A 55,458-nucleotide genomic window follows, 5' to 3' on the forward strand; every position below is an offset into this window, starting at 1 on the left:
TCGAGTCAAGCCTTATTTTCAAAGGCTTTTCGAGGTTATCGACTTGGCTTTCTGCGTTGCCGCTTGCCCTGTCGATGTGGCGCATTATAGAGACATTGATCACATTGGCAAGCACTGACTGCAATAAAATTGCAAAAAAAGGCCACTTATTAGTTATTCATATCAAAACACAGCTTTTGCACACACTTATTCACAGGCGGTCGTTAAAAAGGGCTCTGATTGATGCTCCCCCCCCCAACCCGGCAGGATCTCGACGCCATCCAGGCCAGAAGCCGGTGCCTGTAGGGACATCTATATAAAGGAAAGCTGCAGAAGAGAGGCCATCAGGCCAGATCGGCTTCGGCGGCCCAGGCTGCGATCAGCTCGGCGGCGGCCAGGGAGCGGCAACCCGAGACATTCTGTCCGGCCCAGAGCGGCGAGAAGCCGCTGTCACCGACCTTTTCAGCAGCGGCGCGCAACGGGGCCAATGCGCCGCTGGCATGGGGGAAGTCAGGAGGCAGCGCCGAGAGAGGGCCAAGCTCCCGCATCAAACGATTCACTATCCCCCGCGCCGGACGGCCGCTGAACAGATTGGTCAGTGCGGTGTGCCTGCCATGGGCCCCCTGCAGCGCCGCACGGTGCAGGGACGAGGTCGTCGCCTCGTGACAACAGAGGAATGCGGTTCCCATCTGGACTGCGCTGGCCCCCAGCGCCAGGGCGGCCCTGATCCCCTTGCCATCGACTATGCCCCCGGCGGCGATGACAGGCAGATCCACAGCCGCCACTATCTGTGGCAACAGCGTGAAGGTGCCCTGTTGCAGACCGAGATCCTGACTCAGGAAGTGGCCGCGATGCCCTCCCGCCTCCAGCCCCTGGGCTATAATGGCATCGGCGCCATGGTGCGCCAGCCACTGCGCTTCCGCCACCGTGGTGGCGCTGGCAAAGACGCTTGCCCCCGTGGCCTTCACCCGGGCCAGCAACCCGGGCGCCGGCAGGCCGAAGTGAAAGCTGACCACGGCGGGTCTGAACTCGCCAAGCAGAGCGGCATGCTCCGCATTGAAGGGGGCACGGCCGGGCGCCGTCGTCACGGCTCGGGCATCCACCCCGAACTCGGCATAGTAGGGCGCCAGCGCCTCTCGCCAGCGGTGCTCCTCGGCCGGATCAGGCTCACTCTGTCGATGGCAGAAGAAGTTGATGTTGAAGGGGCCAGGGCCACTGGCCGCCAGCTGTTCCAGCGCCTTGCGCAGCTCGGCCGTGCCAAGCATGGCCGCCGGCAAGGATCCCAGGGCACCCGCCCCCGTCACCGCCATGGCCAGCTCAGCGTTCTGCACCCCGGCCATGGGCGCCTGGATGATGGGGTAGCGCATCCCCAGATCGGCAAACAGGCTCATGCGCCGCCCTCTCCTTCTGCGGCGGAGGCCACCATCTGACTGCGCGCCAGCGCTATGGCACCGTCTATGGCCCCTCTGGCCTGCGGGCTGTTCTGCCAGCAGGTCGCGCCCAACATGCTGGCCACCAGCCGGACTATGTGGCCGCTATCCGCCTCGGCCAGCTCCCTCAGGCTGTGGTAGCCCAGCTGTTCGAGCCGCCCGATGACGGTGGGGCCAACCCCTTTCACCCCGAGCAGCAGGCTGCGCTCCCGTGCCGAAAACTGTTTCACGTCGGTCATTGCAGAGCTCCTTTCCGATGACTGCAGTTGCACATCAGGCCCGCAAGAGGCCTGATGAAGATAACGAGGGTCAGCGCACGCTGCGCAGCAGGAAGTCCGGCTGGCCGCAGGAGCGACGCTCCCGCTTTTGCATCTCGTCCGAGCAGGGGACGGCATCCGCCCCTTCCTTGTTGATGCAGATGTAGATCTCCCGCAGGAAACGCCCGCCATCGGCGCAGGCCACCGTGATGGTATCGGGGGCAAGCCAGTGGTTGGCAGCGGCCAGATCCGCCTTGAGCTGGAAGGCACTCTTGCGCAGCGGTTCGACCGGAGATTGGTAGGCGGCCGGGATCCGCACCTTCTGGCGCAGATCGCTGGCCAGTTGATGGAATGCCTCCTGGCTCAGGCCTGAGCAGGTGCCGTGCTTCTCCCACTCATGACCATAGAGGAAGCGGCTGGGGTAAAGACCGGCAAACGCCTGCTCCATGGCGGGATCCAGCCGCTCGCGGGTACAGCTGCCGGGATAGCCGCGCTGGTACTGGGGCCAGAGTCCGTGCAGCACGAAGCCCAACTGGCGGCTGCACTGCTCTCGATCGGCCGGCTTGATGGCGCAGTGCTCCGGTGACCAGGAGAGCGCCAGGGCGTAGTAGTCAAACTCACCTGGCCGCCCCTTGGCCTGCGCGGCCTGGGCGCACAGCAAGAACGCCGCCAGGAGCAGCATCATCTTCTTCATGTCATCGTCTCCGTCATCGCAGTCAGGCCGCCCCTTCTGACGAGGAACACGCCCGTTTGTCAGGCCCCATGCTCCCATACAAGGGAGTCAAAGAACAACCATGCCAAATGCCCTTACCAAGAGTGGGTCAGACCAGTAAAGGGTTCCCCCACCCGGATCAGAGGCGTAAGCTGACTCTCCGGCGAGCCTCTGCGTCCCGCCATTTTCCCCGATTTCATCAGCAACAGGACATGCCATGATCCGCAAGAATCCCTCCGGTCACCTTCCCGTTATCGACGAGTCCGCCTACATCGACAAGACCGCCATCATCTGCGGCAAGGTGATCATCAAGGAGAATGTGTTTGTCGGCCCCTACGCCGTGATCCGTGCCGACGAGGTGGATGAGAGCGGCGACATGGAGCCCATCGTCATCGGTGCCAACTCCAACATTCAGGACGGCGTGGTGATCCACTCCAAGTCCGGTGCCGCCGTCACCATAGGCGAATACAGCTCCATCGCCCACCGCAGCATAGTGCACGGCCCCTGCGAAGTGGGTAACCGGGTCTTCATCGGCTTCAACAGCGTGCTGTTCAACTGCCACATCGGCGAAGGATCCGTGGTGCGCCACAACTCGGTGATCGACGGCTGCGATCTGCCCCCCGGCTTCTATGTGCCCTCCACCACTCGCATCAACCAGCAGAGCGATCTGGCCCAGATCCCCCGCGTGACCGTGGATGCCACCGAGTTCTCCGAAGACGTGGCCCACACCAACATCGACCTGGTCAAGGGCTACAAGGCGCTCTCCAACGAGTTCTGAGTTCGCCTTGCTCCATCGAAAAAGCCGCCCGAGGGCGGCTTTCTCTTTTCTAACATTATCTCTGCTATAAGCCTGCCGACTCAGGCCCCTATGATGCCGCCATCGTCCCGGGTGATGCGCAGCACGGCGGAGCGGGGAATGCTGGTGCCGCCGTCCGGGAAGTGGGAGGGGGCCAGCTCTTCCCCCGGGTGCTGTACCCCGACGAACAGGGTGCGCCAGTCCGGGCTGAAGGTGAGGCCCGTGATCTCGCAGGCCACCGGGCCGGTCAGGAAGCGGCGCACCTCGCCGCTAGCCGGATCCGCGCACAGCATCTGGTTGTTGCCCATGCCGGCAAACTGCTTCTCGTTGGAGTAGTCGCCGTCTGTCTGGATCCAGAGCCGCCCCGCCTCGTCGAAGCCGATGCCGTCCGGGCTGTTGAACATGTTGTCCGGGTGGATGTTGGCACTGCCCGCCATCAAGCCCTCTTTATGAACGCCGGGGTTGCCCGCCAGCAGGAAGAGATCCCACTCGAAGCTGTCACTGCCGTGATCGCCCGCGGCCGGGCGCCAGCGGATGATCTGGCCATAGGGGTTCTCGGCCCTGGGGTTGGCGCCGTCCAGGGGCTGGTTCTCCTTGAGGCCGCGGTTCTTGTTGTTGGTCAGGGTGCAGTAGACCTCGGCCCTGTGGGGATGCACGGCCACCCACTCCGGCCTGTCCATGGTGGTGGCACCCAGCCGGGTCGCCGCCTCCCGGGCGAAGATGAGCACCTCCCCCTGATCGGCGAAGCCGTTCTCCCGGGCCAGGCCGTGCTGGCCGTGCACCAGGGGCAGCCACTGGCCTGTGCCCTTGAGCTCCCCCTCCCTGGCCTCGAAGCGGGCCACATAGAGGGTGCCCTCGTCCAGCAGATCCCGGTTGGCGGCATCGTTGCCCGGCGCCACCTTGTTCTTCGAGACGAAGCGATAGATGTGCTCCCCCCGCTCGTCATCGCCGAGGTAGACCACGGCGCGGCCATCCTGGTTGACGGTGAAGGCTGCGTTCTCATGCTTGAAGCGGCCAAGGGCGGTGCGCTTCTTCGGGGTGGAGGCGGGATCCTGCGGATCGATTTCCACCACCCAGCCGAAGCGGTTCGGCTCCAGGGGGTGTTTGGCGAGATCGAAGCGCTCGTCGAACCTGTGCCAGCCAAAGCCCGCGTCCTCGGCGGCCAGGCCATAGCGGGCGGCGCGCTGGTCCAGCACCGGCTTGCCCGCACTGCCGAAGTAGCCGTTGAAGTTCTCCTCGCAGGTGAGGTAGGTGCCCCAAGGGGTCTGGCCGTTGGAGCAGTTGTTGAAGGTGCCAAGGGCGGTGCGCCCCTCGGGGTCGGCCTGGGTCTTGAGCAGGGCATGGCCCGCCGCCGGGCCGCTCAATGTCATGGGGGTGGTGGCGGTGATGCGGCGGTTGAGGGCCCCCTTGGGGTTGGCCTGCCACTTGCCATCTTTTCGCACCAGCTCCACCAGGGAGACCCCGTGGGCCGCCTGGGCCTTGGCGACGGCCTCGGCACTGAGCGCCTTGCCGCCATCCGCAAACAGGTACTCGTAGTTGGTGTATTCGTTGTTGACGGCGAGCAGGGCGCGATCCGGGCCCAGGGGGAAGAAGCTCATGCCGTCGTTGTTGTCGCCGAACTGGCGGGCCTGGGCCCTGGCATCATTGCTCTGGGCAAAGGCGGGGGCATCGGCGAACAGGGCATCACCCCAGGCGATCAGCACCTCGGCCTTGTAGCCGGGCGGCACCACTATGGTGTCGGCCACCGAGGCGGGCACGGCCTGGAAACCGAGCAGCGGCTGGGTGGCGGCGGCCACGGCGCGGGCCACCGGATTTGCGGCAAAAAACGCCACCATGCTGGCGGCGCCAACCCCCTTGAGGAAGCCCCGGCGGCTGAGGCCGGCCTCGATCAGGCGGTTGAACTCCGGCTCCTGCTCACGGGGGTGGTTGGCACTGTCTCTCTCGTCAAAACGGCTCATCGGCTTTTCCTTGTTATCTCAGCGCAATCATTGCGTCATCACGGCGTCCGGCCACAGCATGGCGGCACTTTATTAAACGAAGATGACAACTGATGAGATAGCCGTCTGGCCCGGCAAGGCGCCACCGCCCAGAACAAGGGGCGGTGGACACGAGTCCCACCGCCCCGAATAGAGACATGACTGACTGCGTCTAGCCGCACTTCTTCAAGCTGATATGCCCGTTTGTAACGGATGACAGCCGCTGGCGGCCTCCCTCTAGCCGCATTTTTTCAGACTGATATGCCAGTTGGCGCCGGATTGCACCTGATGTTTTGCAGCGAAGCTCTCCATGTTCAGGGCCACCGACACCTGCAGCAGGCTGTTGAGGTAGACCAGCGTCTGCCCTTCCGGCACATCGCCAAAGCTGCTGACGTAGGGGGCCTTGCCCTCGTATTTGAGCGCATCCCCTTCGCTTATCCTGATGCAGGCGTTGTCCCCCTTGTGGATCCCCGCCCTGGTCAGCAAGGTGTCGTCGATGTTGGTCCAGACGTTGCCGTACTGCACATCCAGAATGGGGATGGTGCCCTTCAGGGTGCCATCGGCCTCGGCCACCGCCGGCTGGTAGGGGATGGTCACCACCTCGGCGGGCAGTTTGGGCCCCACCTGCTCGAAGCTGATGGCGCCGGAGGCGAGCCGAGCTCCCGTGTAGGCGTAAACGTCGCGACCGTGGAAGGTGTAGGACTTCTCGGAGCCCTTGAGGCGGTTGCGCTTCTCGTCGATCTGGCGCACAGCCTCGATGCCGAAGTGCTCCGCCACCAGGGTCAGGGTGCCGTTGTCCGGGCTGACGATGTAGTGGCCGCTCTTGGTCTTGAGCACCACGGACTTGCGATCCGTGCCCACACCGGGATCCACCACGCTCACGAAGACGGTGCCCTTGGGCCAGTAGTTGAGGGTCTGATAGAGGCGGTAGGAGGCCTCCCAGATGTTGTAGGCCGGGATCTCGTGGGTCAGATCCTGCAGCGGCAGGGTGCGGTCCACCCCGAAGGCGACCCCCTTCATGGCGGAGACGGCGCCATCCTTGAGGCCGAAATCGGTCTGGAACACCAGGGCCTCGCTGGCGAAGGCGCCAGCCCCCACCAGAGAGAGGGCGAGCACGAGGGCGCGGGGAGCGGTACGAATATCCATATCAGGACTCCTTGTGAGGGATGCGACAGAGAAGCGGAAATCTAGACGTCCAGAATGCCATTTCATGTCCCCTTTGCAACCCCTGATGCCCGAATGGGGGGAAAGCACTCGCCAGAGTGCTCCGCCGGGTGTATCCATGGGCATTCGAAGGCAGGAGAGCACCACATGACAGTAGAGAAACGCGACACCATCTTGCTGAGCCTGGGGGAGACCCAGAGCCGGGTGCAGATCACCGGGGCGGACGGCACCAGCCAGACCTTTTCGCTGGCACTGGGGCTCGCTGCCCTGACCCCGAGCCCCTTTCGCCGGGACCCGCCGAGCGCCCTGGAGCTGGAGCAGGCCATCCTGGTAGCGGAGGATCTGCCGACGCCCCTCGAGCTGGAGCAGGCCATCATGGTGGTGGAGGATGTGCTGATGCCCCTCGCGGCCCGGATCCCGCCCCACCCCGTGCTGCACCTGCAAAGCCCCGTGCCTCTGGCCGAGCCCCTCGGCAGCCGGGTGCAGAGTAGGGAGAACATAGAGCGGCTGTTTGGCCAGCTGGTTGCCATGGTGGAGGGGGATCCCCTGGCATCGGCCCAGTTGCCAAAGGATCGCCGTTTCGCCGCCGCCCTGCTGATCCTGCGGGAGTGGATGCACCACCTGGATGCCGGCAGCGTCGTCCTGGTCGATGGGTGATGCCCTCGTCAGGCGGCGGGCTCGAAGCGATGCCGTGACAGGGCCCAGGCCAGCCCAAGACTGGTCAGCGTGCTGCCGACGAAGAGCAGATCCAGCGCCGCCAGGAGGCCTGCACCGTCGCTCACCCAGCCCAGCAGCGCGGGCACCCAGTTCGCCACATAGGCGATCACATAGAAGAGGGAGAGCAGCCGCGCGTGGCTGGCCGGGGGGGCGATGCGATTGATCAGGGTGGCGCTGCCCACGAACACGGCCCCCTGGGCGTAGCCCGCCACCAGCAGCCCGAGTCCCGCCAGCCAGCCCGGCAACCCGTGCACGGCGCCGGCAAACAGCAGCACGCAAAGCGCCAGGGCCAGGCAGCCGCTTTGCAGGGTATGGCGGGCATCGAGGCGACGGGCCCAGAGCTGGCAAAGCCCGGAGAAGACCAGATAGGCCGCGACGAGATAGCCGAACAGCCCCAGATCCCTCATGCCCAGCAACTTGCTCACCACCTTGGGGCCGATGGCCAGCAGGCTGGCCGCCACCGCCCAGGCGGTGAAGAGCGCCAGGGCGCAGAGAAAGAACCCGGCCCCCGTGGCCCTGAGCCCCTCCCCCAGAGATCCCCCACCCGGCCCGCTCGGGGCGGCCGCCGTCGTCCTGGCACCTCTTGGCCAGCTCAGCACCAGGCCCGCGATGGCGCAGCTCGCCATCCCCAGGATCAGCAGGAAGGGCAAGGTGGTCGCGTAGCAGTCCAGTTGCAGCGCCAGGCCGCTGAACACGGGGCCGAGGGCCAGCCCGGCGGTGAAGGAGAGGGTGGCGCTCAGGGCCGCCCGCTTGCCGCCATCCTGGGGGCCAAAGCGCAGCAGCGCCACGTTGGCGGCGCCGGTCAGGCTGCCCGTGCCAATCCCGGCCAGGACCCGCGCCAGCAACAGGGACCAGAAGCTGTCGGCCAGGGAGAAGAGCAGGGCGCCCCCCGCTACCGCCAGCAGGGCGGGCAGGATCAGGATGCGAAGATCCGCCACCCTTCCCGCCAGGTTGCCCACCCCGAACAGGGCGATCAGCACGCCCCCCGCATAGCCGCCATAGATGAGACTGAGGCCGAGATCGCTCAGGGCCAGCGCCGCCTGGTAATGGGGATAGAGCGGGGTGGGCACGCTGCTGTTGAGCAGGGCCGACATCAGGGCCAGGGCCAGAAACCCGAGCAGGCGGGGGCGAACATCGACCTTGCTGCCGTGGGCAGCAGTTGGGGCGCAGGGGGATGACATCAAGACTCCAATCACAGACAGGGGAAGCGCTATCGGGAGCGTCATCATAGCGATCCCGCCCGCCCCGGGCTGCGGCAGTTCTGCATCATGGCGATTCAAATTTGCATCACCTTGGCAGTTGCGCTCCATCCCTTGAGTGGCCCCAGAGAGCGGGATCGGGCGGCCCCTTGTGCTGCCGCCCCCTCTGGCATCTAATACTCCGGCGCCAATCGGGCGTCCTGCTTGAGGGAGGAGCAAGCATGATCAACTGGGATGACGCCCGCTTCTTTCTGGCCCTGGCACGGCGGGGCAGCCTGCGCCGGGCCGGCCTCGAACTCGGGGTCGATCAGGCCACCGTCGGGCGACGGGTCGGCCTCTTCGAGCAGCAGCTGGGGGCCAAGCTGTTTATCCGCACCCCCAGGCACTATCGGCTCAGCCCCCTGGGGGAGGCGCTCTTGCCCCAGGCACAGGCCATGGCGCAGGCGGCCCTGGCCATGGATTGCGCGGCCAGCCTGGGGGAGCTGGAGGGGGAGATCTGCATCGCCACCACGGACACCCTGGCCCAGGGCTTCGTGCTGCCGGCCTTCAGCCTGCTGCGCCAGCGCCACCCCGGCATCCGCCTCAAGCTGCTGACCGCGGTCAGCGTGAGCGACATCCCCAATCAGGAGGCGGACCTCGCCATTCGCAGCGTGCGCCCCGAGCAGGGAGATCTGGTGGTCAAACGGCTCGCCACCATCAGGATGGGGCTCTACGCCTCCCCCGACTACCTGGCCCGCCGCGGCACGCCCCGCTCGGGTCAGGCGCTGCAACAGCACGACCTGCTGCTCTTTCCCAGGGAGCTGGTAGCCCGCCACTGGCTGAGCCTGTGCGGCGAACCCCTCCATGAGCCCAATGTGGTGCTGCAGAGCAACGCCCAGCTGGTGCTGATGGGGGCTGCCCGCCAGGGGCTCGGCATCGCCCTGCTCTCCACCTTCCTCGCCGAGGAGGACCCGGGCCTGGTGCGCCTGCTGCCCGACCAGCACGACCCCATCGACATCTGGATGGTGCTGCACCCGGATGTGCAGAAGACGGGGCGGATGCGCGCCCTGGTGGCGGCCCTGGAGGAGGTGTTCCAGCGCCATCAGGATAACCAGCCCCCCTCAATCCTCGCCACAACCCGCCAAACGCACACCGATTGAGCGGCTATGCCCAACGGCATTCTCCATGGCCCCTACTCGCCGAAGTCCCAGACAAGATAAGGCGCCGCGCCGCCGTACGACAGAGGGCGTCATGCCCTCTGATTGCCGCCATCCCCGCCAGTTTGCCTCCCCCGGCCACCAAGGCTGGGTGTGACCGTCTATCTTGTTGATATTGGCGGTTCATTTCTCGTGTACTGGTTGTTCAGGCCCCCCAATTTGGTCTGGTGATGCCAGGCAAAATCAGTTACAAGAAAGTCCTCTGTCACCACCCGGGAGCGTTATGGCATGGCGGGATCACTGTTGCGCACCCTGCCCCGCAGGTGGCTGATGCGATTCACACTCCTCTGCCTGGCGCTGGCGGGGCTGGGGCTGGTGTTCAACTACACCTACCTCAGCATCAGGCACGACATGCAGCTCATCACCGCCAAACAGCCGAACCTGTTCGAGGTGTTCTATCAGCGAGCCCGCGTGCTGGCGCCAGAGAAACTGGCCCGATTCATCGACAACAGCAGCATCAAGACACCCATCTTCAGCGAGAACGGGGATGCGACTGCCTATGCCTATGGCTATGATCTCGCCACCCTGGCTCGCCTGGCGGTCATCCCCATACTGCCGCCCGCCAACCAGATGCTCACCGCCTACCAATATGTGCTCTCCTACCCCGAGGTCCTCAACCTCTACGCCCTCTATAACGATCGTCGCATGCTTGGCATGGTGACGGACAAACGGATGCTTCCGAACCAGTTGCAGCCGGTCAACACCAACCTCAATGACATCGAGCCCTGGACCCACTATTTCGGCTGTGCCTTCTTCGCAGCCACCCATGTGCCCTGCAGCACGGATGAGGCCTGGGTATCGGACATCTACACCGACACCTTCACCGGGTTGAAGAACATCACCCTCTACTTCCCCTTCGTCTTCTACGATTCCGCCTTAGCGGACTACCGCTATGGCCTGACGGGCATAGACATCGCCATCGACGAGGCCTTCAAGGATGTGTTTCACCCCTTCGAGGGGCTCAATCCGACTCGCACCGTCATCTCTTTCGAGGAGGTCGAACCCTGCCGCCCCTTGCATCTCTGCCTGAATACCCGCTTCATGCAGACCAAGGCCGGCAACGACCTCTTTCTCAAGTGGTCATACAGCTACGGCGATGCCGTCCGGGCCGTGCTCTATGGCCCGGCCTTCAAGCTCTATCTGATCGCCCTGCTGCTGTTGATGCTGACGGGTCGGGGCATCTACAGTCGCCTGCGTACCCTGGCACTGACCGATCACCTGACCCGGCTGCCGAGACGGGACATCCTGGATCAGGGCCTGCTGCAGGAGCACGACTACCTGATGCTGCTGGACATAGACAACTTCAAGTCCATCAACGATACCCATGGTCACGGGGTGGGAGATCTGGCCCTCGCCGCCTTCGCCCGTCATCTGACGACCAATATGCGCAAGGGGGACAAGGCCATTCGCTGGGGGGGCGAGGAGTTCATCGTCCTCTACAAGGGGCTCAACGACGAGGCCAGCATGCACCAGACGGTGGCCCGCCTGCTGGCATCACAGCTGGTGATCCCGGAACTGCCCGCCCCCATCACCTTCTCGGCGGGCATCATCCGCATCCGCGATTACCTGACGGTCGCCGAGGCCACCGATCTGGCCGATGCGCTGCTCTACCACGTCAAGCAGCATGGCAAGCACAACATCGCCTTCTACTCTGGGCAAAGCATCGGGCTCATCAGACCCCTCGAGATGCAGGGCCAACCGGCAAAATCCAGGGAGCCAGGCTGACCCTGCCAGCGGCGCCTTCCCATGGAGCCGCAATCGCCTTCTGCTCCGGGGGGCGCTTCTGCTACCATCCCGGCCACTATCATTGTTTCCGTCACGGCCCTGGCCGCGATAACCCCACACTGGTGCCCTATGTCCATTGCCTCCTTTGCCGAACTGGCCCTCTCCCCCCGCCTGCAACAGACCTTGCGCGAGCTGGGTTATGCCGCGCCGACCCCCATTCAGGCCAGCGCCATCCCCCTGATTCTCGCGGGGCGGGACCTGATGGCGGGGGCCCAGACCGGCACCGGCAAGACCGCCGCCTTCGTGCTGCCGCTGCTGGAGCAACTGATGCAGCAGCCAGCAAGCGATGCCCCGCGCCCCATCCGTGCCCTGGTGCTGGTGCCAACCCGCGAGCTGGCGGTGCAGGTCGCCGAGAGTGTGGCGCGCTACGGTCAGGGCACAGGCCTCACCAGCGCCCTGGTCTACGGCGGGGTCAGCATTGCCGCCCAGGTGGAGGCGCTGAAAGATGGGGTGGATCTGCTCATCGCCACCCCGGGCCGCTTGCTCGATCACCTTCGCCAGGGGGCCCTGAGCCTTGAAAGCCTTGGCCATCTGGTGTTCGACGAGGCGGACCGCATGCTCGACATGGGCTTTATGGACGAGATAAAGGCCCTGCTCAGACAGATACCGGCGGATCGCCAGACCCTGCTGTTTTCGGCCACCTGCGACGACAACCTCTTTGCCTTGAGCCGAGTGCTCTTGCGCGACCCGGCACTGATCGAGGTGGCACCACGCAACACCACGGCCGCCGAGGTGGAGCAGCGGGTCTATGCGGTGGATGGGGATCGCAAGCTGGCGCTGGTCGAACACATGCTGACCGTGAAGGGCTGGGCACCGGCCCTGATCTTCAGCCGCACCCGCCAGGGGGCGGACAAGCTGGCCCAGCAGCTCGGCAAGGCGGGCATCAATGCGCTCGCCTTCCACGGCGATCTGTCGCAAAGCGCCCGGGAGAAGGTGTTGCTGGAGTTTCGCGCCGGCACCCTGCAGGCCCTGGTCGCCACCGACGTGGCGGCTCGCGGCCTCGATATCAGCGAGCTCAACCATGTGATCAACCTGGAGTTCCCCCATCAGCCTGAGGATTACGTCCACCGCATAGGTCGCACCGGCCGCGCCGGCAACAAGGGGCTCGCCGTGACCCTGTTCAGCCCGGAAGATGCGCCCCTGCTGGAGAAGGTCGAAGCCGTGCTCGACACCCGCTTGCCACAGCAGTGGTTCCCGGGCTTTGAGCCGGATCTCACCCGCTTCGACCCCGAGCCCCGCCGCAGCGGCAAGGGGGCACAGAAGCAGAAGGCCAGAAAGCAGGCCCTCGCGGGCAACAAGGGCGGCAAGGGGCGCAAGCCCTGATACCGGGATCCTGCGGGGAGCTCGGCCATGCGGGCCCTCCGCTTTCTCACTATCCTGGTTCGGATGAAGGGTTGGCTTCCGTTCTTCGACCGTGCTCCTTCCTGCGCCCTCCTGTTCAACCCTCTTCCTCTGACCCGGCGACCCTTTGCCACAACCTGCTACAAAAGAGGTAGTAAAGGGGCACACTCTTGCCACAAAGGGGGCGTGCAATGGAGGCATGGACAAGGAGGACATCATGAAACCCGCATCCCTCGTCTGGGCCCTGCCCCTGACTCTCACCCTGCTCTGGCTCGCAAGCCTCACCCAGTGGCCCGCCAGCTTCTGGCCCTGGCGCCACGAGCTGCTGATCCTGACCGGCCTGCTTGGCCTCGGCGCCATGACACTCTCTCTGCTGCTCGCCCTGCGCCTGCCGAGGCTAGAGGCCTGGTGCGGCGGGCTGGATCGCATGTTGCACCTGCATCGCAGCAGTGCCCTCTGGGCCACCGGCACCCTGATGGCCCACTGGCTGCTGGTGGAGGCCCCCAAGTGGGCCGTCACCGCCGACTGGCTGACCCGACCGGCGCGCCGCGGTGCTGGTGCTGGTGCTGGTGCTGGTGCTGGTGCTGGTGCTGGCAACGATGCCCTGTGGCACAGCCTCGGCAATACCCTGGGGGAGTGGGGTTTCTATCTGCTGCTGGCCCTGGTGGTGGTGAGCCTGCTTGCGGTGGTGCGCTACGAGCGCTTCAGGGTGGCCCACCGGCTGGCACCGGTCATCTATCTGATGGGCTGGCTGCACGGACTCTGCCTGCTGCCGCGCATCGGCGCCCTGACCCCGGTCGGCCTGACCCTGCTCATCGGCGGCGGGGTGGGCGCCCTGGGGGCGCTCTACTCCCTGTTTGGCCGGGTGGGCCGGGACGCGCGCCACCAGGGAGCGGTGAGCACCCTCACCCCCCTGGACGCACGCACCCTGGAGATCCGGGTCGCCCTGGCCTCTCCCCTGCAAGGCTATCGCCCCGGGCAGTTCGCCTTCTTCGACTTCGCCGGGCGCGGCGAGCCTCACCCCTACACCCTGGTGGATGTCTCGGCAGACTGCCGCACCCTGACCCTGGCGGTGCGCGCCCTCGGGGATCACACCAACTGGCTGCACCGCCACCTCAGGGTCGGCGATGCGGTCATCGTGACCGGCCCCTATGGTGCCTTCGCCCTGCCAGATCCGGCCCCCGCGCTCTGGGTGGGCGCAGGTATCGGCATCACCCCCTTCGTCGCCTGGCTGGAGGCCCTGGTGCGTAGTGGCGAGACACGCCCCGGCACCACCTTGCTGCAATGCGCCCCCACCGCCGAGGCCGCCCCCTATCACGTTCATCTGGCCGAGCTGTGCCGCCGGGCCGGGGTCGACTACCAACTGCACCTGGAGTCCGAGCGCGGCCGACTGGACCTGACCGCACTCGGGGCTCAGCAACATACTCCCGTCTGGTTCTGCGGCCCCGAGCCCATGGCGCAAAGCCTGGATGCCCATCTGGCCACCCCGCTGCACCGGGAGCTGTTTCGCTTCCGTTGACGGATCAGCCCGGCGCATTCAGCCATTGGCCGCCGGTTGATAAAACGGTGACAGGGAGACGGGCGGGCACGGGCCCCCTTGAGTGGGCCACGCCCCAGCTGCCCGCACGCTGCCGCCCCAGAAGCTCGCCACCAGTATCAAGGCCCCTGCCAACCCGTATTTGATCCAGGATTTCATCGTCTTGCTCCCCTCTTTTTAGCCCTCGCCACCCTGTGGCAAGCAGACCCATTTATCAGTGGACAGAAGATAGGGGGGATTTGTGAGGAAAGAATGAGGTTGTGTGAAGAGAAGGTGAAGTCTGGGGGGAGGTCAGGAGAAATCTGGAGCGAGTCACGACAAACATTGCGGTTGGCGGTGCTGGGAATTGAAAGCGGTAAAGGCTCAAAACATACAATCAGCGCCTTGATGTAGGGACGATTAGCGCAGCGTAATCGTCCGCATACCGCCGCGTACCGAGTCATGGCAAGACAGGCAGGAAACCCTGGAGTCAGCGGCTTCTCGGCGGCCTCCTATTCGCGATCGTCCGAATACGCTTCGCTATTCGAACCTACAGCCCTTATCCTGATTGCCAAAGCAGGGAAATGCAGGTGTTCCTGCATCCATAAAATACCTAGCCATAAGAAAGGATGTTTCAAAAACTTACATCTTCTTATGAAAAGGCTTCAGACAAAGCTAAGCTATATGTATACTAATTAGCAACCAATTATAATTTTCCTTATAATTTTCTATTTGAGATCCTAGTTCATGGCAAGACCCGCAAGATGGAAAAGAATAAAATTTAGTGATGGAGTGCAAGAATATGCACTAAGTTCATGGAAATACTTTTCAGATTTTGTTAACCAGGAGTTATTGGATTATACAACTTATGTTTATAGAGGACATGCAGTTTCATCATGGAAATTAGAGCCGACTCTAGACCGCATAATTAACATTCCGACATCAACAAAAAGAGATGAGCACTTAGCCCGATTTAAACTTGAAACACGTGGAAGACGCGGCCCTAACCCAGCAATATTAAATGATGAGAACGACTGGTGGGCTTTAGGCCAACATCATGGTTTAGCTACCCCCTTGCTTGATTGGACAGAATCTCCATTTGTTGCTCTCTTTTTCGCCATGAGCAAAGCCATAGAATTGGGCAGTAGGAATATAACTGTTTATGCTTTAGCACAATCGGCAATAAGTACAAGAAATAAAATAATTGAGAGCGATGATGCTATCCCATTAATTAACAGGAAAAAACCAACCGTAAAAATAGTTAGGCCTTTCAGTGATGAAAATAGCAGGCTAGTTAGTCAAAGAGGTTTATTTACCAGAGGTCCAAACAATCTTGATCTAGAGTCTTGGATTCGTAAGCATAAAGTTGCAGGACGAGAGAAAATAATAGAGATCATGAAGATAAGCATCCCAGTATCTGAACAAGATATTAAGGACTCATTGCGTTACCTGAACAGAATGAACATTAACCATGCCACTCTATTTCCTGATTTGTCGGGCGCATCAGATTATTGTAATATTCATCTTAAAACGCCTAAATATTAGCAACTATATCAACCACTATAATGCAGTAAACAACAACTCAACATTAATTAACATACAAGCACATCATAATTATCTAGCAGACCACTCACTCTGTGGTATTTCCTAGGCTGGTGCGCAGAACACCTCATGCTCAGGGAAGATGGCTTCCAGAATCCGCTGAGTTTCACCATCTGTGGCAGTATCTAGCAGTGGGCAGTCAATGCGACAATGGATGATAAAAATCTCCACACCGGAGCCGTTCAGCACAGGAAATAAAAAACCACCCGCATAAAGGGTGGTTTTTTCGCTATCACCAGAAAAATAGTGATTTTTAATTCCTAACGGCACTCAATGGCGGCGTCCGTGGCGGCACCATACGCTTGCTGCCGGTGGACTCGAAGGCCGAGGCGACGCGCAGCAGGTTGCTGTCGTCATAGGCGCGACCGGCGAAGGTCAGCCCCACCGGCATACCGATATCGGCCATGATGCCCATGGGGACGGTGACGGTCGGCACGCCGAGATGGCGAATGGCGAGGTTGCCGTTGGCGACCCAGATGCCATTGCTCCAGGCGATATCGGCGGAGGCCGGATTCACATCCGCATCGGCCGGGCCCACGTCGGCCACGGTCGGGAACAGCACGGCGTCGAGCTTGAGCCCGTCCATCCAGTCCTCCAAGTCCAGCTTGCGGGTCTGCTCCAGACCGCGCAGGCCGTCCGGCACCGATGCGATCTCGTCCCAGGATTTCAGGCCGCGCTTGGCCATATTGACGTACTCGTCCATGCCCGCCGCCAGATCCCCTTCGCGGTTCGGCAAGGTGCCCGGATCGTGGGGGAAGATCTGGGGGCCATCGACATCGGCCAGCTTGTTCAACTTGGGATCGCCGTTGGCACGCAGGAAGTCGTCGAACGCCCAGCCGGAGAGCTCCCACAACTCGTCGTTGAGAAACTCAGGTGACACTATGCCGCGATTGAACACGGTCGGCGCGCCGGGTCTGTCCCCTTCGCAGTTGGAGACCAGGGGGAAGTCCACTTCGATAACCTCGGCGCCCGCGGCTTCCAGCGCCTGACGGGCCTGCTCCCACAGGGCAATCACGGAGTCGCGGGTATGGATGCGCTGACCGGTCGGGCCGCCGATACCGGGGTGTTCGCTGGTGCCGGCCAGTTCATCCTTGTTGATAAACATGCGCGGCACGCCGAGGCGCTTGCCCTTGAGGGCATCGGGCTTGGCAGCCAGATCCAGATAGGAAGCCGGACGCACGTCGGAAGCCTTGGGGATCTTGACCCAGGGCTGCAGGCGCCAGAGATCCCCACGGGTGTCGCTATCGTCGGCGACCACCACGTCCAGCACTTCCAGGAGATCGCTCATGGTGCGGGCATAAGGCACCACCACATCCATGGTCGGGGTCAGGGGCCAGTTGCCGCGCACCGAGATGACGCCACGGGACGGGGTGTAGGCGCAGAGGCCGTTGTTGGAAGCCGGGCCCCGGCCGCTCGACCAGGTCTCTTCGGCGAGACCAAAGGCGGCGAAGCTGGCCGCGGTGGCGGTACCGGCGCCGTTGGAGGAGCCGGAGGCAAAGGGCGCGGTGAGATACTCCGCGTTGTAGGGGCTCTCGGCACGGCCATAGACGCCGCGCTGCATGCCGCCATTGGCCATGGGGGGCATATTGGTCTTGCCAAGGCAGATGGCACCGGCGGCGCGCAGCCGCTCCACGGTAAAGGCATCGCGCTGGGCCACCAGATCCTTGAAGGCCGGGCTGCCGGAGGCGGCGGTCAGCCCCTTGACCAGATAACTGTCCTTGGCGGTGTAGGGGATGCCGTCGAGCGGCCCCAGGGTCTCGCCACGGGCGCGGCGCGCATCGGACGCCTCGGCTTCTTTCAGCGCATCGGGATTGGGTACCACCACGGCGTTGAGGCGGGTGTCGGTCTCGGGGCCGTCATAGGCTTTGATCCGGGCCAGATAGGCCTCGACCAGTTCGACCGCCGTGGTGCGGCCGGATTCGAGCGCACCGCGCAGCTCGGCAATGGAAACTTCGGTCACTTCGATCATGTTGATCTCCTGTAGAAGGGTGACTGTTTGTCATGATGATCGCCGCATCGGCGCCTGCGACCATCACACCATCAAGAGATAAAACCCCACGGCGTGGGGTTTTGAATACTCACCGGAACCGGTTTACGACCCGTCGCGAGAGGCCGTCAGCAAGGTGAAGAGCAGCACAGGAACCGAAGCGTATAAACATACGTGAGGCTTCCGAGCAGCACATGAGCCTTGATCACGGTCTCGCAGCAGGATCGTCATCCGGTTCTTACTGGCCGGAAGGGATCTGCTGGGTAATGCAGTGGATATTGCCACCGCCCAGCAGGATCTCGCGGGCCGGGACGCCGACCACTGTGTGCTCCGGGAAGATCTCTTCCAGAATGAGCTGGGCTTCGCCATCGGTGGCAGCATCCAGCAGCGGGTAGACGATGCGATCGTTGGTGATAAGGAAGTTCACGTAGGAACCCGCCAGACGGCCTTCTGCCTCGCGCGGCACACCGGTGCCGCTCTCGACGCCGGCGGACTCCTCCTCGGTGCAGAACAGCGGGCCCGGCTGGGGCAGCTTCCAGATTTTCAGCTTGCGACCCTTGGCGTCCACCGCCGCTTCCAGCACCTTGAGGGCGGCCAGGGAGCGGGCGTACTGGGGATCAGTCTCATCGTCGGTCCAGTGCAGGGCCACTTCACCCGGGCGCACGAAGCAGCACATGTTGTCGATGTGGCCGTCGGTCTCGTCCATGTAGACGCCTTCGTCCAGCCAGATAAAGCTCTTCACCCCCAGGTAGTCGCGCAGGTGCGCTTCGATCTGCGCTTTGCTCAGGTGCGGGTTGCGGTTTTCGTTCAGCAGGCACTCGGCGGTGGTCATGCAGGTGCCTTCACCGTCCACGTGGATGGAGCCCCCTTCCAGAATGAGCGGCGCGGCGTAGCGATCCATGCCGTGCTGCTCCAGCATCTGGGCCGCCACCTTTTCATCCTGATCCCAGGGGTAGTAGAGACCGCCCTTGTGACCGCCCCAGGCGTTGAAGCCCCAATCCACCCCACGGCACTCGCCGGCGGCGTTGGTGACCACGGTCGGGCCTGTGTCGCGGGCCCAGCAGTCATCGCTGGCCATCTCCACCAGGGTGACGTGGGCGGGCATGATGGCGCGGGCCTGCTCCATAAACTGGGCCGGCACCCCCATAAAGACCGGGGTGGCACCGCCGATGGCATCCGCCACCTTGGCGAAGGTTTCTTGCGCGAAGCGACCGGCGACGCGCCAGTTGTCCGGGCGGAACGGCCAGATCATCCAGACGGCCTGCTGGTGCGCCCACTCGGCGGGCATGGTGAAGCCGTCGGCGGCCGGAATGGAGTTGATGGTCTTGATGCTCATCGCAAGGCTCCTTGCATGGATTGAGGCCCCCGATTCATCTGGGAACCCTGGAAAAATAACAGTGGGTCGCAGTGTAAGAAGTTGCGTGCCCATCCATCAAATGAATAGGATGGATTGTCCCATAAACACGGCGAATAATCCCCCCATGAAACTGCACCAGCTCGACCTCAATCTGCTGCTCGCCCTTGACGCCCTGATGACACAAGGGAGCGTGACCCGCGCCGCCGAGTCGCTCTTTATCAGCCAGCCCGCCATGAGCCATGCCCTCAATCGCCTGCGGGCCTTCTTTGACGATCCGCTGCTGGTGCGCACGCCCCAGGGGATGCTGCCGACGCCCCGGGCCCAGCGGCTGCATCTGGGGGTGCAGCAGGTGCTGCGGCTGCTGGAGCAGCAGCTCAGCGAGGAGGAGCTGTTCGAGCCGCGCCAGTCGAAACGCCGCTTCGTACTCTGCACCACGGACTACGTGGAGTGCGTGCTGATCCCGCCGCTCATCCAGCGCCTCAAGAGGCTGGCGCCCGGGGTCACCATCGAGATCCGCATACTGCGCGACACATTGCCGGAGGCGGAGCTGGCGAGCGGCGAGATAGACCTGGTGCTGGGCTTTGACGAATACATGCAGGTGCCGGGGTATCTGGGCAAGGAGACCTGGCTCACCGAGCCCCTGGCCGGGCTGGTGAGCGCCACCCTGGAGCTGGAGGAGGAGCGCATCACCCTCGATCAGCTTATCGAGATGCCCCATGTGTTCCACTCGCCGCTCGGCACCTCGGAGGCGAGCCTCGACCGCTATTTGCAGAGCCTGGGGCACAGCCGCACCATCTCGGTCAACAGCCAGAGCTATATGTCCGCCGCCGCCATCGTCAGCCAGAGCGACCACCTGCTGGTGCTGCCGAGCATGGTGGCCGAGCTGCTCGCCAACCACTGGCCGCTGAAAAGCCTGCCCCTGCCCGAAGACGTGCCCGATTATCATCTCAACTGCGTCTGGCACCCGGTCCATGCGCAGCAGCCGGCGTTGATCTGGTTGAAAGAGCTGATGAAGGAGTTGGTGAGCCCGGTTTGAGCCCGCGGCGTCTGGCAGCTCCTCCCCCTCATCCCCAGCCCTTCTCCCACAAGGGGAGAAGGGAGCAGATCGGTGTTAAATAGAAAGAATCGGGACAGCCGACACGCCAAAGCGACAAGGCACAAGGCGACAACGCGACAAAGCGACAAAGCGACAAAGACCCAAAATGCCAGGGCTTCAATGTGTTGGCACTAGAGGCCCCTTGTGATCTTCACTTTCAAGGATTCCCCGATCGGTTCCCTCTCCCTCTGGGAGAGGGCCAGGGTGAGGGACAAGCTCCCCGCCCACCCGTACGCCACCGGATAATGACTATATCTAATAGGGTCAAACAGCTCTGGATATGCACCATGAAGACCCACTCCTTTGCCAAGCGGCTGAGAGCCGAAGCGACCCTGGCCGAACAGAGGCTCTGGTTCCAGCTTCGCAATCGCTGGTTTGAGGGGCTCAAGTTCCGCCGCCAGTTTCCTGTCGGGCCCTACATAGTGGACTTCATCTGCCTGGAACAGCGGCTGGTGATCGAGGTCGACGGCTCGCAACATAGCCAGCCGGAAGGTCAACAACAGGATGAGACCAGAACGGCCTATCTCAATGGCGAAGGGTTTCGGGTGAACAGGGTGTGGAATAACGAGGTGCTGGGGCGGATGGATGGGGTGCTGGCGTTTATCAGATTGTCATTGCAGTGACCCACGTCCCCCTCATCCCCAGCCCTTCTCCCGCAAGGGGAGAAGGGGGCGGATCGGCGCTCAGTGGAAAAGCGGGGGCAACCGACACGCCAAGACAAGAAAGATTCAAAGCTCCAAGACTCCAAGACTCCAAGATCCCAAGATCCCAAGATCCCAAGATCCCAAGATCCCAAGATCCCAAGATCCCAAGATTCCAAGATTCCAAGATTCCAAGATTCCAAGATTCCAAGATTCCAAGATTCCAAGATTCCAAGATTCCAGCACTTTGGCACTACAGCCCATTTCGAGCCTCGCCTCTACCAGCTCCTCGATCGGTTCCCTCTCCCTCCGGGAGAGGGTCAGGGTGAGGGGAAGCGCTCACCTCGCCTCTGAGGCGACCGGCAGCTCCCCGCGGGCGATGGCGGCCAGCAGCAGGGCGTGATCTTCCCGGGTGCGCTGACCATAGGCCACGGCAAAGTCGGCGATGGCCTCATCCATCACCTCCGACTTGCCGAGGTAGCCGGCGATCTGCGCCGCATCCCCCGACTTGGCATGGGCCAGCGCCAGGGCCCAGCCGCACAGCTGGCAATACTCGACGAAGTGGCGGGGCTTGACCATGCCAGGGGTGATGTCGATGCCCCCCTTCATGTCCCGCAGCTGGCGCACGTAGAAGTGGCGACCCCGAAGCTCGCACCAGCCGAGAAAGATGTCCGGCGATCCCTGGATCATCCGCTGCCCCCGCACCACCCGCCGCCCCTGGTTGCCGCTGTCGTCTTCCGAGGCGAAATAGGGGGCCAGCACCGAGGGTTGCGCCTCTTTGACCTGCAGGAAGAGGGGATCCTCATCGTCGGCGCCGGTCAGCAGGATCACCCAGCAGCGGGTGCCCACGCTGCCCACCCCCACCACCTTGCGGGCCACGTCCACGACCCGGTAGCGGCGCAGCAGGATACGCCTGTCCTCCGGCAGGGAGGCGAGATAGGCCTCCAGCAACTCGCCGAGCACCTCATAGACGGGCTCCCCGTCCTCGGTGTGGGTCTCGCGAATGACGAAGGGGTGAAGTTCGCGGATCCTGTGCTGATCGTCCACCAGATCCGTCATCTTGCCGAGCACCTGCAGGTGGTTGCGACCCCGGGCCTTGGCGAAGGTGGCCTTGACCCGTCTATGGGCATCGACGGAGAAGGCGTCGAGCACCGAGGCCTGTTCGATGTGATCGTACCAGACCCTCATAAAGCCCATCTTGCCGTATTCCCGCAGCTTGGTGCGGTAACCGGTCGCTATCATCCTGGCCGCCTCCCGCTGGCGGGCGGCGTCGGCCCCCAGGTACTCGGCCGCCACCAGGGCGCTGGCGGCCAGGCGCTTGAGATCCCACTCCCAGGGGCCGAGGTGGGTCTCATCGAAGTCGTTGATGGCCAGCACCAGGTTGCGCTCGGCGCTCGCGTAGAGGCCGATATTGGCGACATGCATGTCGCCACAGGCCTGGACCATGAGGCCGGAGTGGGGGGTGGCGACGAGATCCCCCGCCATGATGGCGGCCCCCCCGCGCAGGAAGGCGAAGGGGGACTCCTGCATCCTGGCATGGCGCACTGGCACCAGCTGCTTCAAGCGAGTGGTGGCCTGGGCCTTGAGCACGGCGATGGGATCCCTGTCATAGGGCGCGGGCGGCAGCCAGGAGTGAGCCTCGCGAGGAAACTGTTCCCGCAGGGCCTTGCCAGCGGCGAACCGCTGCGCGATGGAGAGCTGTGGCGTGGTGAAGTGCGCCAGTATCGTCCGAGACGTTGCCTTCCTGATCATTCTCTTTCCTCCTGCCGATATCCTCACCATCAAGATGGAAGAGGGGGCAGGCAGGGGCAAGCACCGGGGACAAATATAGGCCCAGAGGGCCGGGATTCAGCGGCGAGGGGTCAGGGCCGCCATCAGCTGGTCGACGACGCCCCCCAGCAGGGCGCGGTCTGGGTGACACTGGGCGAAGGTCACCAGCCCCTGGATGTTGACCTGCAAGAAGGCGGTCAGGGTGGGGATGTCCCCCCCGGGGGCCAGCTCCCCCCGCTCGCTGGCCTGACGCAGCAGCTGCGCCAGGTCGCTTTCCAGCTCGCCATAGATGACCTTGAAGCGCAGGTGCAGCTCTTCGTCCTGCTCCGCCAGCTCCATCAGGGTGCGGGTCAGCAGGCAGGAGCCCTGCAGGGCATCGTCCACCAGCTGGGTGAAGTAGGCCTTCAGCCCGGCCAGCGGGCTCGGCTGATCGAAGCAGCGACGGCGCAGGGCGCCCTTCTCCTGCACATAGTGATCGACCGCCTCCAGCAGCAGCCCACGCTTGTTGCCAAAGGCGGCATAGAGACTGCCCGGGTGCAGCCCGGTCGCCGCCACCAGATCCTGCATGGTGGTCTTGGCATAGCCTCTGGCTCGAAACGCCTCCATGGCGCTTCGCAGGACAAGGTCCCGATCAAATTCGGCACTGCGCATGGGATCTCCGCTGGCAAGGGCCCGGCGTACCGGGGAACAGGGCGGCAAGTTTACCCCAGCAGGCAGGCAAGACCAATCCATGTTGAATGCTTGCTCAAAAAAGGCTTGCGTACAAACCAAAAAACGTCTTGAATGCCCATTCAAGAATCACCCCCGAGGACGCTCTGCATGGATACCCTGTTTCAACCTTACCGCCTCAACGGCACCCTCACCCTCGCGAATCGCTTCATGATGGCTCCCCTCACCCGTTGCATGGCGGGCCCGGGACTGGTGCCGACCGCACAGATGGCAGCCTACTATGGCCGCCGCGCCGACATCGGCCTCATCATCTCCGAAGCCACCATCATTCGCCCGGACGGCCAGGGCTATCCCAGCACCCCCGGCATCTACAGCCCTGAGCAGATCGCCGGCTGGAAACAGGTTACCGCCGCCGTGCACGCCAAGGGGGGCAAGATCTTCGCCCAGCTGTGGCACGTGGGCCGTCTCTCCCACCCCTTCTTCCATCAGGGCGAGGTGCTAGCACCGTCCGCGGTCGCCCATGAGGGCACTGTGCCGCGCATGCGCGAGCTGGTGTATCAGGTGCCCCGCGCCCTGACCGAGAGCGACATTGCCCAGCTGGTCGAGGATTACGCCCAGGCCGCCGCCAACGCCATCGAGGCGGGCTTTGACGGGGTGGAGATCCACGGTGCCAACGGCTACCTCATCGATCAGTTCCTGCACCACTCCAGCAACCTGCGCACCGACCAGTACGGCCAGACTCCGGAGAACATGAGCCGCTTCGCCCTGGAGGTGGTGGATGCCATCAACGCCCGCATCGGCAGCGAGCGGGTGGGCCTGCGTCTCTCCCCCGGTGCCTATGTGCACCTGGAAGGGGATGCGCGGGATCGCGCCGTGTTCGATTACCTGCTGGCGGAGCTGAACCAGCGCGCCCTGGCCTATGTGCACCTCGGCATCTTCGATGACAGCCTCACCTTCGACTACCTGGATGGCCGCGCCTCCGACTACCTGCGCGCCCACTACGACGGCCACCTGGTGGGGGTCGGCAACTACACGGCAGAGAGCGCCGCCGAGGCGATCCGCGCCGACCGCTTCGACCTCGTCGCCATCGGCCGCCCCCTTATCGCCAACCCGGACTACCTCGCCAAGGTGAAACAGGGCGACGCCCTGGTCCCCTATGCCGACACCATGCTGGCGGAATTGGTATAACCCGCGCCGCACTCCGAGACAGCGCCGTGGCCGGCACCATGCAGGCCGAGCTGGTGTAAGCCGCCAGCCCGAGTCACCCACAGGCCGGGCCGCCTTTGCCCGGCCAGCTTGTTCCTGACCAAGGATGGGATCCGCGCCCTGGCGCGGGTTTCCAATGTTTGGGCCCCTCTCCCGGGCCCTTTTTTGTGCCCGCCTTCTGCCCCTGAAAAATGGTTGCCACCAACAACCAGTTGGCTATATTGGTTGCAGGTAACAACCAGAAGGACACTCACAAGATGGATCCCCGCCCCCTGCGCGCCCTGTCACGGGAACTGGTACGCGAACTCGGCATGCTCTCCCAGCAGTGCGGCTCCCTGGCCCTGAGCCCCCTGGAGGCCCACCTGCTCATCGAGCTGGAGAATGGCCCCGCCACCAATCAGCAGCTCGCCGAGCGGCTGCGCATCGACAAGTCCAATGCCAGCCGCCCCCTGGCCCGCCTCGCCGAGCGGGAGCTGATCACCTGGCAGCCGCACCCCTCGGACGGGCGTAGCAAGCAGGCTAGCCTCACCGGACAGGGCAAGGCACAGCTTGAGGAGCTGCACCGGCAGATGGACGAGGCCATGGCCGAGACCCTGGCCCAGCTCGCCCCCGCCGAGCGCGAGCGGCTCTGGGACGGCATGCGCCTCTATCGCAGCGCCCTCTCCCGCGCCCGCCGCCAGCAAGGCTATCGCATCAGGCCCATAGCCCCCGAGGACAATGCCGCCATCGCCGCCGTGATCCGGGCCGTCTCCGCCGAATACGGCCTCACCGCCGACAAGGGCTACGGGGTGGCAGATCCCAATCTCGACTTTCTCCACGAGACCTATCAGGGGGAGCACAGCCGATATTGGGTGATTGAGGGGCCGGACGGCGCCATTCTCGGCGGTGGCGGCATAGCCCCCCTGGCGGGGGCGGAAAACGAAGTGTGCGAGCTGCAGAAGATGTACTTCCTGCCCGCCCTGCGCGGCCTGGGGCTGGGGCGGCGGCTGGTGCTGCAGGCCCTGGCCGAGGCACGAGTGCTCGGCTATCGGCGCTGCTATCTGGAGACCACGGCCGATCTGCGCGAGGCTACCAGCCTCTACGAGTCGCTGGGCTTCGAGCACCTGCCTGGCCCCCTCGGCTGTACCGGTCACGACGCCTGCGAGATCTGCATGGTGCTGGCGCTCGACGGGAAGGAGGGGATATGAGTGAACCAACCCGACTCGCTGTCGGCATACGAGATGTCAGCTTCGGTGAAGGGGTGAAACTGGTTGAGCCTGTCAATCTCTACGGCTGTACCCTGGCTGACGATGTCTTTGTCGGCCCCTTCGTGGAGATACAGTCGAACGTCTCCATAGGGCGCGCAACCCGCATCCAGTCCCACAGCTTTATCTGTGAGCATGTGACCATAGGTGAGCGCTGTTTTATCGGCCACGGCGTCATGTTTGCCAATGACCTCTTTCAGAGCGGCACCCCCGACCCTGACCCTGCCAGTTGGGGCCACACCCACATCGGGGACGGGGTGTCCATCGGTTCAAACGCCACCATTTTACCTGTACGGATCTGCCAGGGAGCCGTCATCGGTGCTGGCGCCGTGGTGACCCGGGACATCACTGTACCTGGCACCTATGCCGGCAACCCCGCCCGATTGCTGCGCGCTTTCTAGCTAGCAACGCCGCCCACCCCCTCATCTCAGCTCGTGCAATCGGATGGGGCCCTATGGCAAATACAGTGTCGGGTTTAAGAGGGGAAATAGAACCAGGCGGTCTGGATAAGGCCGTCCTTCACCTCGAACACCGCCACGCTCTCGATGGGCTCAGGGGAGAGACCATAAATCAGCTCGTGATCGAACACCTTGTTGCCAAGCAGGGTTCTGGAAAGCAGCTCGGCCCGTAAGGCCGGGTTGTTGAATCTGTGCTCGGCATAGAAGCTCCGAAGCGCCCCCTTGCCGACTGTGCTCGGGGTCTCGGTCGGCATGCGATAGCCTTTGAAATCCTCGGCGAAGCAGGCCAGGAAGGCGTCGATGTCGTGGGCATTGTAGGCGGCAAACTGCGCCTCTACGGGTTGGATGACGGGCATGTCTATCTCCACAAATGAAATTTAAATCACTTATCCGCGCCTTTTATTCACATATCAAGCCCCGGATGGGGATAGCCTCCCGAAAGCGCACATAACAAAAGACCCCGCCGAAGCGGGGTCTCTCTTGTCATCAGCCACCCGCAGGGCGCGGGCGGGGTGATCAGTGCTCGCGGGTCTGGCGGAACGCCACGTCCGGGTGACGCTCCTGGGCCAGGCGCAGGTTGACCATGGTCGGGGCTATGTAGGTGAGGTTGTCACCGCCATCCAGGGCCAGGTTGACCTCGTTCTTGCGCTTGAACTCCTCGAACTTCTTGACGTCGGTCCCTTCCACCCAGCGGGCGGTGGAGACGTTGACCGCCTCGTAGATGGCCTCGACGTTGTACTCGCTCTTCAGGCGGGAGACCACCACATCGAACTGCAGCACACCGACCGCACCGACGATGAGATCGTTGCTGATGAGCGGACGGAACACCTGCACCGCGCCCTCTTCGGAGAGCTGCACCAGCCCCTTGAGCAGCTGCTTCTGCTTGAGGGGGTCGCGCAGGCGGATGCGGCGGAACAGCTCGGGGGCGAAGTTCGGGATGCCGGTGAACTTGAGATCCTCACCCTGGGTGAAGGTGTCGCCGATCTGGATGGTGCCGTGGTTGTGCAGCCCTATGATGTCACCGGCGCAGGCTTCGACCGCCTGCTCCCGGTCACCGGCCATGAAGGTGACGGCGTCGGAGATGTTCACGTCCTTGCCGATGCGCACGTGGCGCATCTTCATGCCCTTGGAGTAGGTGCCGGAGACGATGCGCATAAAGGCGATACGGTCCCGGTGCTTGGGATCCATGTTCGCCTGGATCTTGAACACGAAGCCGGAGAACTTCTCCTCGGTGGCCACCACTTCGCGGCTCTCCGCCTTGCGCGGCATCGGAGACGGCGCCCAGTCGGTCAGGCCGTCCAGCATGTGGTCGACACCGAAGTTGCCCAGCGCAGTACCGAAGAAGACAGGGGTCATCTCGCCGGCGATGAAGGCCTCGTGATCGAACTCGGGAGAGGCGCCCTGCACCAGCTCCAGTTCGCCGCGCAGCTGGGCGGCCAGATCTTCACCTATGGCGGCGTCCAGCTCCGGGTTGTTCAGCCCCTTCACCACCCGCTTCTCCTGGATGGTGTGGCCCTGACCGGTCTGATACAGATAGGTCTCGTCCTTGTAGAGGTGGTAGACCCCCTTGAAGGACTTGCCGCAGCCGATGGGCCAGGTGATGGGGGCGCACATGATCTTCAGCTCGCGCTCCACCTCGTCCATCACTTCCATGGGATCGCGCACTTCGCGGTCCAGCTTGTTCATGAAGGTGAGGATGGGGGTATCCCGCAGCCGGGTCACTTCCATCAGCTTGCGGGTCCGATCTTCGACGCCCTTGGCGGCATCGATGACCATCAGGCAGCAGTCGACCGCGGTGAGGGTACGGTAGGTATCTTCGGAGAAGTCCTCGTGACCCGGGGTATCGAGCAGGTTGACCAGGCAGTCGGCGTAGGGGAACTGCATCACGGACGTAGTGATGGAGATACCGCGCTGCTTCTCCATCTCCATCCAGTCGGATTTGGCGTGCTGACCCGAGCCACGGCCCTTGACGGTACCGGCGCGCTGGATGGCCTGTCCGAACAGCAGGACTTTTTCGGTAATGGTGGTTTTACCCGCATCCGGGTGCGAGATGATCGCAAAAGTGCGTCTCTTGGAGACTTCACTCAGAAATTCAGCTGACATAATTCGACGTTCTTCTATTGAGCGGCGGCCTGGAGCCACCGTGGGAATAAATGCGGGACAGCACCTTGGGATCAGGGCTCCCATGCAGACAACGACGCCACGCAGCCGGGTCATGGAACCCGTCGGTGGAAAAAGGAGGAGCGCTGCGTTACATGGGCCTTCTCGCCTGAGTCAAAGCAAAATTGCGCGACATTATACCCGCGCGAGTGAAAAATACCCAGCCCGGCATGAGGGGCTGGAGGGCGGTTCGGGATCAGGCCGCCTTCACCACCCGGTTGCGCCCCGCCAGCTTGGCGTCGTACATGGCCTCGTCGGCCCGGCGTATCAGCTCCCCGAGATTGTCATCCTCTGCCTTGTACTCGGCACAGCCTATGCTGACGTGGATGGGGTGATCCTCAGGCACCCCCTCGATGACGAGGCGGGAGACGGCAATCCTGACCCGCTCGGCCACCTCGGCCGCCTCCTCCAGACCGGTGTCCGGCAGCAGCACCAGAAACTCCTCGCCGCCGTTGCGCCCCACCCGGTCCAGGCTGCGCACCTGCTCCTCGATGCACTGGGCCACCGCGGTCAGCACCTGATCCCCCACCTGATGGCCGAGCTGATCGTTGACCTTCTTGAAGTGATCTATGTCCAGCAGCAGCACGCACAGGGGCTTGCCGCTCGCGCGCGCCTGGGCGAACCATTTGCGCCCCTTGGCCTGGATCTGGCGCCGGTTGTGGATGCCGGTCAGCTCGTCCGTCATGGCGAGGTGCTGCATCTTGCGGGTACGGCTGCGCTGATGGAGCACCAGTACCCCCATGACCAGCAGCGACAGGGCCACCACCAGATATTGCCAGTAGCGCCGCTCCTGCAACTGCTTGAGCTTCTCCGCCTGCAGCTGCTGCTGGGATCTGAGGGTCTGGTTCTCCAGCTCCTTGCGCGCCAGATCGAACTCGAAGCGCATCTGCAGGGCCCGCTGCTCCCGCAGCCGCTGATCCAGTGCATGACGGGTCTGCACGAAGGCCTTGAGGCTGGCCAGGGCCTCCCCGATCCGCCCCTGATGCTCCAGCACCCGGGCGCGCACCTCATGCACCCAGGCGAGGAAGCGCAGGTTCTGCTCCCGGGCAAAAATCGGCTCGGCCTCGTCCAGGTGCCGCAGCGCCTCGGCCGGCTTGCCCACGGCATCCAGCGCGGTGGCCATGACGATGTGCCAGTGGCCCAGGGTGACGCTGTCCGCCCCCTCCCCCTGCTGCAGCAAGGTGGCGGCCTGCTCCAGCTTGGCCATGGCCTGCGCCGTCTTGCCCTGCCTGAGCAAGATGGTGGCCAACTCTATCCTGCTCCAGGCCAGCACCCCGTCCTGCCGCTGCGCCTCATAGTAGCGCTCGGCCTCCACCATCAGGGGCAGCGCCTTGTCGTACTCGCCCGTGTCCACATAGAGCAGCCCCTGCTGGGTGTGGATATCCACCAGCCGCTCCTGATCCCCCAGCGTCCGGTAGTCGTGCTCCAGCTCCTGGAAGTAGCCCTCGGCCCGCTCGAAGAGCCCCATCCGGCGATAGGCATTGGCGATCCTGGCCAGCACCTCCCGCCCCTTGTTCTCCAACCCCAGGGCCTCGTAGCGGCGATGGGCATCGATAAGCTCCATCAGCCCCTCGGCCAGCTCCCCCTGGTAGGAGTACATCTCCCCCCGCAGGTTGAGGATGTCGGCCCGTTGCCGCTCATCCCCCAGTCTGCGCGCCAGGGTCAGGGCGGCGTCGTAATCCTGCCGCGCCTCGTCCATGTTGCCGAGCAACTGCTGATGATAACCGCGACAGGCGAGCAGACCGCTCTCGGTGACCCTGTCTTTGCGGCTCTTCACCTCTGCCAGCGCCCGATCGGCAAACTGCACGGCTCGCAGGAACTCCTCGTCCCGCTCGCTCGGCTGGGCCCAGCACTGCAACCGGGCGATGCGACCCTGCACCTCCGGCGGATAGGCATCGACATGGGCAACCAGGGCGGCGACACGGTCGCGAAACACCTGCAGGGGCGGGGTATCATCCTCCAGCTGCTGCAACTCCCGGGAGAGCGCGGGCTCGGTCAGCCGGGGAGACACCGCGAAGGCGGGTGTCACTCCCAGCCATAACAGCAGGCTAACGCCCATCAGGATCTTCATGCTGATTCAGTCTCCCCGTTCGATGGCCCGGACGCCGTGCCCGCCGCCTCAATCATATCCCTCCTTGCCATGGGCGCACAGCCACGGCATGCATTGCCCTGTCAGCGCTCACTCCTGCTATCTCATTCTTTACAGAAGGAAAGTCTGCATCGACTATAAGCGAACTGACACAAGGGAAGGGATGAAGAATGACCTACGAGGAGCTGCGGGAGGCTTACGACAGGTTGTTGCTGGAGAACGAGCGCCTCAAACGCATCGCGGATGACGCACGGGAGAAGCTGGATGCCGCCATGGACGGCACCGGCCTGTGCATCTGGCAGAACCATGTGCCCACCGGCAAGCTCATCATCTTCAACCGGCGCTGGGGATCCATGCTCGGCTATCAGCCCAAGGAGCTGTCTGCCCACTTCGACATCTGGCGCGAGCACCTGCACCCGGAAGACAGGGAGCGGGTGCTGCAGGCCTTCTTCGACCACCTGGAGGGCAAGAGCCCCTTCTATCAGGTGATGCACCGGATGATCGCCAAGGACGGCAAGACCACCTGGGTGCTGGATCGCGGCCGGGTGGTGGAGCGGGATGGCCAGGGCAACCCCATCCGGGTGATGGGCACCCACATCGACATCACCCACGAGAAGGAGTACGAGCAGCAGCTCGCCCAGCTCGCCCACCGGGATCCCCTCACCGGCCTGCTCAATCGCACCGCCCTGCACCGCCAGTTCCCGCAGGAATACCAGGCGATCTGCTTCATCGATCTCGATGACTTCAAGCAGGTGAACGACAACCTGGGCCACCGCGCCGGGGACGAGCTGCTGGTGGCCCTCAGCCAGCGGCTGCGTCACTGCTGCGGCGAGGAGGTCAGGCTGGGTCGACTCGGGGGGGATGAGTTCGTGCTGCTGCTGCCCTGGCCGAGCGAGGATCCCCGCACCAGCCACCTGGCCCGTCAATGTGTCGACACCATTACCACCCCGTTCGAGCTGCCCAATGGAGAGGCGGCCGTGGGCATGAGCATGGGGATAGCGGCCATTCGGCCACAGGATGACTTCAGCACGGCGCTGGCCCGGGCCGATCAGGCCATGTACAGGGTCAAGCGCAGCGGCAAACGGGGATTCTATATCGCCAGGCCGAGCGGCCAGCCGCTGCTGGATCAGGATCAGATCAGCGAACGGGGCCTCTACCACAGGGCCGACATCTGACACCGGAGCGGCGCCAGCCCGCCCCTAGCTGCGTTGCCAGCGCCTGAGCAGGCGGCCCCGCAGGCCGCAGTCCAGCAGCCAGCTGTTGTCGAACACCCGCAAGATGGCCGACTTGGCATGCCTGGACATGGCGACGGCGTGGAAGCGGGTCTGCTGCGCTCGCCGCCGGTTCATCCGATCGAGCAGGGCATGGGGCAGGCTCTGGGCGATGAAGTCGGAGATCACCAGCACGTCCGCCCTGGCAAAGTCCGGTTGATCCAGCTGCACCAGCGCCTGCTCGAGGCAGGGCACCAGATCGGTGCCGCCGTGGAAACTCATGGAGAGGAAGCGCTCCGCCTTGTCCAGCCCGGTGTCTGCGGTGATCTCGAGGGTCGCCACCTCGGTGGAAAACAGCATCAGATAACAGCCCCGCTTCTCGTCCATCGCCAGCTTGAGCAGGGCCAGGAAGAGCGCCTTGGCGCACTCTTCCGGATAGCCTCCCATGGAGCCCGAAGTATCGACGCAGACGATGAAGGGGCCCCGCGGCTGCACCTCCTGCCCGCCCTGCTCCGGGGAGCGCTGCATCAGGCGCTGGCGCGGCAAGGTGCCCCGTGACTGATAGCTCAGCAGGCGCCGCTCCAGATAGCGGCGATAGAACTCCAGCTCCAGCTCCGGCAGGGCCAGCATCACCGCCTCGCTCGGCAAGAGGCGCATCAGATCGCTGGCCGGGTGCACCCCCACCAGATCGTCAGGCACGTCGTCGGTCTGCACCTCTTCCAGCTCGTGCATGGGCACGGGGGGCAGCGTCCGGGCGTCGGTCCGCCGATCCCGCTCGCTGCGCCCCAGCAGGGCCGCTATCTCCCCCAGCAGGGGTTCGCGCTGCAACATGCGGGCATATTGCTGCACCAGCACCAGGCTGCGCTTGTGCCAGCTGCCCTGGGCCAGATCCCAGAGCCCCCCGGCGGAGATCTGGTGCGGATCCAGGGCATCGGCCAGGGTCCGGTTCGCCAGCAGCTGATCCTCTATCTCCTGGCGCTGCTTCTCCCGCTCCGCCTCGGCGATCTGCTGCTGCAACTGCAGCAGGCTGCCCACCAGGCTGGCACGCCACTTCTCCACGAACAGCTGACGCAGCCCCTCGGTCGGCTGCACCATGATCTGGCGCACCAGGCTGCGGGCATCCCCGGCGAAGGGGCTGTGCTGCTCCAGCGCCTCAAGCAGGGCCGGCAGCCGCCCCACCAGCTCGGGCAGAGACAGCAATCTGTGGGCCTGATAGAGCAGGTACTCCTGCTCCAGCGCCACCGGCACCGGCTTGTGGCGCATCTCCTCGCCGAGCTGCTCGCTCCAGCTCTGGATGCGTTTTTTCAGCAGCTTGCCCTGCAGCGGAGAGCGTTTGAGGAATTCGGAGATCTTGGGGGTGGAGGCCAGCAGCAGCGCCATCTCCCCCGCCAGCTCCCCCTCCCCGATGAGCAGCCCCAGATCCATCATGCCGATCTCTAGCATGGGCACTCCCTATGCAAGGGACGCGCGGCGCCATGCTGCCGGTGCGGCAGGCGGCCAAGGGCTGGTGGCGGCGTCAGTCCTGAGCGCATCAGGCATCCAGCCCGGGCAGGCGATCCCGCCACTGCTGCAGCTCCTCGCCCAGCCGTTCCAGGTCCCGGTTCAGCACGAAGAAGCTGTCCTCCACCTGGCGCAGCCAGTGCTCCCCGACAAACAGGTGGGGCTGGTGACGGTCGAACAGGCTGCGCTGCCCCTTGAGGCTCTGCTGCACCCGGACAACCTGACTCGCCAGCTCACCGAGCTCCGCCTGCCAGGGGGCCGTCACCACCTCGGGAATGGGGGTTCGCTCCACCAGCACCAGGGGCACGGGCTGGCGCTGGACATCCAGCACCTGCAGCCGCAACTGCTCGTCGAGCACCAGCTCGTAGTGCCCCTCCTTGGGGTTGCCAAGGGGCCAGCCCACCAGCGCCTCCCCGGTGGGGTGCCAGTGGGAGAGCAGGGTGCGATCGAAGGTGAGGGTCTCGGTCAGGCGATCGGGATCCCCCCCATCCAGGGGCGCCGGGGTGAGCAGGTGGAAGTGCACCTGCTTGCCGAAGGGTTTGGCGTTGGCCAGCGGCAACTCGGTGCCGCGGGCGCGGCGGCCGAACCACTGCTTGCGCTTGACCGCCTTGCAGCCGAGTCGCTGGGCAACCGCCCCCTTGAGTTGCTTGAACCGCTCGCGCAGGGCCAGCAGCTCACGGGTCAGCACCAGTTGCTGGTAGCCGTAGAGGCGGGAGAACTCGCCGATCATCTCCAGCAAGGCGGTGCGGGAGGCCTCGTCGTGCCAGAGGCAATCCTTGAACAGCAGCAGATCCAGCGGGGCCACTTCGTCGCGGCCATTGAAGAAGGCGCTCGCCTTGATGAGCCTGACCGCCTTCTTCCAGCGCCGATCCGACACATAGCAGCCGTGGCCGAGCTGGCTGTCGAGCTGCTGGCGCAGCTGGTAGATGAGCTCGAAACAGGCGTCGGGCAGGCGCACCTGCTCGATCTCCGCCTGCCAGGCCTCGTACTCTTCCCCCCGGATCTGCACCGAGGGAGTCAGGTTCTGGTGGGATTGGCCATCGCTCGCCAGCATGGCCTGGAAGTTGGATTTCTCCTGCACCCTGTCCATCCAGATCCGCACCAGCATGCGATCGTAGAGCGCCTCCAGCCCGCTGTCCGGGGCGGGCAGCTCGTTCGAGGCGGTCACCAGCAGCCGCATGGGAATGGGGTGCTGGCTGTCGCCGTTGCGGAACTGTCGCTCGTTGATGGCGGTGAGCAGGGTGTTGAGGATGGCCGGGCCCGCCTTCCAGATCTCGTCGAGGAAGACCACCTCGGCCTCCGGCAGGTAGCCGTGCGTCAGCCTCAGGTACTTGCCATCCTCCTTGAGCGCCTGGATGGAGAGGGGGCCGAACACCTCCTCCGGCGTGCTGAAACGGGTCATCAGGTATTCGAAGTGGCGGGCATCGTGAAAGGCGAGCTTGAGGCGCCGCGCGATCAGGCTCTTGGCGATGCCGGGGGGGCCCAGCAGGAAGACGCTCTCGCCACTCAAGGCCGCCAGCAGGCCGAGCCGCAGGGCGTCCTGGCGCTCATAGAGCCCCTCCCCGAGGGCGGCCAGCAGCCGTGGCAGGCGCTCATGGATGGGGGTGGCACGAACAGTATTCTGGGCTAAAGGCGGCATAGGCACAGTTCCGAAGCTGGTATTGTCATGGTGTCCACGGGGTCCGGCCTCAGGCCCCGCCTCACTGTCATGGTCTGTTGAATCTGGTCATCCCGCGGTCGGGGTCGGGACAGCACGGCCCCGGCGGGACAATCCCGGCACGCAAGGGGGTGCAGCAAAACCTGCGAGAGTGTACTCTGCGCATCAGAATTTACCCCAACGCAGATCAAGAGTGAGCCTTCGCATGCAAGATCCCCTGCTGGACCCACTGCGTCAGCGCATCCTGGCCCGGATGGGCATCCCCCTCTGGCAACTGAGAGCCCGGGGCCTGCCAGACCAACCGGCAGACGCTGCGGCAACCCGGCAGCCGCAGGTGACCCTGGCGGCAGAGGATGCGGCGACCCCACGCCAGCCGGTGACCCCGGCGGCAGAGGATGCGGCGACCCCACACCAGCCGGTGACCCCGGCGGCAGAGGATGCGGCGACCCCACACCAGCCGGTGGCGGTGCCGACCGGCAAGCTGTGGCTGCAGGCCGAGGCGCTGCCCGCGCCCTCTTTGCTCGGGGACATCTGCCAGTGGCTCGGCATAGGCACGGACGAGGTCTCCTTGCTCGGCGAGCTGCCCGAGGGGGTGACGCCCCCCCTGCTCTGGCTGACGGCCCCGGATCCGCGCTGGCCCCATGCCCTCGTCTGCCCGCTCAAGCCAGGCCCGGCGCACAAGCGCGCCCTGTGGCAGCAGTGCCGGCAGCGCCAGCCCGGTTGAACCGGCCAGCAGCCAAGATCCTTGAAGCCACGACCATGGCATGACCATGCCGTCCGTCGCAAGTCCGAATCCCGTCCGGAGTAACCATGTCTGACCTCTTGCCCAGCTTTCGTCCCCTGCTCGAATCCGATTTCGATGCCATCTATCCCATAGAGCGGGCCGCCCACCAGGAGCCCTGGAGCCAGGCCAACCTGCTCTCCTGCTTCGGGCCGCGCTATCTCAACGGCCTGATGCTGGTGGAGGGCCGTCCCGCCGGTTTCTATATCTCTGATCTGGTGGCGGGAGACAGCTCGCTGATGAACCTCTGCATGCGCCCCGAGTTTCAGGGCAAGGGGCTGGGCCGGGCGCTGCTCAAGGAGTATCTGGCCCGCAGCAAGGCGAAGGGGGCCGAGGCCTGGTTCCTGGAGGTGCGGGCGGGCAACCGTACCGCCATCGGCCTCTACGAGAGCGAGGGGTTTGCCGAGTATTGCCGCCGCGCCGACTACTACGGCACCGGCCAGGATCGGGAAGACGCCGTGCTGATGTCCCGCCTGTTCGACTTCGGCTAAGAGACCGCCCGCAACAGACAAGGGGGCCGTGCAGCCCCCTTGTCGTGTCTACCCTCATCCCGCTCCCCAGCCGCCCCTCAGGGCAGGGGGGCATTGTCGATGGCGGGATCCTCCAGGCTGAGGGTGACCCTCAGCACCGCCTCGAAGGCGGCCCCCGAGAGCGGCATGAAGAAGCCGCGCCCGTAGGTGACCCCTGGCATCCAGATCTGCTGGATATCCACCGCCACCTTGATGGGCCGAAGCGGCTCCCCAGGTCGCTGCACATAGATGCCGGGGGCGGTCGCCACCTGGGGGAAGCGCCGCAGTATGTGCTCGCTGCCATCCCCCGCATCCGGGTTGAGCCGCACCTTGGCCAGCCCCGCCAGGGCGGACTGCATCTCGGGGGCACGCCACAGCTCGCTATCGAGCGCCTTGCAGCGTCGGCATTTGGCGCGCTCTATCACGTAGAGCAAGGGGTATCCTTCCCTCAGTGCCAGCCGCTGCGCCTGCTCATAACCCTCGGCCCCGCTTAGCCAGGGGTTGTCCTGCCCCTCGGATCCGCCAAGGAGAAACCAGAGTGCGCCGGCTCCCGCCAGCAGCAACAACATGCCCGTCAACAGACTCTTGACCCCGATCCCCATGGCGCACCTCCCTGAATGAATCCGACCCTTGCCCTTATCATGCCTGACTCTCCCCGAGTTGACGACTTTGTGATCCAGGACAAATGGCGCACACTTGTAAGCTGTAATGTTAGAGTTTAAACTCCAGCCCCGATTTTAGTGCCCCTGCGGGCGCACAACTGTTACTTGAGGATGATTTAGATGTCGCAGCTTCATCTGGTTAGAGTGATGCGTGAGCGTATTGCCCGCCTTGGCAACAAGGCCGCCCTGCGCGTCCAGCAGGATGGCCAGTGGCGCGCCATCGGCTGGCGCACCCTGGGCCAGGCCATGGACTACTGTGCCCAGGCGCTTATCCGCGCTGGCCACCAGCCCACCGAGATGGTCGGCATCTATGCCCGCAACATGCCGGAGTGGACCCAGGCCGATCTCGGCATCCTGGCCGCCCGCGGCGTCAGCGTGCCCATCTACCCCACCAGCACGCTCGAACAGCTGCGCTACATCGTAAAGGACGCCGGCATCAAGCTGCTGTTCGTGGGGGAACAGCCCCAGTTCGATCAGGCACTCCTGCTGCTCGAGAGCGGCGAGATCAACCAGATAGTCACCCTGGACGGCACCGTCGATCTGCGTGGCTGCGAGCAGGCGAGCCACTTCCAGAGCTTCCTGGTCTCCGGCAACCATCAGCCGAGCGAGCAGGCGCTGAGGGAGCGCGAGCAGCACTACCGCATGGACGATCTGCTGACCCTGATCTACACCTCGGGCACCACGGGTGAACCCAAGGGGGTCATGCTCGACTTCAACAACATCGCCGCCTGTTTCGAGATGCACGATCGCCGCCTGGATCTTGGCGAGCAGGACGTGTCCCTCTGCATGCTGCCGCTGAGCCACGTGTTCGAGCGCGCCTGGAGCTACTACGTGCTCTATTGCGGCGCCGAGAACGTCTATATCCGCGATCCGCAGAAGGTGATGGAGGTGATTGGCGAGGTGAAGCCGACCGTGATGTGCGCCGTGCCGCGCCTCTACGAGAAGGCCTACGCCCTGATCCAGGCCAAAGTTGCCCAGGCGCCGCGCCTGCGCCGTGCCCTGTTCGGCTGGGCCACCGGGGTCGGCAAGCGGATGGTCGCCACCCGCCAGGCGGGCAAGTCCGCCTCCCCCCTGCTCTACCTGCAGCTGGCCCTGGCCGAGCGGCTGGTGTTTCGCAAGCTGCGTGCCCGCTTCGGCGGCCGCACCCGCTTCCTGCCGGTGGCGGGCGCCCGCCTCGCGGACGACGTCAACCTCTTCTTCCAGGCCATGGGGCTCAACCTCAAGTACGGCTACGGCATGACAGAGACCACGGCCACCGTCTGCTGCTACGAGGAGAGCCAGTTCAAGCTGGGCTCCATCGGCACCGTCATGGAGGGCATAGAGGTCAAACTCGGGGAGAACAACGAGCTGCTGGTGCGCTCACCCACGGTGATGCGCGGCTACTACAACAAGCCAGAGGCCACGGCCGAGGTAATGACGGTGGATGGCTTCCTGCGTACCGGCGATGCCGGCGAGCTGGACGACGAGGGCAACATCTACTTCACCGAGCGTCTCAAGGAGCTGATGAAGACCTCCAACGGCAAGTACGTGGCACCGCAGCTGGTGGAGGGGACCCTGGGCAAGGATCGCTTCATCGAGCAGATCGCCATCGTCGCCGACGCCCGCCACTTCGTCTCGGCGCTGATCGTCCCCTGCTTCGAGTCCCTGGAGGAGTATGCCCGCTCCATCAACCTGCAGTACCAGTGCAAGACCGAGCTGCTGCGCCACTCCAAGGTGGTGGAGTTCTTCGAGGCACGGATCGCGGATCTGCAGCAGGAGCTGGCCAAGTTCGAGCAGGTGAAGAAGTTCACCCTGCTGCCGAGCGCCTTCTCCATGGAGCTCGGGGAGATCACCCCCACCATGAAGCTGCGCCGCAAGATCATCGAATCCAAGTACCAGAGCGAGATCGAGGCCATGTATAGCCATGTCTGAGTCCAGCCACGGCTGATCCCTCATCTGGCATGAAAAAGCCGCTCATGGAGCGGCTTTTTGCTGTCTGCCTGTGACTCAGGGCAGCTTCACCAGGGGCTGCTCCCGCAGCTCGGTAGGGCGGCCGTCCTGGATCTTCTCCACCTGGGCCAGGGCCTGCTTCACCTCCTCCCCATTGCGCAGCAGGCGATAGGTCAGATCGAAGGTCTTGGTCTCCCCAGGCTGGATCTTGGGCACCAGCCCCAGCGGACGCTGGTACTTGGTGCTGTAGGCATAGCTGGTGCCGGGCTCTATGCCGGTCACATAGCCCTGGGCCCGGGTGTCTGTGTTCTTCCACAGGGTCAGCACAGGCAACTGGTGCGTGTTGTAACCCACCGCCACCCCGACGCTGCCCGCTTTGTTGTTCAGCACCGCCAGGGTATTGCCCTCGGCATCGCTGTAGGGCACCAGGTTGAACACCATCTCGTCGAAGCCCTTGGTCGGCCCCAGATAGGTTTGCCAACCCTTGAGCCCCGCCTTGGCGTAGTCGTTGAACGGAGAGATCTGCTTCACTGGGGTGCTGACGCGCGCCCCCTCCTCCAGGATGGGGGCCCCGAAGTTGCCGTGATAGATGATCTGGTACTCGTTCTCGTAGTCGGCGTGGTTGGTCAGCTTGTCCTGCAGGGCAAATTCCGCCTGACCGGGCACTACGCTCAGCTGGGTCCAGGTGACCAGCTCGCTCATCTTGAAGGTGCGCTCGTCCACCCGGCCCCGCACGTGGATGGCGTAGGGCGGCTCCTCGTCCACTGTCACGCTGACCACGGACGCCGGTATGTTCTGCACCCGGCCGTGCAGGCTCTTGAGGCGGCCGTCGTCATCCACCCCGGGGTGACCGGTCCACTCGTAGCCGCAGCGCACCAGCATCTCGTTGAAGCCATCGAGCCAGCCGAGACCGGCGCGGCTCTCCAGATCGATGAAGGCCGGGTTGACCACCTCCTTGACCGGGGAATCCCAACCCAGGCGCAGATCGGCCCCCTTGACCTCCTTGATCCCCATGCCGCGGGTCGGCACCAGGGTGATCTTCATCACCCCGTTGTCGACGATGAGCAGATCCACCCCCTCCTGGCGCCCGCCGTGCAGGCGCCTCTTCTCGATGGAGAAGGGGACCGGGCTCTTGATCCCCAGCTTGTCGCTGGTGATCTTCCAGTCCCCCACATCCAGCCCCTGCTGGGCGTCGGTCAGCAGGAATTCGGCGGCCTGGCCAGCACTCGCGCCCAGGGCGAGCAGCACGGCAATGGAGAGTCTCTTCAACATGGCTTTATCCTCGTGTCTCTTGTTTTTGGTGATAGCTGAATCGTTTCAGTGATCGAAAACTAGGCGCCTGGCGCACCAGACTCAAGAGTCAAAAGGGGGAAATGTGAGCCGTTTGACAATAAAAGCGTCGATCGGCTTGCTGAAGTGAAGGCTGACTCACAGTCAGGATCGGGGGGATGAGGGGCAAGAAAGAGGGGAGGCGCCGCAGCGCCTCCACGGGATCCTGTCTCTCCCTGCCCTACTCCAGCGCCCACGCCACGGCGGCGTCGGCGTGAATGGCGGTGGTGTCGTAGAGCGGCACGGCGGCCTGGCACTCCCCCACCAGCAGGGCGATTTCGGTGCAGCCCAGGATCACGGCCTGGGCACCGGCCCGGGCCAGATCGGCGATGATGGCCAGGTATTCGGCCTGCGACGACTCGTGGATCTGCCCAAGGCAGAGCTCGTCATAGATGATGCGGTGCACCCGCTCCCGCGCGGCGTCACCGGGCACCAGCACCTCCAGCCCGAACTGCGCCTCCAGCCGCCCCTTGTAGAAATCCTGCTCCATGGTGAAGCGGGTACCGAGCAAGCCGACCCGGGTCACCCCGTCTGCCAGCAGGCGGCGGGCGGTGGCGTCGGCGATGTGCAGCAGCGGGATCTCGATGGCGGCGGCGATCTCGGGCGCCACCTTGTGCATGGTGTTGGTCCCTATCATCAGGAAATCGGCACCACCGGCCTGGAGTGCCCGGGCCTCGGCCGCCAGCAGACGGGCGGTGGCGGGCCAGTCACCGGCATGTTGCAGCCGCTCTATCTCGGCAAAATCGACGCTATTGAGCAACACCCGCGCCGAGTGCAGGCCGCCGAGCCGTCCCCGTACGCCCCGGTTGAGCGCCTGGTAGTAGCTGACGGTGGACTCCCAGCTCATGCCACCCAGCAGACCGATACATTTCATGAAACCTCCTTGCCACCATGCAGGCACTGGACGGCGCGAGCGTCATGCCGCGCCGCCGGGGAAACAAAAAAGGCCCCGAAGGGCCAACAAGACAGCCGGTAAAGGCTCAGGCCAGGGCCTAAACCCAGATCATCAGCACGCAGGCCGCCGTGGCGATCCCCATGCCGAGGTTAAAACGACGCCAGCCTCTGGCGGTACGGATGAGGCGGCGCACCTGGGCACCGAACAGCACCCAGAAGGCCCCCGTGTAGAGGCCGGTCACGAAGAAGATGCCGAGTACCCAGCCGGCGGACGGCCAGTAAGCCTCCCCCGCCAGGGTGAAGCCGCTGATGGCGGAGAGCGCCATCATCCAGGCCTTGGGGTTGAGCAACTGCAACATGGCCCCCTGATGAGCCGGGATCAGCGGCCGGCTGCCATCTGCCGGGCCGCTGGCATTGGCCACCTTCCAGGCCAGCCAGAGCAGGTAGGCCGAGCCCACCAGCTTGAGGCCGTCGTGCAGCAGCGGCACCTTCTCGAACATCACCCCCAGCCCCAGGGCCGTGGCCAGGATCATCAGGTTGATGCCCCCCACCACCCCCACCAGCAGGGGAATGGAGCGGCGAAATCCCTGGGCGGCCCCGGCGCTGGTGAGCAGCATGTTGTTGGGGCCCGGGGTGCCACAGGTGATCAGGGCAAAGCCCGCCAGGGGGAACAACCAGTTCAGATCCATCTCAATCTCATCCTTTAGTGCGGCAAGAGCGCGGCAAGCCTCCTAATATGCAGAGCCTCTGCCCTGACGACAAGGTCAGCAATGCATTTTCTTTGCATGAATAATCAGGCGCTCATTAATACCAGAGCATCACCACGCACAGGGCGGTGAGGGCCCCCAGGCTGCCATTGAGGCGGCGCCACCCCTTGTCCGAGTTGATCCAGCGGCTGAGCTGATGACCGAACAGCACCCAGGCAAAGCAGACCGGCAGCCCCGCCATGGGGAAGACCGACATGATGCCCCACATGCTCGCCCAGTAGTCGCTCCCCGGCAGGCTGAACAGACTGATGGCGGAGATCCCCATCATCCAGGCCTTGGGGTTGAGGAACTGGAAGCCCAGCCCTTCCAGCAGGGTCAGCGGGCGGGCGCGCCTCGCCGGATCCCCTGGGGCACCGGCCACCGCGATGCGCCAGGCCAGCCACAGCAGATAGAGGCTGCCGAGCACCTGCAGGCTCAGCTTGAGCAGGGGCCAGCGTTCGAACAGCGGATAGAAGCCGAGCGCCAGCACCAGTTGCAGCACGGGCTGGCCGACCGTCACCCCGATGAGGTGTGGCAGGGTGCGGCGCACCCCGAAGTTGGCGCCGGATGCCGTCAACATAAGGTTGTTGGGCCCCGGGGTGCCGCAGGTGAGCAGGGCGAAGCCAAACAGGGTGGCGTACCATTCGATGGTCATGGGGTGACTCCTTTCTCGCCACATTGTATCAGTACAATGTGAGCTATTTGGTTGTTAACAGGCTGAATATCACGCTATATTGGGGACAATATTGGATCAATGGATTTATTGTCACCATGACAATCTGGACGCCCGACCTCACCCCCTTCGAGGGGCCCCTCTACCTGAAACTGGTCAAGGCCATCGAGCAGGCCATTGCCGATGGCGCCCTGCCTCCCCAGACCCGGCTGCCCACCCACAGGGCGCTGGCGGACCGGCTGGGGGTGACGGTGGGCACCATCACCCGCGCCTACACCGAGGCCGAGCGGCGTGGTCTGCTGGCGGCCAGGGTGGGTCATGGCACCTGGGTCAGGGCCGCGGCGGATCCCGCCAACGAATGGGTGATCCGCAACGAGGACAATCACCGCATCGAGCTGTGGCAGAACCTGCCGGTGCAGCTGGACAGGGCCGCCATCATCAAGCCCATGCTGACCGAACTGGCGGACGGGGATCTCAACGGCCTGCTCGGCTATGACAAGGAGGCGGGGCGTGCCCCGCAGCGCCAGCTGTTCATCGACTGGCTCGCCGAGCAGGGCATCCGGGGAAGCGAGGAGAGGCTGCTGTTCAGCCATGGGGCCCAGCACGGCATCATGCTGGCCCTGCTGGCCACCGGCTGCGTGGGGGAGACCCTCTTCTGCGAGGGGCTCAGCTACCCCGGCATGCTGGGCAATGCGCGCCAGCTGAAGAATCAGGTGATGGGGCTGGCGATGGACGAGGAGGGGCTGATCCCCGCCGCCCTGGAGGCCGCCTGCCGCCAGCGGCGGGCCAAGCTGCTCTACCTGACCCCCACACTGCAGAATCCCACCACGGCCACCATGAGCCTGGCGCGGCGGGAGGAGATCGTCGCCATCGCCCGCCGCCACGATCTGCTGATCGTCGAGGACGACGTCAACGGTCTGCTGCCCGAGGAGATGCTGCCGCCCCTGGTCAACCTGGCACCGGAGCGGGTCATCTACCTCGGCAGCCTGGCCAAGATCGCCTGCGGCGGCCTGAGGGTCGGCTTCGTGCTGACTCCCCCCGCCCTTCGCAACGGCTTCGCCCAGGCCATGCGGCTGTCGAGCTGGATGGTGAGCCCCCTGCTCATCGAGCTGGCCTGCAAGCTGGTGAGCCAGCGCCAGATCATGCCGCTCATAGAACAACAGCGAAAAATCCTGGCGCGTCGGGGGGAGCTGCTGCGCCACCTGCTGCCGGGGGCCCGCTGGCAGCCGGGTTCCATGCACGCCTGGTTGCCGCTGCCCGAGCCCTGGCGCAGTCAGGAGTTCGCCGAGGCGGCCAACGCCCTTGACGTCGGGGTCGCGAGCGGAGAACACTTTGCCGCCGGCCAGTTTGCCGCCCCGCAAGGGGTGCGCCTGAGCCTGAGCCAGCCCGCCACCGACGCCCGCGTCGCCGAGGGGCTGGAGCGCCTCGCCGGGCTGCTGCGCGCGGCGCCGCCCACCAATCCCCTGCTATAGTCTGTGGCCCTGATCCCGAAGGAGTGACCATGCTGCCCGTCCGCCCCGCCCTGCTGCTCCTCACCCTGCTGCTGGGAGGCTGCGCCTCCCCCAGCCATCAGCAGCTGGGCCAGGCCCTGAGTGGCCTGGAAGGGGAGCTGACAAGGCTGGAGGAGGAGCTGGCCGCCATGAACGGGCTCCACTACCAGAAGGCCATAGACGCCCCCCTGGCCCTGCGCCGCTACCTGAACGCCCCCTCCCCCACGGCGGAGGGCCTGGTGCCCGCCCAGAGCCGGCTGCAGGACGGCCCTCTGCTGCGCTACGACTACCGCCTGCCGGCGTCCATGACCCGGCTGCCCACGGACAACCCCTGCCTGCGTTACGAGTTCGAGCTGCGCCACCTCGGTCGCCTCGGCCAGCTCGAGCTCGCCTGGCAGGGGAACGGCCAGCAGGGCAGCCAGCGCATCCGTCAGCGCGACTGTCCCTTCTCCGCCAGGGGGCCGGGGTTGCAATGAGGCCTGCCGACGCCGGGACCCTGTCCGGGCTAAGTGTGCGTGAGCCTTGCGGCCCCGCCAGCTCACCACTGACCCAAGTGAGGTATTGACCCCGTCACGGTTCCCGGACGACAGTGAAGGCCACTTTTGAATCCAACCTCGCCACCCCGACCGGCGAAGGAGCGTCGAAGATGCAGATCCTCCTGATCGAAGACGATGCCATGCTGGGCTCGGCCCTCACCCAGGGGTTGATTGACCAGGGGATGGCCCCCTCCCAGCTGCACCATTGCAAAGAGCTCGCCACCCTGCCGGCCCTGCTGCGCCAGCAGTCGTTCGATGCCATCCTCTGCCGCCAGTATCACCACCAGGCCCGCGAGGGGGTCCGCCTGCTGCAGGAGGCCCACCACCTGGGGCTGCTCACGCCGGGTTGCGTGCTGCTGCTGCTGGACCATGACGATGACGCCGGTCATTATCCCCCCGCCGATCTCTATTTCGCCCTGCGCCTGGCCGTCCCCTTCACCACCGAGCAGTTGAGCCGCAGCCTGCACGAACTGCTGGCGCTGACGACCCTGAGCCGCCCCCTGGCGACGCCCATGGCCCTCAGGGAGTGGCGCAGCGCCTGCGCCCAGTGCGAGGATCTGCTCTACCGGCATGCCAGCAACAAGGCGCTGGGGCCGCAGATGGACAGGGTCAAGGGTTACATGCTGCTGCAGGAGCAGGATCACTTCCAGGCCACCCAGCACTACGCCATGTGCACCACTGAGCACGACGCCTGGTGGCCGCGCAAGGGGTTGATCCTCGCCCTGCTCGGATTGAACCGGCTGGAGAGTGCCCGCAAGGATCTGGCCCGCAATCAGCAGAAGTTGCCCCCCGCCATTCATCAGGAGCTCTCCCTCACCTGCCTGCTGCACGAGGCGCAGTGGGAGAGCGCCTGGGACACCTTGACGGGATTGCTGCAACGCTGTCCCTGGCAGCCACAATGGCGCCAGACCGCCATCTTGCTGGCCCTGTTGCTCAAAGAGGAGGGGGAGGTGCTGGCCCAGGCCGACGACTTCACCCTGCGCTTCTTCCCCAAGCAGAAGTTTCGCCAGTCCGTCGAGCGCTGCATGCTGGATGCCACCCTGGCGGTGCTCTGGCATCCCCCGGTCGCGGCCAGGGCGCATGGACTGCAACAGGGTCTCGCGGATCTCGGCCAGCAGGCGGGCACCCTGCGGGCCCACGAGGAGGCCCTGCTACGCGCCCTGATGCTGGGGCTGGATTACCGCTTCGACGAGGCCCTGCTGCTGCTGGCCAAGCACCCGCCGGAGGCGGCGCGGGACCATCACCTCAACCAGTTGCTCGGCGTGGCCGTCAGCCAGTTCTGCGGCCTGCCCCACCACGCCCGGCGCTATCTGACCCAGTTGGGCCAGTACCGGGGGCCGGTGGCACAGAGCCCGCAGTTGCAGCGGCTGATCCGCCAGGTGGTCGAGGATCTCCAGCGGCAGCTGGAGCAGCGCGAGCAGCACCTGGCCCAGTTGCGCCAGCAGCGGCAACAGGCCATGACGGCGGGCCAGCACCAGCTCGCCGTGCAGTGTGCCCTGACCCTGCAGGAGGCGTTCCCCGCCCAGGCGGGGGATACCTGGCAACTGCTGACGCTGCTCACCCACTGCTGGCCCGCCGGCATGGCGGCCCCGGCGGTGGCACAACTGGTGGACAGGCTGGAGCTGCGCCTCAACCACAGCGCCGCCTTCATGGGGCAGCATGCCGACGCCTGTCAGGAGACACTGCGGCAGATCCGATCTCATCTGGCCCCCAGGCTTTCTCCCCTCCCACCCCGCTAGGGGCGGCCCGAGCCCAAGGGCCGCCACGGGGCGACGGCTAGATCAGACCCCGCACCAGGATCCCGCCGATCAAGAGCGGCGCCACCAGTCGCCAGCACCAGAGCAGGCACAGACGCAGGGTCGGGGAGAGCCCCCCGGGCAATATGGTCTCCCCCAGCCGCCAGCCCAGCAGCAGGGTCAGCACCAGACCGAACAGGGGCATCATCAGGTTGGAGGTGAGGTAGTCCAGCAGGTCGAAGATGGTCTTGCCAAACAGGGTGTAGTCGGCCCAGGGGCCGAACGACAGGCTGACCGGAATGCCGGAGGCCATGATCAGCAGGGTCAGCACCCGGCAAGCGCCACGGCGCGACCAGCCCCACTCCTCGCAGGTGAAGCGCACCAGGTGCTCCAGCATGGAGATGGAGGAGGAGAGCGCCGCCACCAGCAGCAGCAGGAAGAAGACCACCCCCAGCCCCTGGCCGAACGGCAGGTGGCTGAACACCGCGGGCATGGTCATGAAGGTGAGACCCGGGCCGGCGGTGGGGTCTATGCCGGTGGAGGCCAGCGCCGGGAAGATCATCAGCCCCGCCAGCACAGAGATGAGGCTCGCCAGGGTAACTACCCAGACGCCGGAGCGCAGCACCCCTTCGCTGCTCGGCAGGTAGGCGCCATAGGTGGTGTGTACCCCGAGCCCGATGGAGAGGGAGAAGAAGGCCAGCCCCAGGGCATCCAGCACGCTCTGGCCGGTCAGCATGGAGAAGTCCGGCAGCAGCAGCTGGCGCACGCCCGCCATGGCCCCCGGCATGGAGAGACCCACTCCCACCAGCAGCAGCATCATGATGAAGAGCGCCGGCATCATCCAGCGCAGCGCCCGCTCCACTCCCTTCTGGATGCCCCCCTGCACGAACCACCAGGTGAGCCCGGCGAAGACCAGATGGGTCAGCACAGGCCACCAGGGATGACTGACATAGCCGTTGAACAGGGCGGTCAGCGCCGAGCCCTCGCCGAGGTTGAGCTTGCCCGCCACAGCCAGCGCCGCATAACCCACGGTCCAGCCCCCCACCACGCTGTAGAAGCTGTAGATGAAGAAGCCGCAGAGGATCCCCATGTAACCCATCCAGCGCCAGTTCGGCCCCACCAGCTTGTGGAAGGCGCCGAGCACCCCGCGCTGGCTGCGGCTGCCGAGCAGGGTCTCACCCACCAGCACCGCCACCCCCAGGGTGAAGCTGAACAGCAGAAACACCAGCAGGAAGGCGCCGCCGCCATTGGTGGCGGTCACATAGGGAAACTTCCAGATGGCGCCGAGGCCGATGGCCGTGCCGGCCGCCGCCAGCACATGACCGAGACGGGAAGACCACTGAACCTGGCTCATACAACCTCCGGGGAAGACAACATCGAATCGATACTCCATGGGTAAGTGCAACCTGGGTCGCAACGACCGGGTTGCAACAAAAAGGCCGCCCGGGGGCGACCTTTGCAATGAACATTCAGACTGAGTGCGCGTGCAGGGTCACCTCTCTTGCGAGCGGAAAAATCGGCCGAACCGGGCGATGAGGGGTGACATGCAGTGGGTAACCTGGACGCGAAAAAGGAGCCACAGCCTAAACCACGGCAAGAGAAGTTGACAGCCAATAGTCCATTTTTGCCCGCAAAACAGAATATTTATCAATTAAATAGCCGCTAGATAAATCAAAGTTTTGATAAACCGCTATTTCGTGGATTTTTCGAGGCAGTCAATCCTGCCGGCGAGGATCCCCTCTCTGTCCGGACAACGGGCAGGCCCGGGGGCTCACCCGCACGGCGGGAGGTTACAGCAGACCCCGCACCAGGATGCCGCCGATGAGCAGGGGAGCCAGCCAGCGCCAGCAGCCCATCAGCAGGGCGCGCCAGTGCGGCGCCAGCCCGGCGGGCAGCGCCCGGCGACCGAGCTGCCAGCCCAGCAGCAGCGTCAGGGCCAGCCCGAACAGGGGCATCATCAGGTTGGAGGTGATGAAGTCCAGCAGCTCGAAGATGTTCTTGCCAAACAGGGTCACCTGCGCCCAGGGACCGAACGACAGGCTGACCGGGATGCCCCCCGCCATCACCAGGGCTGTGATCAGGCTGCAAGCCGCCCGCCGCGACCAGCCCAGGCCCTCGCAGACGAAGCACTGCAGGTGCTCCAGCAGGGAGATGGCCGAGGAGAGCGCCGCCACCACCAGCAGGGCGAAGAAGACCACAGCCAGCCCCTGGCCGAAGGGCAGTTGCTGGAACACCGCCGGCATGGTCATGAAGGTGAGGCCGGGCCCCGAGGCGGGATCTATGCCGGTCGCCGCCAGCACAGGGAAGATCATCAAGCCCGCCAGCACGGCGATCAGGCTCGCCAGCAGCACCACCCAGAGACTGGAGCGGCCCACCCCTTCGCTGGAGGGCAGGTAGGCGCCATAGGTGGTGTGGATGCCGAGCCCAATGGAGAGGGAGAAGAAGGCCAGCCCCATGGCATCCAGCACCCCGGACATGCCGAGCTTGCTGAAGTCAGGCATCAGGAAGTGGCGCACCCCGGCCATGGCATTGGGCAGGGTAAGGCCGAAGGCCACCAGCAGCAGGATCATGATGAAGAGGGCCGGCATCATCCAGCGCAGGGTCCGCTCCACCCCCTTCTGCACGCCCCCCTGCACGAACCACCAGGTGAGGGCGGCGAACAGCAGGTGGGTCAGCACCGGCCAGAGCGGATCCCCCACATAGTCGTTGAAGCGGGCGGTCAGCGCGGCGCCGTCCCCCTGTTGCAACTCTCCCGCCAGCGCCATGCCGGTGTAGCCCAGGGTCCAGCCCCCCACCACGCTGTAGAAGCTGAAGATGAGCAGGCTGCACAGCAGGCCCATGGCGCCGACCCAGCGCCAGCGCTTGCCCATCAGTTCGCCGAAGGCCCCCACCACCCCGCGCCGGGTCAGGCTGCCGAGCAAGGTCTCCCCCATCAGCACCGCCACCCCCAGGGTGAAGCTGAACAGCAGGAACACCAGCAGGAAGGCGCCGCCACCGTTGGCGGCGGTCACATAGGGGAACTTCCAGATGGCGCCGAGACCGACCGCCGAACCTGCGGCGGCCAGGATGTAACCGAGCCGGGATGACCATTGGGACTGCTTCATGGGAACTCCAATCGAGGGGCCCGCCAGCGGGGCCCGGAATGGCGCTCAGAGTACGCCCGGGGGCGCGCAATCACTCGGCGTATATCCGATATAAAACTCAGTTTTTAGCATCATTAACCAATAAAATTCGGATAACCCACCAAACGTGCCACAAAATAAAAAACCGGAGCGGGTTTGCTCCGGTTTGCTGTCTGCTCGCGTCTGGCGGGATTAGATGACCCCCAGCTCCCGCAGCCGCTCCATCAGGTAGCTGTGGGCGGTGTGGCGCTCGGAGAGCACCACGTCCGGGCGCGGGTGCAGGAACAGCGGCAAGGAGATGCGGGACTTGGCGGCACTGCCGCCGGTCGGGTTGATGACCCTGTGGGTGGTGGAGGGGTAATAGCCACGGGAGGCCTCCTGCAGCATGTCACCTATGTTGATGATCAGGGTGCCAAAGTCGCAGGGCACGTCCATCCACTCCCCGTCCGAGCCCTTCACCTGCAGGCCGGGCTCGCTCGCGGCGGGCAAAATGGTCAGCAGGTTGATGTCTTCATGGGCGGCGGCGCGGATGGCCCCCGGCTCCTCGGTGCCGTCGAACGGCGGATAGTGCAGCACCCGCAGCAGGGTCTTCTGGCTCTCTTCGATCATGGAGGAGAGCGGGCAGCTGTAGTGGGCGGCGATGTCCGCCGGGGTGTATTGCTCCACCCAGGAGAGCAGCTCGGCGGCGAGATCGTTGGCGAGGCGGTAGTACTCCATCGCCTGCGCCCTCAGCTCTTCCGGCATCTGGCCCCAGGGGTAGAGGTGGAAGTACTCCTTGATGTCCTTCTGGGTGTTGCCCTTGGCCACCTCGGACACCGAGGGCGGGAAGTAGCCGTCCTGGGTCTCGCGGTTGAACAGGAACGCCTGCTTCTGCTCGCTCATGAAGAAGCGATACCAGTTGTCATAGATGGACTGCACCAGCTCCTTCGGGATGGGGTGGTGGGTCAGCACCCCGAAGCCGGTGGTGCGCAGGGATTCGGTGAAGCGCTCGGCCGCGTCGGGGGAGCGATAATCGACGGTCAGGACTTTCATTGTTTTTTTGTTACATGCCAGTTAAAAGTAGGCGCAGTTTACCCTGCCTCCCCCGGCAAGAAAAGGTTGCCGGAGGCCCGTTCGCAACGGCTTGAAAATACTGATAAAAACATCATGATATCGGCCTGGTGCCGGGTGCTTGTCCCGGGCGGGCTTCCTCTTCTAGAATGCCCCACAATCATTGCTGTCGGAGCCCCTTCATGTCCCCCAAGATCCTGCTGTTGACCCTCCCCCTGCTGCTCGCCGGGTGCAGCTCCCTGTCGGAGGAGGAGTGCCGCGCCATGAGCTGGTACAACCAGGGTTATCAGGACGGGGAGCAGGGCAAGACCCGGACCGCCACCCGTGACTACAAGCAGACCTGCGGGGAGTACGGCCTCAGGGTGGACGAAGACGAGTGGCAGCGCGGCTACGCCAAGGGGCTGGAGCTCTACTGCATCCCGGAGCTCGCCTACAGCAAGGGGCGGGAGGGGAACGAGTACCTGGGAGTCTGCCCCAACGACACCAGCTTCCTCACCCAGTTCGAGCGCGGCCGCAAGGAGTTCCTGCTGGAGCAGCGCCTCGGCGAGCTGCAACAGGAGCTGGAGCGCACCGAGCGGACCATCTATCAGCTGGATCAGCAGATCCGGGGCGAGAGCGACAGCAAGCAGCGGGACTACTACCGGGCCCAGCGCGAGCGTGCCATCCGCCACTACGAGGGGGTGCGCCGTGACTACAACCGGATCCGCTTCCCGGATCGGGTGATCCAGTTCTCCTTCGGGAGCTGACAAACAAGGGGCCGCGCCGGCCCCTTTCTGTTGCCCCTCAGGAGGGCAGGACCCAGCGCTGCAGCGCCAGCGCTATGCCGTCTTCGTTGTGATCCGCGGTGACCCTGTCCGCATGGGCCTGGATCTGGGGCGCCGCATTGCCCATGGCCACCGCCAGCCCCACCTGCTCGAACATGCTGATGTCGTTGTTGTTGTCCCCAAAGGCCACCACGTTTTCCATCGCTATGCCCTCCCTCGCCGCCCACTGGGCCAGCCGGTTGCCCTTGCTGCACCCGGGCTGCACCAGCTCCACCGCATAGGGCGCCGCCCAGTCCTGGGTGAAGGGCAGATGCTGCACCACCTCCCCCACGAAGCGGTGCAGCAGGCCGGGATCCTGATTGAACAGCTCCAGCTTCCAGATGGGCTTTTGCAGCCAGCTGTCGATATCCTCGGCGGGCAGCAGGGAGACCTTGAGGTGATCCGGCTGGTTCGCCGACCAGTGCCGCATCCGCCCCACATGCTCCTCGCAGCCGAGATAGCCGATGCCTTCGTCGAGGTGGAACAGGGCGCCCATCTGCTGGGCCTGCACCTCGGCGAGCAGGGCGGTGAGCGGCGCCACCGCCAGGGGATCCCCGGCCAGGATCCGACCCTGCACCGGATCATAGAGGTAGGCGCCGTTGCTGCAGATGAGGGGGGTGTCAAGCGCCAGCTCGTGATGGAAGGGACGGGCCGTCATGAAGTGGCGACCCGTCACCAGCAGCACCTTGATGCCGTGGGCCCGGGCCTGGGCCAGGGCGGCCCGGGTCGCGGACGAGATCTTGTGATCCCGGGTCAGCAGGGTACCGTCCATATCCAAAGCAATGGCCTGAAAACGACTCATATCACCTCCAAGAATGTCGAAACGAATGCGGCACCGTACAATCCCGCGTCCAGTGCAATGGCTTGATAATGATTCATATCACCTCTCAGGACTGGGCATCGCGGGGCGCATATGAAGGCCTGTGCTGGCCAGGTTCGCCGGGCGACGGAGTAAAAGGGGACAAAGAGCCATACCGTCCCAAACTCGGCGCCGGGATGCAAGCCCCGCCTGCCACCCCGGCGCCAATCTGTGATCCCCTCGCCCTTCGTCAGCCCGGCTCGACGCAGGCGGCCACGGCGCTTCGCCTGTCCGCCCGTCTGCGCAACCCGTAGAAGCCGAGGGCGCAGATCACGCCGCAGAGCGCCGCCAGATAGAAGGGCCACTCGGTGCCTGCCAGCAGCGCCAGGCTGCCGAGCACCACCGCCAGGATCTCGCTGCCCACCGCCAGGCCGCGATAGATCCCCATCGCCTGCCCCTGCTGGCTGGCATGGCTGCGATTGGAGATGGCCACCGAGGTGGCGAGCTCCCCCAGGCTCATGCCGATGCCGGCCGGAATGAAGGTGAGCGCCAGCCCCCACCACTGGGTCGGCAGGATGAACATCAGCATGCCCGCCGCCATCACCAGATGTCCGACGATGCCGAGGGAGCTGCCGCGCCAGTGGCGGGCCAACTGCTCCCCGAGCCAGGAACCCAGCATCATGGGCACGCTCACCAGCACGGCAGCCTGGGCCAGCTGCACCGGATCCCAGGAGAGCCGCTCCACCAGCCAGACGTTGAAGTAGGTGAAGTAGAGCTGCACCGCCCCGTAGCTGAGCAGAGTCAGCACGAAGTAGGGCAGGAGGCGGGGTTGCAACAGCAACTGACGGGTCGAGAGGGAGGCCAGCTCCTGCTCTGCCGGTACCGGTGGCCGGTTGGGCAGCAGCCAGAGCACCAGCAACAGGTTGCCCGCCGTCATGGCCACCGCCAGCCAGGCCGCCAGGCTGTAATCCCCCGACACCACGGCGGCATAGCCCCCTATCATGGGGCCCAGCACCCAGCCCAGGTTCATGCCGATGTTGATGCGGGCGAAGTTGCGCGCCTTGGTTTTGGCCGTGCTCATGTCTGCCGCCATGGCCTGGACGATGGCGATGTCGCCGTTGAAGAAGCCCTCCACCACCCGGCTCAGCAGCAAGAGCGGTAGGGAGCGCCAGGCGATCCCCAGGGCCATCAGCACATAACCCGCCAGCACGCCCACCAGGCAGAGGGTCAGCACCGGCTTGCGGCCATGGCGATCCGACAGCTTGCCCAGCCAGGGGGCCCCCAGCAGTTGAAACAGCGGATAGAGCCCCATGATGACCCCGAGCCACAGCTTGCGGCTCCAGTCAGACGCCTCGGGCGTCAACATGCCCTGGGCCGGATCCAGCATCAGCGGCGCCAGCACCGGCGAGGGCAGACTGAAGCCCGCCACCGCCAGGGTCACCGTCATCACCAATACCCAGAGGGTTGCCTGTCCCTTGATCCCTTCCATCTTCGCCTCATTAAATAAAGTTATTGGTTTATTTATACTGCGAAGGGAATGGCATTAAGTAAAGTGAATTATTGATTTAAATGAGGCCGCTGCCCATAATGACCCTATCAACGCCAGTGCCGCCCTGGCTTTCCCGCAGCGAACGCCTGTCGATAACGAGATCCACCCCATGAACGCCAGTACCGACAAGATCCTCTACCTGCTTAAGACTCACGGCCCCCAGAGTGCCGCCGCGCTGGGGGAGCAGCTGCAGATGACCTCCATGGGCGCCCGCCAGCATCTGACGGCGCTGGAGGCCGACGGCTGGGTGGGCTTTAGCGACGAGGCGCGGGGCCGTGGTCGCCCGGTACGACTCTGGCACCTGACCGAGCAGGCTTGGCAGCGCTTCCCCGACACCCACAGCGAGCTGACCCTGCAGCTTATCGACGACGTGCAGCAGCTGTTTGGCGAGAGCGGCCTGGATCAACTGATCGCACGGCGGGAGCAGCAGATGCTGAGCCGCTATCAGGCCAGGCTGACCCAGCCGGCGCTGGCGGATCGGCTGACCGCGCTCAAGGAGCTGCGCAGCCGGGAGGGCTATATGGCGGACATGAGCCAGGAGGAGGATGGCAGCTGGCTATGGTGGGAGAGTCACTGCCCCATCTGCGCCGCGGCGCGGGCCTGCCGGGGCTTTTGCCGGAGCGAGCTGGCGCTGTTTCGCCAGTTGCTGGCACCGGCCGGGGTGGAGCGGGAGCAGTACCTGCTGGAGGGGGACAGGCGCTGCCTCTATCGCATCCGGCCGCCGCAGGCCTGAGGATGCCGGCGCGCAAAAACAACAAAGCAGGCGCCGGGATGCCTGCTTTGTTGCCTTCGGGGAGGGGATGCTCTCGTTCCAGCCCGTCGTTTCCCGATAAGGTCGGACGGCTGATGGGGTTGTTGACCCGGTAAGGTCCTTCACCACAGAGGCCTGGTCGGGCATCTGTCTTGCCACCGGAAGATGAAACCATGGTACGCCTGCCGGTGCGGTGAGTGGTTGTGAAGTAGTAGGTATTTTCAGTTGTTTTTGCAATAGTTCACCCTTAATCTAGGAAAAGTGAATCAGTAATTGCAACGAGGAACGGAGAATGCTGAAACTTGATCGCATAGACAGGCATATTCTGGAGTTGATGCAGGAGAATGGCCGCATCAGCAACCTGGAGCTGGCCGAACTGGTCGGGCTCTCCCCCTCCCCCTGCTCGCGCCGGGTCAAGGCGCTGGAGGATGCCGGTCTCATCGATACCCACGTCACCCTGCTCAACGCCCGCCAGCTGGGGCTCACCCTCACCGCCTACATTCACATCTCCATGGACAGGCACACCCCCGAGCGGTTCGAAAACTTCGATCGGGCCATCCAGGATCTGCCCGAGGTGCTCGAATGCGACCTCATCACCGGCAACGACGCCGACTACCAGCTCAAGGTGGTGGTGCGGGACATGGAGCACTACCAGCACTTCCTGCTGGACAAGCTGACCCACATCTCCGGGGTGACCGGGGTGCGCTCCAGCTTCGTGCTGCGCCGCATCAAGCACAAGACGGCGCTGCCCCTCAACCACCTGGGCTGAGGGCGAGAGACGCAAAAAGCAAGAGGAGGCCCAGGCCTCCTCTTTGTATCTTGTGTCACCGGGAACTGACCGGATCAGACGCCGACCTGGCTGACGTCCTGCACCTGCAACAGCCAGCCGGCCTGCTCCTGCTGGGGTTCGCCGCTCAGTCGCAACCGCTCCCCCTCTGACACCCACTGCCCCTCGGGCAGGGAGACCAGCAGACTCTCGCTGCCGTTGTCGAACACCCAGCGATCTTCGCCGAGCGACTCAATCAGATAACCTTCCATCTCCACTCTGGACTCGGCTTGCCAGGACGGCGCAACGGAATCACGGCTCTCGATGAAATCCCCCTGAACACCAAAACTGGCCAGCCCCCACAGAATGGAGAGCCCGACGATGGATGACTGCATCTCTCTCTCCTCTCATGAAACTGTGGGGCCAGTATGGAAAGGGAAGCATGAGTGCACCATGAACAAGGCCGCAAAGTGCAGGCGAGATCGCGAAAAAAACCGGCCAAGGGGCCGGTCGTGTCATTTTATGGCGTCTGGATCACACTATTTGGCGACTTCCTCTGCCATTCGAACCGCCCTTGGCTTATTCGTCCACATGGCCAGGCCGCGGTGATCCGCGCAG

50 protein-coding genes and 1 pseudogene (1 of these 51 only partly in view) are annotated in these 55,458 nt (G+C 64.5%); 22 read left to right on the forward strand and 29 right to left on the reverse strand.

Annotated features, from left to right (window positions below; all coding sequences use genetic code 11):
* Positions 1–323 precede the first annotated feature (323 nt).
* The 3 genes from AC3WR3_RS19125 to AC3WR3_RS19135 form a co-directional block, all read right to left on the reverse strand.
* Entirely contained in the window at positions 324–1,370 is a 1,047-nt protein-coding gene (locus AC3WR3_RS19125) for an NAD(P)H-dependent flavin oxidoreductase (RefSeq protein ID WP_492292954.1), read from the reverse strand.
* Entirely contained in the window at positions 1,367–1,648 is a 282-nt protein-coding gene (locus AC3WR3_RS19130; protein ID WP_492292956.1) for a helix-hairpin-helix domain-containing protein, read from the reverse strand. The genes AC3WR3_RS19125 and AC3WR3_RS19130 overlap by 4 nt, the downstream gene beginning before the upstream one ends.
* A gap of 70 nt (positions 1,649–1,718) precedes the next feature.
* Positions 1,719–2,360: a ribonuclease T2 family protein gene (locus AC3WR3_RS19135; protein WP_492292958.1), complete on the reverse strand. Its 642-nt coding sequence runs from the start codon at positions 2,358–2,360 to the stop codon at positions 1,719–1,721.
* Positions 2,361–2,595: 235 nt separating this feature from the next.
* Here AC3WR3_RS19135 and AC3WR3_RS19140 point away from each other — a divergent pair, with 235 nt between their 5' ends.
* On the forward strand, positions 2,596–3,156 hold the full coding sequence (locus tag AC3WR3_RS19140) for a gamma carbonic anhydrase family protein (RefSeq protein WP_106884870.1): 561 nt from the start codon (positions 2,596–2,598) through the stop codon (positions 3,154–3,156).
* 80 nt (positions 3,157–3,236) lie between these two features.
* On the opposite strand, the gene AC3WR3_RS19145 is transcribed toward AC3WR3_RS19140, so the two are convergent.
* Positions 3,237–5,132 (reverse strand): PhoX family protein, encoded by a 1,896-nt coding sequence (locus AC3WR3_RS19145; protein WP_492292961.1) that lies wholly within the window; start codon positions 5,130–5,132, stop codon positions 3,237–3,239.
* 255 nt (positions 5,133–5,387) lie between these two features.
* Positions 5,388–6,296, reverse strand: coding sequence for an SAM hydrolase/SAM-dependent halogenase family protein (locus tag AC3WR3_RS19150; protein WP_492292963.1), 909 nt, complete (start codon positions 6,294–6,296; stop codon positions 5,388–5,390).
* 165 nt (positions 6,297–6,461) lie between these two features.
* On the opposite strand from AC3WR3_RS19150, the gene AC3WR3_RS19155 reads away from it, so the two are divergent.
* The gene (locus AC3WR3_RS19155) at positions 6,462–6,971 is read left to right on the forward strand and encodes a hypothetical protein (RefSeq protein ID WP_492292965.1); all 510 of its coding nucleotides are present in this window, start codon (positions 6,462–6,464) and stop codon (positions 6,969–6,971) included.
* Between the two features lie 8 nt (positions 6,972–6,979).
* Here the strand turns inward: AC3WR3_RS19155 and AC3WR3_RS19160 are convergent, their stop codons facing one another.
* Positions 6,980–8,215 carry an MFS transporter gene (locus AC3WR3_RS19160; RefSeq protein ID WP_492292967.1) on the reverse strand — a complete coding sequence of 412 codons (1,236 nt, stop codon included), beginning with the start codon at positions 8,213–8,215 and terminating at the stop codon, positions 6,980–6,982.
* Between the two features lie 236 nt (positions 8,216–8,451).
* On the opposite strand from AC3WR3_RS19160, the gene AC3WR3_RS19165 reads away from it, so the two are divergent.
* The 4 genes from AC3WR3_RS19165 (at position 8,452) to AC3WR3_RS19180 (ending at position 14,071) form a co-directional block, all read left to right on the forward strand.
* On the forward strand, positions 8,452–9,369 hold the full coding sequence (locus AC3WR3_RS19165) for a LysR family transcriptional regulator (protein WP_492292969.1): 918 nt from the start codon (positions 8,452–8,454) through the stop codon (positions 9,367–9,369).
* A 327-nt stretch (positions 9,370–9,696) separates the two neighbouring features.
* Positions 9,697–11,151, forward strand: coding sequence for a GGDEF domain-containing protein (locus AC3WR3_RS19170; RefSeq protein ID WP_492292971.1), 1,455 nt, complete (start codon positions 9,697–9,699; stop codon positions 11,149–11,151).
* A 129-nt stretch (positions 11,152–11,280) separates the two neighbouring features.
* A complete protein-coding gene (locus AC3WR3_RS19175) occupies positions 11,281–12,534 on the forward strand; it encodes a DEAD/DEAH box helicase (RefSeq protein ID WP_342059037.1) in 1,254 nt (417 codons plus the stop codon).
* Positions 12,535–12,751: 217 nt separating this feature from the next.
* Positions 12,752–14,071 (forward strand): ferric reductase-like transmembrane domain-containing protein, encoded by a 1,320-nt coding sequence (locus AC3WR3_RS19180; protein WP_492292973.1) that lies wholly within the window; start codon positions 12,752–12,754, stop codon positions 14,069–14,071.
* A gap of 93 nt (positions 14,072–14,164) precedes the next feature.
* Here the strand turns inward: AC3WR3_RS19180 and AC3WR3_RS19185 are convergent.
* Positions 14,165–14,248: pseudogene (locus AC3WR3_RS19185) on the reverse strand (subclass B2 metallo-beta-lactamase); the annotation flags it as partial.
* Between the two features lie 567 nt (positions 14,249–14,815).
* Here AC3WR3_RS19185 and AC3WR3_RS19190 point away from each other — a divergent pair.
* Positions 14,816–15,613, forward strand: a complete 798-nt coding sequence (locus AC3WR3_RS19190; protein ID WP_492292975.1) for an FRG domain-containing protein — start codon at positions 14,816–14,818, stop codon at positions 15,611–15,613.
* Positions 15,614–15,715: 102 nt separating this feature from the next.
* Here AC3WR3_RS19190 and AC3WR3_RS19195 read toward each other — a convergent pair whose 3' ends face one another.
* The 3 genes from AC3WR3_RS19195 to aguA form a co-directional block, all read right to left on the reverse strand.
* Entirely contained in the window at positions 15,716–15,940 is a 225-nt protein-coding gene (locus tag AC3WR3_RS19195; RefSeq protein WP_492292977.1) for a hypothetical protein, read from the reverse strand.
* The gene (locus AC3WR3_RS19200) at positions 15,924–17,639 is read right to left on the reverse strand and encodes an amidase (RefSeq protein ID WP_492292979.1); all 1,716 of its coding nucleotides are present in this window, start codon (positions 17,637–17,639) and stop codon (positions 15,924–15,926) included. The genes AC3WR3_RS19195 and AC3WR3_RS19200 overlap by 17 nt, the downstream gene beginning before the upstream one ends.
* 256 nt (positions 17,640–17,895) lie before the next feature.
* Positions 17,896–18,993, reverse strand: a complete 1,098-nt coding sequence (gene aguA, locus AC3WR3_RS19205; protein WP_492292981.1) for an agmatine deiminase — start codon at positions 18,991–18,993, stop codon at positions 17,896–17,898.
* A 145-nt stretch (positions 18,994–19,138) separates the two neighbouring features.
* On the opposite strand from aguA, the gene AC3WR3_RS19210 reads away from it, so the two are divergent.
* On the forward strand, positions 19,139–20,050 hold the full coding sequence (locus AC3WR3_RS19210; protein WP_492292983.1) for a LysR family transcriptional regulator: 912 nt from the start codon (positions 19,139–19,141) through the stop codon (positions 20,048–20,050).
* Positions 20,051–20,397: 347 nt separating this feature from the next.
* A complete protein-coding gene (locus tag AC3WR3_RS19215) occupies positions 20,398–20,733 on the forward strand; it encodes an endonuclease domain-containing protein (RefSeq protein WP_492292985.1) in 336 nt (111 codons plus the stop codon).
* A 357-nt stretch (positions 20,734–21,090) separates the two neighbouring features.
* Here the strand turns inward: AC3WR3_RS19215 and AC3WR3_RS19220 are convergent, their stop codons facing one another.
* Entirely contained in the window at positions 21,091–22,503 is a 1,413-nt protein-coding gene (locus AC3WR3_RS19220; RefSeq protein ID WP_492292987.1) for a DUF2252 domain-containing protein, read from the reverse strand.
* Between the two features lie 96 nt (positions 22,504–22,599).
* Positions 22,600–23,172 carry a TetR/AcrR family transcriptional regulator gene (locus AC3WR3_RS19225; RefSeq protein WP_319914269.1) on the reverse strand — a complete coding sequence of 191 codons (573 nt, stop codon included), beginning with the start codon at positions 23,170–23,172 and terminating at the stop codon, positions 22,600–22,602.
* A 168-nt stretch (positions 23,173–23,340) separates the two neighbouring features.
* Between AC3WR3_RS19225 and AC3WR3_RS19230 the strand changes: the two genes are divergently transcribed.
* The 3 genes from AC3WR3_RS19230 to AC3WR3_RS19240 all read left to right on the forward strand — a co-directional run bounded on the left by AC3WR3_RS19230 (position 23,341) and on the right by AC3WR3_RS19240 (position 26,041).
* Positions 23,341–24,378, forward strand: coding sequence for an alkene reductase (locus AC3WR3_RS19230; RefSeq protein WP_492292989.1), 1,038 nt, complete (start codon positions 23,341–23,343; stop codon positions 24,376–24,378).
* A gap of 275 nt (positions 24,379–24,653) precedes the next feature.
* Positions 24,654–25,583 (forward strand): GNAT family N-acetyltransferase, encoded by a 930-nt coding sequence (locus tag AC3WR3_RS19235; RefSeq protein WP_492292991.1) that lies wholly within the window; start codon positions 24,654–24,656, stop codon positions 25,581–25,583.
* Complete coding sequence (locus AC3WR3_RS19240; RefSeq protein WP_492292993.1) at positions 25,580–26,041, forward strand: acyltransferase; 462 nt, start codon at positions 25,580–25,582, stop codon at positions 26,039–26,041. The genes AC3WR3_RS19235 and AC3WR3_RS19240 overlap by 4 nt, the downstream gene beginning before the upstream one ends.
* Positions 26,042–26,115: 74 nt before the next feature.
* On the opposite strand, the gene AC3WR3_RS19245 is transcribed toward AC3WR3_RS19240, so the two are convergent.
* The 3 genes from AC3WR3_RS19245 to AC3WR3_RS19255 form a co-directional block, all read right to left on the reverse strand.
* Positions 26,116–26,454: a nuclear transport factor 2 family protein gene (locus AC3WR3_RS19245; RefSeq protein ID WP_492292995.1), complete on the reverse strand. Its 339-nt coding sequence runs from the start codon at positions 26,452–26,454 to the stop codon at positions 26,116–26,118.
* A gap of 160 nt (positions 26,455–26,614) precedes the next feature.
* Positions 26,615–28,204, reverse strand: a complete 1,590-nt coding sequence (gene prfC, locus AC3WR3_RS19250; protein WP_139439693.1) for a peptide chain release factor 3 — start codon at positions 28,202–28,204, stop codon at positions 26,615–26,617.
* A 250-nt stretch (positions 28,205–28,454) separates the two neighbouring features.
* Positions 28,455–30,329 carry a diguanylate cyclase gene (locus AC3WR3_RS19255; protein ID WP_492292997.1) on the reverse strand — a complete coding sequence of 625 codons (1,875 nt, stop codon included), beginning with the start codon at positions 30,327–30,329 and terminating at the stop codon, positions 28,455–28,457.
* Positions 30,330–30,517: 188 nt separating this feature from the next.
* Between AC3WR3_RS19255 and AC3WR3_RS19260 the strand changes: the two genes are divergently transcribed.
* The gene (locus AC3WR3_RS19260; protein ID WP_492292999.1) at positions 30,518–31,522 is read left to right on the forward strand and encodes a diguanylate cyclase domain-containing protein; all 1,005 of its coding nucleotides are present in this window, start codon (positions 30,518–30,520) and stop codon (positions 31,520–31,522) included.
* Between the two features lie 24 nt (positions 31,523–31,546).
* On the opposite strand, the gene viaA is transcribed toward AC3WR3_RS19260, so the two are convergent.
* Positions 31,547–33,001: an ATPase RavA stimulator ViaA gene (gene viaA / locus AC3WR3_RS19265; RefSeq protein WP_492293001.1), complete on the reverse strand. Its 1,455-nt coding sequence runs from the start codon at positions 32,999–33,001 to the stop codon at positions 31,547–31,549.
* Positions 33,002–33,089: 88 nt separating this feature from the next.
* Complete coding sequence (locus tag AC3WR3_RS19270) at positions 33,090–34,697, reverse strand: ATPase RavA domain-containing protein (protein ID WP_202047865.1); 1,608 nt, start codon at positions 34,695–34,697, stop codon at positions 33,090–33,092.
* Positions 34,698–34,920: 223 nt separating this feature from the next.
* Here AC3WR3_RS19270 and AC3WR3_RS19275 point away from each other — a divergent pair, with 223 nt between their 5' ends.
* Positions 34,921–35,439, forward strand: coding sequence for a hypothetical protein (locus tag AC3WR3_RS19275; protein WP_492293003.1), 519 nt, complete (start codon positions 34,921–34,923; stop codon positions 35,437–35,439).
* A gap of 98 nt (positions 35,440–35,537) precedes the next feature.
* The gene (gene rimI / locus AC3WR3_RS19280) at positions 35,538–35,987 is read left to right on the forward strand and encodes a ribosomal protein S18-alanine N-acetyltransferase (protein ID WP_492293040.1); all 450 of its coding nucleotides are present in this window, start codon (positions 35,538–35,540) and stop codon (positions 35,985–35,987) included.
* 77 nt (positions 35,988–36,064) lie between these two features.
* Here rimI and AC3WR3_RS19285 read toward each other — a convergent pair whose 3' ends face one another.
* On the reverse strand, positions 36,065–36,607 hold the full coding sequence (locus AC3WR3_RS19285; RefSeq protein WP_139439684.1) for a thioredoxin domain-containing protein: 543 nt from the start codon (positions 36,605–36,607) through the stop codon (positions 36,065–36,067).
* A 180-nt stretch (positions 36,608–36,787) separates the two neighbouring features.
* Here AC3WR3_RS19285 and AC3WR3_RS19290 point away from each other — a divergent pair, with 180 nt between their 5' ends.
* A complete protein-coding gene (locus AC3WR3_RS19290; RefSeq protein ID WP_492293005.1) occupies positions 36,788–38,578 on the forward strand; it encodes an AMP-dependent synthetase/ligase in 1,791 nt (596 codons plus the stop codon).
* Positions 38,579–38,653: 75 nt separating this feature from the next.
* Here the strand turns inward: AC3WR3_RS19290 and AC3WR3_RS19295 are convergent, their stop codons facing one another.
* The 4 genes from AC3WR3_RS19295 to AC3WR3_RS19310 form a co-directional block, all read right to left on the reverse strand.
* Entirely contained in the window at positions 38,654–39,868 is a 1,215-nt protein-coding gene (locus tag AC3WR3_RS19295; protein WP_492293007.1) for an aldose 1-epimerase family protein, read from the reverse strand.
* 238 nt (positions 39,869–40,106) lie between these two features.
* Entirely contained in the window at positions 40,107–40,799 is a 693-nt protein-coding gene (locus AC3WR3_RS19300; protein ID WP_319916996.1) for an aspartate/glutamate racemase family protein, read from the reverse strand.
* A 118-nt stretch (positions 40,800–40,917) separates the two neighbouring features.
* Positions 40,918–41,508: a LysE family translocator gene (locus AC3WR3_RS19305; protein ID WP_139439688.1), complete on the reverse strand. Its 591-nt coding sequence runs from the start codon at positions 41,506–41,508 to the stop codon at positions 40,918–40,920.
* A gap of 115 nt (positions 41,509–41,623) precedes the next feature.
* Positions 41,624–42,220 carry a LysE family translocator gene (locus tag AC3WR3_RS19310; RefSeq protein WP_139439689.1) on the reverse strand — a complete coding sequence of 199 codons (597 nt, stop codon included), beginning with the start codon at positions 42,218–42,220 and terminating at the stop codon, positions 41,624–41,626.
* A gap of 116 nt (positions 42,221–42,336) precedes the next feature.
* Here AC3WR3_RS19310 and AC3WR3_RS19315 point away from each other — a divergent pair, with 116 nt between their 5' ends.
* From AC3WR3_RS19315 to AC3WR3_RS19325, 3 genes are all read left to right on the forward strand, one after another.
* Entirely contained in the window at positions 42,337–43,710 is a 1,374-nt protein-coding gene (locus AC3WR3_RS19315; RefSeq protein ID WP_202047861.1) for an aminotransferase-like domain-containing protein, read from the forward strand.
* Between the two features lie 29 nt (positions 43,711–43,739).
* Complete coding sequence (locus AC3WR3_RS19320; protein WP_492293011.1) at positions 43,740–44,204, forward strand: hypothetical protein; 465 nt, start codon at positions 43,740–43,742, stop codon at positions 44,202–44,204.
* A gap of 170 nt (positions 44,205–44,374) precedes the next feature.
* The gene (locus tag AC3WR3_RS19325; RefSeq protein WP_492293013.1) at positions 44,375–46,003 is read left to right on the forward strand and encodes a response regulator; all 1,629 of its coding nucleotides are present in this window, start codon (positions 44,375–44,377) and stop codon (positions 46,001–46,003) included.
* A gap of 37 nt (positions 46,004–46,040) precedes the next feature.
* Here the strand turns inward: AC3WR3_RS19325 and AC3WR3_RS19330 are convergent, their stop codons facing one another.
* The 3 genes from AC3WR3_RS19330 to AC3WR3_RS19340 form a co-directional block, all read right to left on the reverse strand.
* Entirely contained in the window at positions 46,041–47,354 is a 1,314-nt protein-coding gene (locus AC3WR3_RS19330) for a sodium-dependent transporter (protein WP_139439111.1), read from the reverse strand.
* Positions 47,355–47,790: 436 nt separating this feature from the next.
* Positions 47,791–49,104 (reverse strand): sodium-dependent transporter, encoded by a 1,314-nt coding sequence (locus AC3WR3_RS19335; protein WP_319914283.1) that lies wholly within the window; start codon positions 49,102–49,104, stop codon positions 47,791–47,793.
* 210 nt (positions 49,105–49,314) lie between these two features.
* Positions 49,315–50,154, reverse strand: coding sequence for an isopenicillin N synthase family dioxygenase (locus AC3WR3_RS19340; protein WP_043128396.1), 840 nt, complete (start codon positions 50,152–50,154; stop codon positions 49,315–49,317).
* A gap of 200 nt (positions 50,155–50,354) precedes the next feature.
* Here AC3WR3_RS19340 and AC3WR3_RS19345 point away from each other — a divergent pair, with 200 nt between their 5' ends.
* Entirely contained in the window at positions 50,355–50,918 is a 564-nt protein-coding gene (locus tag AC3WR3_RS19345) for a DUF2799 domain-containing protein (protein ID WP_106884903.1), read from the forward strand.
* Positions 50,919–50,955: 37 nt separating this feature from the next.
* On the opposite strand, the gene AC3WR3_RS19350 is transcribed toward AC3WR3_RS19345, so the two are convergent.
* Both AC3WR3_RS19350 and AC3WR3_RS19355 read right to left on the reverse strand, forming a co-directional pair.
* Complete coding sequence (locus AC3WR3_RS19350) at positions 50,956–51,777, reverse strand: Cof-type HAD-IIB family hydrolase (RefSeq protein ID WP_492293016.1); 822 nt, start codon at positions 51,775–51,777, stop codon at positions 50,956–50,958.
* Positions 51,778–52,024: 247 nt separating this feature from the next.
* Entirely contained in the window at positions 52,025–53,263 is a 1,239-nt protein-coding gene (locus tag AC3WR3_RS19355) for an MFS transporter (RefSeq protein ID WP_492293018.1), read from the reverse strand.
* A 169-nt stretch (positions 53,264–53,432) separates the two neighbouring features.
* Here AC3WR3_RS19355 and AC3WR3_RS19360 point away from each other — a divergent pair, with 169 nt between their 5' ends.
* Both AC3WR3_RS19360 and AC3WR3_RS19365 read left to right on the forward strand, forming a co-directional pair.
* On the forward strand, positions 53,433–54,056 hold the full coding sequence (locus AC3WR3_RS19360) for a helix-turn-helix transcriptional regulator (RefSeq protein WP_202047854.1): 624 nt from the start codon (positions 53,433–53,435) through the stop codon (positions 54,054–54,056).
* Between the two features lie 310 nt (positions 54,057–54,366).
* Entirely contained in the window at positions 54,367–54,843 is a 477-nt protein-coding gene (locus tag AC3WR3_RS19365) for an Lrp/AsnC family transcriptional regulator (protein ID WP_025325819.1), read from the forward strand.
* A 74-nt stretch (positions 54,844–54,917) separates the two neighbouring features.
* On the opposite strand, the gene AC3WR3_RS19370 is transcribed toward AC3WR3_RS19365, so the two are convergent.
* Together AC3WR3_RS19370 and AC3WR3_RS19375 are read right to left on the reverse strand one after the other, a co-directional pair.
* Entirely contained in the window at positions 54,918–55,235 is a 318-nt protein-coding gene (locus AC3WR3_RS19370; RefSeq protein WP_005324594.1) for a single stranded DNA-binding domain-containing protein, read from the reverse strand.
* Between the two features lie 144 nt (positions 55,236–55,379).
* Positions 55,380–55,458, reverse strand: the final stretch of a protein-coding gene (locus AC3WR3_RS19375) for a hypothetical protein (protein WP_492293021.1). Its footprint extends 152 nt past the window's final position; 79 of the gene's 231 nt are visible here — the last part of the coding sequence; the start codon falls outside the window, past its right edge — the gene reads right to left on this strand; the stop codon is at positions 55,380–55,382.

This window comes from Aeromonas sp. EU05-FHT14A05, from assembly GCF_058791175.1.

Bases quoted from the DNA above. Each gene is read 5' to 3' on its own strand.
- AC3WR3_RS19125 (WP_492292954.1), bottom strand. From the start codon at position 1,370: ATGAGCCTGTTTGCCGATCTGGGGATGCGCTACCCCATCATCCAGGCG.
- AC3WR3_RS19130 (WP_492292956.1), bottom strand. From the start codon at position 1,648: ATGACCGACGTGAAACAGTTTTCGGCACGGGAGCGCAGCCTGCTGCTC.
- AC3WR3_RS19135 (WP_492292958.1), bottom strand. From the start codon at position 2,360: ATGAAGAAGATGATGCTGCTCCTGGCGGCGTTCTTGCTGTGCGCCCAG.
- AC3WR3_RS19140 (WP_106884870.1), top strand. From the start codon at position 2,596: ATGATCCGCAAGAATCCCTCCGGTCACCTTCCCGTTATCGACGAGTCC.
- AC3WR3_RS19145 (WP_492292961.1), bottom strand. From the start codon at position 5,132: ATGAGCCGTTTTGACGAGAGAGACAGTGCCAACCACCCCCGTGAGCAG.
- AC3WR3_RS19150 (WP_492292963.1), bottom strand. From the start codon at position 6,296: ATGGATATTCGTACCGCTCCCCGCGCCCTCGTGCTCGCCCTCTCTCTG.
- AC3WR3_RS19155 (WP_492292965.1), top strand. From the start codon at position 6,462: ATGACAGTAGAGAAACGCGACACCATCTTGCTGAGCCTGGGGGAGACC.
- AC3WR3_RS19165 (WP_492292969.1), top strand. From the start codon at position 8,452: ATGATCAACTGGGATGACGCCCGCTTCTTTCTGGCCCTGGCACGGCGG.
- AC3WR3_RS19170 (WP_492292971.1), top strand. From the start codon at position 9,697: ATGCGATTCACACTCCTCTGCCTGGCGCTGGCGGGGCTGGGGCTGGTG.
- AC3WR3_RS19175 (WP_342059037.1), top strand. From the start codon at position 11,281: ATGTCCATTGCCTCCTTTGCCGAACTGGCCCTCTCCCCCCGCCTGCAA.
- AC3WR3_RS19180 (WP_492292973.1), top strand. From the start codon at position 12,752: ATGGACAAGGAGGACATCATGAAACCCGCATCCCTCGTCTGGGCCCTG.
- AC3WR3_RS19190 (WP_492292975.1), top strand. From the start codon at position 14,816: ATGGCAAGACCCGCAAGATGGAAAAGAATAAAATTTAGTGATGGAGTG.
- AC3WR3_RS19200 (WP_492292979.1), bottom strand. From the start codon at position 17,639: ATGATCGAAGTGACCGAAGTTTCCATTGCCGAGCTGCGCGGTGCGCTC.
- aguA (WP_492292981.1), bottom strand. From the start codon at position 18,993: ATGAGCATCAAGACCATCAACTCCATTCCGGCCGCCGACGGCTTCACC.
- AC3WR3_RS19210 (WP_492292983.1), top strand. From the start codon at position 19,139: ATGAAACTGCACCAGCTCGACCTCAATCTGCTGCTCGCCCTTGACGCC.
- AC3WR3_RS19215 (WP_492292985.1), top strand. From the start codon at position 20,398: ATGAAGACCCACTCCTTTGCCAAGCGGCTGAGAGCCGAAGCGACCCTG.
- AC3WR3_RS19220 (WP_492292987.1), bottom strand. From the start codon at position 22,503: ATGATCAGGAAGGCAACGTCTCGGACGATACTGGCGCACTTCACCACG.
- AC3WR3_RS19225 (WP_319914269.1), bottom strand. From the start codon at position 23,172: ATGCGCAGTGCCGAATTTGATCGGGACCTTGTCCTGCGAAGCGCCATG.
- AC3WR3_RS19230 (WP_492292989.1), top strand. From the start codon at position 23,341: ATGGATACCCTGTTTCAACCTTACCGCCTCAACGGCACCCTCACCCTC.
- AC3WR3_RS19235 (WP_492292991.1), top strand. From the start codon at position 24,654: ATGGATCCCCGCCCCCTGCGCGCCCTGTCACGGGAACTGGTACGCGAA.
- AC3WR3_RS19240 (WP_492292993.1), top strand. From the start codon at position 25,580: ATGAGTGAACCAACCCGACTCGCTGTCGGCATACGAGATGTCAGCTTC.
- AC3WR3_RS19245 (WP_492292995.1), bottom strand. From the start codon at position 26,454: ATGCCCGTCATCCAACCCGTAGAGGCGCAGTTTGCCGCCTACAATGCC.
- AC3WR3_RS19255 (WP_492292997.1), bottom strand. From the start codon at position 30,329: ATGAAGATCCTGATGGGCGTTAGCCTGCTGTTATGGCTGGGAGTGACA.
- AC3WR3_RS19260 (WP_492292999.1), top strand. From the start codon at position 30,518: ATGACCTACGAGGAGCTGCGGGAGGCTTACGACAGGTTGTTGCTGGAG.
- viaA (WP_492293001.1), bottom strand. From the start codon at position 33,001: ATGCTAGAGATCGGCATGATGGATCTGGGGCTGCTCATCGGGGAGGGG.
- AC3WR3_RS19270 (WP_202047865.1), bottom strand. From the start codon at position 34,697: ATGCCGCCTTTAGCCCAGAATACTGTTCGTGCCACCCCCATCCATGAG.
- AC3WR3_RS19275 (WP_492293003.1), top strand. From the start codon at position 34,921: ATGCAAGATCCCCTGCTGGACCCACTGCGTCAGCGCATCCTGGCCCGG.
- AC3WR3_RS19285 (WP_139439684.1), bottom strand. From the start codon at position 36,607: ATGGGGATCGGGGTCAAGAGTCTGTTGACGGGCATGTTGTTGCTGCTG.
- AC3WR3_RS19290 (WP_492293005.1), top strand. From the start codon at position 36,788: ATGTCGCAGCTTCATCTGGTTAGAGTGATGCGTGAGCGTATTGCCCGC.
- AC3WR3_RS19295 (WP_492293007.1), bottom strand. From the start codon at position 39,868: ATGTTGAAGAGACTCTCCATTGCCGTGCTGCTCGCCCTGGGCGCGAGT.
- AC3WR3_RS19300 (WP_319916996.1), bottom strand. From the start codon at position 40,799: ATGAAATGTATCGGTCTGCTGGGTGGCATGAGCTGGGAGTCCACCGTC.
- AC3WR3_RS19305 (WP_139439688.1), bottom strand. From the start codon at position 41,508: ATGGATCTGAACTGGTTGTTCCCCCTGGCGGGCTTTGCCCTGATCACC.
- AC3WR3_RS19310 (WP_139439689.1), bottom strand. From the start codon at position 42,220: ATGACCATCGAATGGTACGCCACCCTGTTTGGCTTCGCCCTGCTCACC.
- AC3WR3_RS19315 (WP_202047861.1), top strand. From the start codon at position 42,337: ATGACAATCTGGACGCCCGACCTCACCCCCTTCGAGGGGCCCCTCTAC.
- AC3WR3_RS19320 (WP_492293011.1), top strand. From the start codon at position 43,740: ATGCTGCCCGTCCGCCCCGCCCTGCTGCTCCTCACCCTGCTGCTGGGA.
- AC3WR3_RS19325 (WP_492293013.1), top strand. From the start codon at position 44,375: ATGCAGATCCTCCTGATCGAAGACGATGCCATGCTGGGCTCGGCCCTC.
- AC3WR3_RS19330 (WP_139439111.1), bottom strand. From the start codon at position 47,354: ATGAGCCAGGTTCAGTGGTCTTCCCGTCTCGGTCATGTGCTGGCGGCG.
- AC3WR3_RS19335 (WP_319914283.1), bottom strand. From the start codon at position 49,104: ATGAAGCAGTCCCAATGGTCATCCCGGCTCGGTTACATCCTGGCCGCC.
- AC3WR3_RS19340 (WP_043128396.1), bottom strand. From the start codon at position 50,154: ATGAAAGTCCTGACCGTCGATTATCGCTCCCCCGACGCGGCCGAGCGC.
- AC3WR3_RS19345 (WP_106884903.1), top strand. From the start codon at position 50,355: ATGTCCCCCAAGATCCTGCTGTTGACCCTCCCCCTGCTGCTCGCCGGG.
- AC3WR3_RS19350 (WP_492293016.1), bottom strand. From the start codon at position 51,777: ATGAGTCGTTTTCAGGCCATTGCTTTGGATATGGACGGTACCCTGCTG.
- AC3WR3_RS19355 (WP_492293018.1), bottom strand. From the start codon at position 53,263: ATGGAAGGGATCAAGGGACAGGCAACCCTCTGGGTATTGGTGATGACG.
- AC3WR3_RS19360 (WP_202047854.1), top strand. From the start codon at position 53,433: ATGAACGCCAGTACCGACAAGATCCTCTACCTGCTTAAGACTCACGGC.
- AC3WR3_RS19365 (WP_025325819.1), top strand. From the start codon at position 54,367: ATGCTGAAACTTGATCGCATAGACAGGCATATTCTGGAGTTGATGCAG.
- AC3WR3_RS19370 (WP_005324594.1), bottom strand. From the start codon at position 55,235: ATGCAGTCATCCATCGTCGGGCTCTCCATTCTGTGGGGGCTGGCCAGT.